This is a genomic window from Alcaligenes sp. RM2, from assembly GCF_052931795.1.
The window spans coordinates 803632-860927 of record NZ_JBRFIO010000001.1 but is presented as its reverse complement, the minus strand read 5'-3'; the positions used below and the strand labels follow the sequence as shown (position 1 = coordinate 860927).

Here is a 57296-nt window from a genome sequence, read left to right as displayed (position 1 = left end):
GACACGCCGTGCCGATGTGCTGGTCGCTGCTGTAGGCCGCCCTGGCATCATTACCGGCGATATGGTCAAGCCCGGTGCCGTCGTGATCGACGTGGGTATCAATCGCGGAGCAGACGGCAAGCTGTGCGGCGACGTGGACTTTGCCAGTGCCAGCGAAGTGGCCTCGGCCATTACGCCCGTACCCGGCGGCGTGGGCCCCATGACCATTGCCATGCTGCTGGTCAACACCTTGGAAGCGGCCGAACGTTCGGCCAACATCAGTCTTTAATTTAATCAACGGTTTATGACGACAAATCCCTTACTGGTTCCTATCGACAGCCTTATTGACTATCCCGCCATCCAGCCCGAGCACATCGAGCAGGCGGTGGACCAACTGCTGGCCTTGGCCCGCCAAGCCGTAGACACAGTCTCCAACGACGATAGCGAACCCACTTGGGACAACATCGTCGAGCCCATTACCGACGCCACCGAAACCTTGTATCGCGCCTGGTCGGTGGCCGGTCACCTGAACTCGGTCGTCAACACGCCCGAACTGCGCACGGTGTACAACCAGTGCCTGCCGCGCATGAGCGAGTTCTCGACCTGGGTGGGCTTGAACCGTCCTTTGTTCCTGCGTTATCAGGCGCTGGCCGATAGCCCGGCCTTTGCCACCCTGACGCCCCAGCGCCAACGCATCATTACCCTGGCCCTGCGTGATTTCCGCTTGAGCGGCGTGCAACTGGAAGGTCAGGCGCGTGAAGACTACGCCCGTATTTCCGAAGAGTTGGCGCAAACCTCGCAGCAGTTCTCCGAGCATGTACTGGATGCGATTGATCAGTGGCATTACCTGGTCACCGACCAGGCCGAACTGGACGGCATCCCGGACGACGTGCTGGCCGCCGCCCAACGCGCTGCTCAGGAACACGATCAGCAAGGCTGGCGTCTGACATTGAAAATGCCTTGCTACCTGCCTGTCATGCAATACGCACGCAACCAGACCTTGCGTGAGTTGATGTACCGAGCCTACACCACCATTGCCTCCGATCAGGGCGATGCCCAGTTTGATAATTCCCAGGCGATTGAAACGCTGCTGGATCTGCGTGCCCAGGAAGCCAGCCTGCTCGGTTTTGCCAGCTACGCCCATATGCGTCTGGAAACCCGCATGGCCGACACCCCGGAACAGGTGATGAGCTTCTTGCGCGATCTGGCTGCCAAGGCTCGCCCTTACGCCCGCCAGGACCTGGACGAGCTGCAAGCCTTCGCCAAAAAGGAGCTGGGCCTGGACACCCTGCAAGCCTGGGATGTGCCGTTCAGCGCTGAACGCCTGCGTGAACAGCGCTACGCCTACTCGGAAGACGAGGTCAAACAGTACTTCACGGAACCCGCCGTTCTGAACGGCCTGTTCAAAGTCATTCAGCGCTTGTTTGACGTGACACTGCGCGCCGCCGACGTGCCTGCCTGGCATCCTGCCGTGCGCCCTTTTGAAGTCATGGCTTCCGACGGCAAGGTCCTGGGCTATCTGTACATGGACCTGCACGCCCGCCAAGGCAAGCAAGGCGGTGCCTGGGTCGATAGCGAACGCAGCCGTCGCCGCCTGGGTGAACAGCTGTGCCTGCCTATTGCCTACCTGGTATGCAATTTTGCCGAACCCCAGCCCGGTCGCCCCGCCCTGCTCACGCATGACGATGTGATCACCCTGTTCCACGAATCCGGCCACGCCCTGCACACTCTGCTCTCGCGTGTGGATGATCCAGCCGCCTCGGCCTTCGCCGCCGTGGAATGGGACGCCATCGAACTGCCTTCGCAGTTCATGGAAAACTTCTGCTGGGAATGGCCTGTGGTGCAAATGCTGACGGCCCATGTGGAAACCGGTGAGCATCTGCCCCGTGCGCTCTACAACAAGCTCAATCTGGCCCGCAACTTCCAAAGCGGCATGCAAATGGTGCGCCAGCTGGAGTTCTCCCTGTTTGACATGCTGATCCACTCGCGTGACAGCGGTCTGAGCATTGAAGCCGTCATGGAGATTCTGGATCAGGTTCGCCAGGAAGTCGCCGTGCTGTTTCCGCCTGAGTGGCACCGTTTCCCGCATCAGTTCTCACACTTGTTTGCGGGTGGCTACGGCGCGGGTTACTACAGCTACAAATGGGCTGAAGTCCTGTCCGCCGACGCCTACTCGGCCTTTGAGGAAAAAGCCTATACCCACTCGGATGGAGCACGTGATACCCTCGACAGCAATACGGGCCATCGCTTCTGGCGCGAGATTCTGTCCGTAGGGGGCGAACGCCCGGCTGCCGACTCCTTCCGTGCTTTCCGTGGCCGCGATCCTTCCATTACCGCCCTGCTCCGTCACAGCGGGCTCACTCCAGAGCCTGCTTAAACCCAGAGGACGTCCATGACACCCAGCCCAGTAAAGTCCATTCTTGTCTTGTTTAAACAGTTTGGCCTGACACTGGCGCTGGGCTTGTTTCTGCTGGGCAGCGCTGCCGCTGCCAATCTGCATCCCGTACGTGGCTTCCTGCCCGATCTGCGCTTTTCCCTTCAAGCCGCTGGCCCCAAAACCGTCACCCAGGATGACTTCAAAGATAAAGTCGTCATGATGTTTTTTGGCTATGCCAGTTGCCCGGATATTTGCCCTACCACCTTGGCTCAGTTGGGCCTGGTCATGAAAGAACTGGGGAACGATGCCGAGCAGGTGCGCATCATCTTTGTCAGTGTGGACCCCCACCGCGATACGCCCGACTCCCTGGCCCGTTATGTGGCCGCTTTTGATGGCAAGCACACCACCGGCCTGACAGGCTCTGAAAAGCAGATCGCGAATCTGGCCCGTCGTTACCGAGTGGCCTTCCAGATTGAAAAACCCGATCCCAAAGCACCCGAAAACTACGAGGTCTCGCACAGCCGTGGCGTATATATCTTCGATCAGCAAGGCCGAGCGCGATATCTAGCACCGGATACCGAGTCGGTGCAGGTTCTGGCGGATGGGGTACGCAGTCTGCTGAACTAAGCGGGCTTGGGCCTGAATCAAACCTCAGATCAGACTGGCCAACAGCGCCCTCAGCACAACAACAACAACAACAACAACAACAACAACAACAACAACAACAACAACAACAACAACAACAACAACAACAACAACAACAACAACAGGCAAAGCATCGGGGCGGATGTTCCCGTGCCTGGTTAGACACAGGAACACCCGCCCCCTTTAGTATCAGCCTGCGTGTCGTGTGCTCTGACGTTCAGCCACCAGATCCTGCACCATGGACTTGGGCACTTCCGCGTAGCGTTTGAACTCCATGCTGTATGTTGCACGGCCCTGGGACATGGAACGCAGCGTAGTGGCATAGCCAAACATCTCGGACAAAGGCACTTCCGCCTTGATCAGCTTGCCCGCCCCCACCATGTCATCCATACCCTGCACCATGCCACGACGGCTGGACAGGTCCCCCATCACATTACCGGCATAATCTTCAGGCGTTTCCACTTCCACCGCCATCATGGGCTCCAGGATCACGGGTGATGCCTGTTTGGCCGCTTCCTTGAAACCAAAGATCGCCGCCATCTTGAAGGCTTGCTCGGACGAGTCCACGTCGTGGTAAGAACCGAAGGTCAGTGTCACTTTCACATCCACCACGGGATAGCCCGCCAACACACCGCTGTTCAGGGCCTCCAGCACACCTTTTTCCACTGCCGGAATGTACTCACGCGGAACCACCCCGCCCTTGATGGCATCGACAAACTCAAAGCCCTTGCCCGCCTCTTGCGGCTCCAGGGTGAAGACCACATGGCCGTACTGTCCTTTACCACCGGACTGACGCACAAACTTGCCTTCGACATCGCGCACGGTCTTGCTGATGGTTTCGCGGTAGGCCACTTGCGGTTTGCCCACATTCGCTTCCACGCCGAACTCGCGCTTCATGCGATCCACAATGATCTCCAGATGCAGCTCGCCCATACCGCCAATAATCGTCTGGCCCGACTCCTCGTCCGTGCTGACACGGAAGGACGGATCTTCAGAAGCCAGACGCGAGAGCGCAATCCCCATCTTTTCCTGGTCGGATTTGGTCTTGGGCTCCACAGCCTGACGAATTACCGGCTCGGGAAACTCCATGCGCTCCAGCGTGATGATGGCCGAAGGATCACACAAGGTTTCCCCTGTGCTGACCTCTTTCAGGCCAACACAGGCCGCAATATCACCCGCATGCAGTTCATCAACTTCATGCCTGTCATTGGCATGCATCTGCACAATCCGGCCAATACGCTCTTTCTTGCCACGGCCGGGAATATAGACGCTATCGCCCTTGGCCAGCACACCGGAATACACTCGCACAAAGGTTAACTGGCCGACATAAGGGTCCGTCATCAGCTTGAAGGCCAATGCCGAGAACTTCTCATTGTCGTCAGATTGGCGAGTGACGATTTCGCCAGCCTCGTCCACGCCTTGCACTGCAGGTACATCCACGGGAGAAGGCAGCAGCTCCACCACCGCATCCAGCATGCGTTGCACACCCTTGTTCTTGAAGGCCGAGCCACACAGCATGGGCTGAATCTCTCCGGCAATGGTGCGCAAGCGCAGGCCCAACGTAATCTGGGCCACGCTCAGCTCACCCGTTTCCAGGTACTGATTCATCAGCTCTTCATTGGCTTCTGCCGCCGCCTCCAGCATGCGCTCGCGCCACTGCCTGGCCATAGCGAGCAGATCATCAGGAATGTCCTCAAAACTGAACTTCATGCCCTGAGTAGCCTCGTCCCACACGATCGCTTTCATCAAGCGCAGGTCGATCACGCCCTTGAAGCCATCTTCAGCGCCCATAGGAATCACCACAGGCACGGGATTGGCCTTGAGGCGATCCACCATCATCTGACGTACACGGAAGAAATCCGCCCCCACGCGGTCCATCTTGTTGACGAAGGCCAGGCGCGGAACCTTGTACTTGTTGGCCTGACGCCAAACCGTTTCAGATTGCGGCTGTACCCCACCGACCGCGTCATACACCATGACCGCGCCGTCCAGCACGCGCATGGAGCGTTCAACCTCGATGGTGAAATCCACGTGGCCGGGGGTGTCGATGATATTGATGCGGTGCTCGGGCAGCGAGCCATCCATGCCTCGCCAAAAGCAGGTGGTGGCCGCCGAGGTAATGGTGATGCCACGCTCCTGCTCCTGGCTCATCCAGTCCATAGTGGCCGCCCCGTCATGCACTTCCCCCAGCTTGTGACTGACGCCGGTGTAGAAAAGAATGCGCTCGGTCGTGGTGGTTTTGCCAGCGTCAATATGCGCCGAGATACCGATGTTCCGATAGCGAGTGATGGGTGTATGGCGAGCCATGATGATTGTCCTTGGAGTCGTCCTGCCTTGCGGTGCAAGGCACCTGGGCTCCTGTTGTTTCAGTGGTTGATAACAATCAGATAGTACGCCTACAATCGTACTATTAACAAGATTTTTTCCACGCGTCGTGCATCCACACCACAGCGCGAAAACGGTACGTGGACACAGGTACAATCACCGCGACGAATAATGACAGGACTCTACATGCTTCCCAATCATCCCGAGCGCGCACAGATTCGCTTGGAAAATGTACTGACTGCCCTGGGCAATCCCTTGCGTCTGGCCGTTGTGCGTGCTTTAGCCTCCGAAGGCGAACGCGCCTGTGGCTCGCTACTGCAAGGCCAAACCAAATCCACCATGACGCATCACTGGCGTGTCTTGCGCGATAGCGGCGTGATCTGGCAACGGCCTTCTGGACGAGAAAACCTGCTATCGCTGCGTAAGGACGATCTGGAGGAGCGCTTTCCCGGTCTGCTGCACTCCTTGCTGGGCGCATTGGAAAATGACCCGGTAACCGAGGCGACCACCGCGCAGCATCTGCAAAACGCCGCCAAATAATAAAAGCACCCTGAAAATCAAACTGCCCGCCAAAGGTCGGATCAATGTCCAACTTTTGGCGAGCAGTTCACATACAGGATCAGGACTCTCAGGGCCAGAGCCCGAAAACGGGATCAAACCCGTTCAGGCTGACTTATTTGCCTCGCAAAGCAGATTGCGCACCGCGCAAGGCCGTACGCAAGCCCTCTTCCAATACGGGATGGTAGAACGGCATGGCCAGCATCTGATCCAGCGTCAGTCCCATCTGCAAAGACCAGGCCAGCAAGTGAGCAATATGTTCTGCTTGAGGCCCCACCATCTCGGCCCCCAGAAACTTGCCCGCCTTGTCCGCATAAACGTGCAACAAGCCACGGTTGACCAGCATCACGCGAGCACGGCCCTGATTGCCGAAGTTCACGCTGCCTGTCACCGCACCCTCTGGCAAGGATTTAAAGGGCGTACCAACCACAGCCACCTGCGGATCACTAAACACCACAGCCATGCGTGCACGACGCGCCATAGGCTCATCCTGGCCATTGCTGACGGCTTGCAAGGCAGCCAGACGACCATCATCTGCTGCCTCGTGCAAGATGGGTGCACGTTGGTTCACATCGCCTGCCAGATAGATAGAGGTGCCTTTCAGTTGCAAGCTGTCCAGGTCAAAGACCACCCGCCCTTTGCTATCCCATTGCGCAGGCGTGTTTTCTAGCCCCAGATTATCCAACTGCGGTTTGCGGCCTGCCGCCCCCAGTACATAGTCGTAGTCCTCGACCAACTCCTTGCCATTCACCTGCAAGCGCACGCGCGCCTTGCCATTGACGACTTCACTACCTAATACAGCTACGTCGGCACGAATATTCAGTTCCTGGCTGAAAATCGCCCGTCCGGCTTCACGTACCTCAGGATCGGAAAGACCCGCCAGACTCTGGCTGCGGTTGATGATGGACACCTTCACGCCCAAGCGCGCCAGCGCCTGCCCCAACTCCAGACCGATTACACCCGTACCTACGACCAGCACGCTTTCCGGCAAATCCGTCCAGTCAAAAACATCCTCGTTATTGATCAGCAAAGCCCCCAGCGGCTCCAGCTCCTTGGGGCGCACGGGCGTGGAGCCAGTGGCGATAATCACGTGCCCTGCGGTGATACGGGTATGGTCATCCACTTCCAGCACATGCTCGGACACAAAGCGGGCATGACCACGCACTTTGTCTTCGGCATCAAAGCCTTCCACATCGTCCACCACAAATTGCACAAAGCGATCCCGCTCGCGACGCACGCGATCCATGACCTCTTTGCCTTCAATGCGGATATTGCCGTCTACGTGAACACCGAAAGGAGCGGTATGGCGGGCATGATGGGCAGCGTCCGCTGCTGCGATCAGCAACTTGGATGGCATGCAGCCAACACGTGCGCACATGGTGCCATAGGGGCCTGATTCAATCATCAGCGTTCGTTTACCGGCACGTTTGGCCGTACGATACGCTGTCATGCCTGCTGTCCCCGCTCCAATCACGGCAACATCACACTGAATTTCTTTCATAACCGCTCCTTGAGTCCATACTAAGGCTATCAGGGGCCTGATGACCTGCCCGACCACCCGTTCTACAATGTGCAGAATTGACTCTTTCAATCATAACGCAGTCCCCTTGCACTGCCCGAGGAAAGCCCATGCTGATTAGTGAAGCGGCCCGCGTAACCGGCCTGACACCCAAAATGATCCGGCACTATGAAGATCTGGGACTCTTGAATAGTGACCGTGCCCCCAATGGCTACCGCGTCTACCAGGATCAGGACCTGGATACCTTGCACTTCATTGTTCGTGCCAAGGACCTGGGTTTCAATCTGGCGGACATTCAGCAACTGACCAGCCTGTGGCGCGATCAGCAACGCCCCAGCAGCGAGGTCAAGCAACTGGCCCAGGCTCATATCAAGGATCTGGAAAGCCGCGCGGCCCTGCTGCTGGACATGGCCGCCAAGCTGCGTGTGCTGGCTGAACAATGCCAGGGGGACCAACATCCGGATTGTCCGATTCTGGATGGTTTGGAGGGGGCATGCTGTCATACAGATGCCTCGACCAAGGCTCAGTCGCATAAACCTGCCCATCAGAAAAGCAATACAGCCAAGCTTTAGTGCCTAAGAGCGGGTTTAGACAGGCAGGAACCAAAACAAAGAGTGGGAAACAGGACAGGAAGCCAACGCCTCCCACTGCTCCTCCAGCTTGCATCACTTACTGAGCAAGAGAAGACAAAAAAGCCTGAGTTCAATGACGAACTCAGGCTTTTTCTTCACAATCGCGAACTTGGCTCGCGCAGGCTACCCCGCAAATTTAAGCAGGCTGCCACTCCGTCACGAACTTTTGTGGCTCGGGACGCTGGGCAGGACCCAGATTGTGAATAGGCGTACCTACCGACACAAAGCCCAGGAACTGGTAATCCAGGGAATCGAAGCCCAGGGCTTCCGGGACTTCTTCACCATAGGTGCCCAGGCCAGTGCTCCAGAAAGCGCCAAAGCCCAACTGGTGAGCAGCATGCAGCATATTGCTGACGGCTGCGCCCGTTGCCAGAACACGCTCCAGTTCAGGAATTTTTTCTTCACCATGATCGATGTGGCTGGCTACAGCAATCAGCATGGGCACTTTGGCCAGCCAGGCGCGGACGCTGGCAGCTTTCTGCTCGGTCAAGGGATTACCGGCGCGCTCATTGGCGGCAATGGCCAGTTCGCCCAGAGCCTGCACGTTTTCACCGCGGATCAGGCAAAAGCGCCAAGGCTGTAAACGGCCATGGTCAGGAGCGACCATGGCAGCGCGCAAAATCAGGTCCAGCTCCTGCTCGTTCGGGCCGGGGCCTTGCACCAGCTTGATGGAGCGGCGGGACAATAGGGAATCAATGGTACTCATAGTGCTTCCAGAATCAGTTAAGAGTGCCCTGCCCAGATGGCAGGGCTCAGTCAGGCTTGAGCAGGAGCGCCCGCTTGCACCAGCAGGGCTTTCATGTCGCGCACGGCTTTTTCCCAACCGTCAAAGACAGCCTGGGCAACAATGGCGTGACCAATATTAAGCTCCGTCAGCCCCGGCAAGGCGGCAATCGCTTGTACGTTGCCGTAGTGCAGGCCATGACCCGCATTCACACGCAGACCTTGCGACACACCTTGAGCAATACCGGCACGGATACGCTCCAGTTCGCTGGCGGCCTGCTCGGGCGTTTGAGCATCCGCATAGGTGCCGGTGTGCAGTTCAATCACGGTGGCACCCACGTCGCTGGCGGCTCGGATTTGCGCCGGGTCGGCATCAATGAACAGCGAGACGCGAATACCGGCAGCCTGCAATTGCTGCACAGCCGCCTTGACCTGGTCCAGATGACCGACCACATCCAGACCACCTTCGGTCGTCAGTTCAGCACGGTGTTCGGGAACCAGGCAGACATCGTCCGGTTTGATACGGCAGGCAATGTCCAGCATTTCGGTGGTGATGGCGCATTCCAGATTCATCCGGGTACGCAGTACGGGGCGCAGGGCCTCGACGTCGGCATCCTGAATATGACGCCGGTCTTCACGCAGATGTAAGGTGATCAGGTCCGCTCCGGCTTCTTCTGCTCGCAAAGCGGCCTGAATTGGATCAGGGTATGTGGTCAGACGCTGCTGGCGCAGCGTCGCCACATGATCGATATTGACGCCCAGTTCTAACATTCCCCAAGGACCTCCGTAGTTTCAGGGATGAATGACCAGACGTATTATCGCCTGTTTACTCCGGTGCTGTCCCAGTGGCCTGGGTCTTTGTTTCAGGCTTGACGGTTTCAGCTGTCCAGCCGCCACCCAAAGCCTTGTACAACTCGACCCGATTCATCAGGGATGCCAGGCCAGTCTGAATATAGGCTTGACGCGTACCGTACAGGCTGACTTCCGCCGTTTGCACCTGCAGGAAGCTGTCTATACCCACTTCGTAACGCAGCTTGGCCAGACGCAAGCTTTCGCTGGCAGCCTGATCAACCTCTTGCAAGGCGTCGATCTGCTGACCGTAGGTGGCTTCGCCCGCCAGAGCATCAGCCACTTCGCGGAAGGCTTCCTGAATGGTTTTTTCATACTGGCTGATCGCAATGTCACGACGAGCCTCGGCCAGATCCAGATTGGCCCAGGTACTGCCCGAGAGCAGCGGCATGGTAATTTGCGGCTGGAATTGCCAGTAACGGTTACCCGAACTGAACAGACCACCCAGCTCGGGGCTCATGAAGCCCAGCAGACCGGTCAGGCTCAGACGCGGGAAGAAAGCAGCGCGTGCTGCCCCGATGCTGTAGTTGGAACCACGCAAGGCGTGCTCGGCGGCCAGAATGTCAGGACGACGCTCCAGCAATTCTGCCGACAACCCTACAGGCAAGCTAGGCATCAGCTGAGCACGGGTAAAGGGCAAGCCTGCTGGCAAGTCAGCCGGTATTTCACCGCCCAACAAGACCTGCAAGGCATTGAGTGCACGCTGACGATCACGCTCGACAGCCTGCATATCGGAACGCACGGTGTTGTATTGCACCTTGGCCTGGTTCAGGTCCAGCGCCGACACCGTACCGGCATCGTAAGAAGACTGCACCAGGCGCAATGTCTCTTGACGGCTGCGCAAGGTATTGCTCATCAAAGCATGCAGTTCTTCGGCAGTACGTACCTTGAAGTAGGCTTCGGCGGTGCCCGCCACCAGGGCGATATGGGCGGTACGCTGAGCCTGCTCGGTGGCAAAGTACTGTTCTTGAGCAGCACGGGCCAGATCACGCACTCGACCAAAGAAGTCCAGCTCGAAAGCAGTGATACCGACACCGGCCTGGAACGTACGGGTTACGGGGGCCGAATTTGGGCCACCAGGACGCAGCTCAGCCGGTGTGTGGGTGGCCTGCTCGGCCGCCTGCACACCAATGCTGGGCAACTGGTCACTGCGTGCCACGCCGTATTGCGCGCGAGCTTCCTCGATGCGCTGGGTGGCAATACGCAGATCGCGGTTATTCTCCAGAGCCTGCTCGATCAGGGCATGCAGACGCGGATCCGTAAAGAATTCACGCCAGCCCAGATCAGCAGCCTGTGCCGCATCCGCCTGGCCCTGCTGGGCCAGAGGGAATTGTGCGGGCACGGGAGAATCAGGACGCTCGTACTTCGGTGCCAAGGAGCAAGCCGACAAGGCAAACGCCACGGCCAGCACCAAGGGGCTACGTAAAAACATGCTAGACATCAGTGCTGTCCTCCTTGCGAACCGGCCGGCTGTGCAGCTTGTTTGGCCTGTTCTTCCTCGTGCAATTTAGCGGCTTCGCCAAACAGACGGGGTTTAGTTTTAAAGAGCTTGAGGATCACGACAAAGAAGGTCGGCACCATCAAGACAGCCAAGGGCGTTGCGGCCAACATACCACCCAGCACACCCAGACCCACGGCGTTCTGGCTGGCAGCACCCGCACCAGTCGAGGTAGCCAGAGGCACCACACCCAGCACAAAGGCGAAAGAGGTCATCAAGATAGGACGGAAACGCAAGCGAGCGGCTTCCAGAGTGGCGTCGATCAAGGTAGCACCACGTGCGTAGGCATCCTTGGCAAACTCCACAATCAGAATCGCGTTCTTCGCTGACAGACCGATCACCGTCACGATACCCACCTGGAAGTACACGTCGTTAGGCATACCCAGACCGGAGACCAGCAAGACCGAACCCAGCATACCCAACGGTACGGCCAGCATCACGGACAGCGGAATCGCCCAGCTTTCGTACAAGGCAGCCAGCAGCATGAACACCACCAGAACCGCCAAGCCCATCAAGATAGCGGACTGGCCTGCGGCCTGACGCTCTTGATAAGACAGACCTGTCCAGTCCACACCAAAGCCGCTAGGCAACTGCTTCATCAGGTTTTCCATCTCGATCATGGCTTCACCCGAGGTATAGCCTGGAGCGGGGCCACCACCGATACGGACAGACTCGTAGCTGTTGTAGCGCACGATCTGTACCGGACCTTGTTCGGTCGTCTGGCTGACAAAAGCCGACAGCGGAACCATCTTGCCTTCGCTGTTGCGAGCGTTGAGCTTGAGCACATCGTCGATGGTCATGCGATATGGCGCATCAGCTTGTACCCAGACACTTTGCACACGTCCCTGGTTGGTGAATTTACCCACAAAAGACGAGCCCAGGGCGCCACTGATCAAGGCAGAAGCTTCGCTGAAGTTCACACCCAGGGCAGCCGCCTTGTCTCGGTCAATTTCCAGACGAATCTGTTTGCCAGGTCCCAAACCCGTGATACGCACACTCTGTGGATCGAACACAGGGCTTGCCTTGGCCAGGGCCAGCAACTGATCCGCGGCTGCCATCAGGGCATCGTGACCCATGCCGCCGCGGTCTTCCAGACGCATATCAATACCCGAGGAGTTACCCAGAGCAGAAATAGCGGGTGGCACAATCGCGATCACCATGGAGTCGGGCAAACCGAACAGCAATTGGCCCATGGCCTTGCCGGAAATGGCTTGAGCCGAGTTTTCCTTGCCTTTACGTTCGTTGAAATCTTTCAAGGGCACAAAGGCAATCGCCGAGTTCAAACCACTACCGTTAAAGCTGAAGCCTTGCACGGCAATGATGTTTTCAACCTGAGGCTGCTCCTTGAAGTAGTCCTCTACCTTGGAGATGGTTTCAATCGTACGGTTGGCCGTCGAACCGGCAGGCAGTTCGATGTTGGCAATCACGTAGCCCTGATCTTCCTCGGGCAAGAACGCGGTTGGCATACGCATGTACAGGAAGCCCAGCACCAGCACCATGATCAGGTAGATGAACATCATCCGACCGCCACGACGCAAGGTCTTGCCAATAAAGCTTTCGTAACCATTGGTGGTACGCGTAAAGACACGGTTGAACCAACCAAAGAAGCCACGCTTGGTTTCGTGATGACCCTTGGGGATAGGTTTCAACAAAGTCGCGCACAAGGCAGGTGTAAAGGTCAGTGCCAAAAAGCCGGAGAAGGCAATCGACACGGCCATGGCCACCGAGAACTGACGGTAAATCACCCCCACCGAACCGGCCATGAATGCCAGGGGCAAGAACACGGCCGACAGCACCAGCGTAATACCCACAATAGCGCCACTAATTTGCGGCATGGCTTTCTTGGTCGCTTCCTTAGGCGAGAGCCCGTCTTCCACCATGATACGTTCGACGTTCTCCACCACCACGATCGCGTCGTCCACCAAAATACCAATGGCCAGCACCATCGCGAACATGGTCAGCACGTTCACGGACATGCCCAGCACCTGCATCACCGCGAACGCCCCCAAGATAGCCACCGGCACCACCAGTGCAGGGATCAGGGTGTAGCGCACGTTTTGCAGGAACACGTACATCACGATGAACACCAGCACCATGGCTTCCAGCAAGGTGTAAACCACCTGGGTGATGGACTTGTCCACGTAGGGCGAGGTGTCGTAAGGAATGTCGTAGCGGATGTTTTCCGGGAAGAACTCGGCCAACTTCTCCATTTCGACTTTGATTGCCGCGGCAGTATCCAGCGCGTTCGCTTCAGGCAACAGGGAGATAGCAAAAGCCGCTGTTGGCTTGCTGTTCAGACGGGCACCAAACTGGTAGTTGTCCGCCCCCACTTCCACACGAGCGACGTCTTTAATACGTACGGTCGAGCCATCAGGCTGCGAGCGCAGAATGATGTTTTCAAACTCTTCCACGGTTGCCAACTGACCGTTCACCGTAATGGGTGCGGCCACACGCTGACTGTCCTGATTGGGTGGGCCACCCAGAATACCGGCAGACACCAGCATGTTTTGCTGACGAATCGCGTTGGTCACGTCCGCTGGGCTCATCTGGTAACCGACCAGCTTGGCAGGGTCCAGCCACACACGCATGGCGCGACCGGATGCAAACAGCTGGAAGCGAGCCACACCAGGAACACGAGAAATCGTGTTCTTGATATTGCGTTCGATGTAGTCAGCCAGAGCTGTCTGATCCAGACTGCCATCCGTGGAGGACAAGGTCACCACTTGCAGAAAGCCGGTACTGGACTGCTCCACGTGCAGGCCCTGCTCCATCACCGCTGTCGGCAAGGACGCAGTAATGTTGCTGACCCGGTTCTGGACGTCTACCTGAGCCATGTCAGGATTGGTACCAGGACGGAACGTGGCGGTGATTTCGGTCGAGCCGTAGGAGTCACTGACGGACTCGTAGTACAGCAGGCCTTTGGCACCGTTCAGCTGATCTTCGATCACACTGGCTACCGTACTGGCAACGTCTTCCGCGGTTGCGCCTGGGTAGGTCGCCCGGATGGTGACCGAAGGTGGTGCCACATCGGGATACTGCGCTACAGGCATATTGGGCAAAGCCAATAAGCCAAATAGCGTGATCGCCAAGGCAACGACCCATGCAAAAATGGGCCTTTCAATAAAAAACTGAGGCATGTCGCTTACTCGCTAGACTTGGCTTCGTTTGGCTCAGCAGCGGCGGCCGGTTCCTGTGCGGGAGCCGCATCAGGAGCAGGTGCAGCGGCTGACTTGTTGCCCTTCCAAGGCATCGTCTGGACAGGGGCACCGGGACGAATCTTCTGGAAGCCTTCGACAATGATCTGGTCGCCAGCTTGCAGGCCTTTGTTGACCACATACTGACCATCGCTCTCAGGTCCCAACACGACAGGTACGGACTGGGCTTTTTCTTCACGAACTACATAAATGTTGGAAGCACCATCCGAGGTGTACTGAACAGCTTGGGCGGGCACCAGCAAGGCATCCGGAATAACGCCTTGTTCCAGACGTACGCGTACGTACATGCCGGGCAAGAGGATTTCGTCAGGATTAGGGAACACGGCACGCAAGGTTACTTGCGAGGTGGATGGATCCACGCTGACACCGCTAAACAGCAAAGCGCCATCCTGATCGTACAGGGAGCCATCTTCCAGAACGGCCTTGGCCTTGGCCTGGCCTTCACCAGCCGACTTCAAGGTGCCATCGGCCATGGCGCGACGCAGCTGCGTCAGTTCAGCAGTGGAACGCGTCACGTCAATATAGACACGGTCCAGTTGCTGCACGGTGGCCATATGGGTGGCGTTGGCGGCAGAAACCAGAGCACCTTCGGTAACCAGGGACTTGCCGATACGGCCCGACACGGGCGACACAATCTTGGTGTAGCCCAGATCAATATTGGCGCTGTCCAGGGTCGCCTGTGCAGCGGCAATGGCGGCATCGGCCTGCATGGCGCGGGCCTTGGCGTTGTCGTAATCCTGGCGGGAAACTGCATTTTCCTTGATCAGACGCTCGTAACGCTGGGCCAACTGCTTGGCACTTTGTGCGTCAGCCTGGGCGTTTTTCAGCTGAGCTGCAGCCTGGTTACGAACTGCACGGTACGGAGCCGGGTCAATGGTAAACAAGAGCTGGTCTTGTTTGACATCAGCGCCCTGCTCAAAGTTGATCTCTTCCACAATCCCGGAAACACGGGCGCGGATTTGTGCATCTTTAATTGCTTCGACTCGTCCAGGCAGCTCGGAGAACAACTCGGTAGAGGTCGGTTGGACGGTAATCACACTGACTGGGACCTTCATCCCGCCGGCCGGAGCTTGAGGCTCTTTGTTGCCGCAAGCGGCGAGCAGAACCAAGGAAGAGAAGGCAGCAATACGAAAAGTCTGCCGACCCAACAAGCTTTGAAATGACATGAAGAACTCCTGAGCTAAGCGTTGCATGGGAGTTTAACGCTTAAACTGACTGGATTGTATGGTTTGGACAAGCAGCAAGTATATGTCGAAAAAGCGCAAATCAAACAGGAAAATTTGCGATGAGACTCATTTCGATCTTGCCATTATCTGGCGACTACGATTAGCCAGCTACCCCCTTGCACCCGCTCCGCTGTCTGCCTATGCCAAAAGAACACGTATTATCATATACCTACGGTTTCTTGAATATAAAAAAACCGCGTTTAACCCTCAGAGTTCACGCGGTTTTCCAAATCCGGGATAGTGCTTCCTAACCTAGCAATAAACTATCGTCGGCTAAAGTCTCGCCCCGAACCCGCTCGAACATCTCCAGCAAATCTCGCACATCCAGGCCTTGACGCTGTTCACCACTGACATCCAGAACCACCTTGCCCTGGTGCAACATGACCGTGCGATCACCCACATCCAGAGCCTGACGCATACTGTGCGTGACCATCATGGTGGTCAGGCCACCTTCACGCACAATCCGATTGGTCAGTTGCAAAACAAAGTCAGCCGTACGCGGGTCCAGTGCCGCCGTATGTTCGTCCAGCAGCAAGATCTTGGAAGGACGCAAGGCCGCCATCAACAGGCTGACGGCCTGACGCTGGCCACCGGACAACAATCCGATGCGGTCTGTCAGACGGTTTTCCAGACCCAGACCCAAGGTTTCCAGACGCTCTGCAAATTCAGCGCGCATGGAGTGACGCACGGCACGGCTCAGACCACGGCGGCTGCCACGGCAGGTGGCCAGCGCCATATTTTCTTCAATGGTCAGATCTTCACAGGTACCGGCCATTGGATCCTGAAACACACGTGCTACCCAATTGGCTCGCTCCCAGACCGGGCGGCGAGTCACGTCTACCTTGTCGATCATGATTTGGCCATCATCAACAGACTGGTCGCCCGAGATCGCATTCAGAAAAGTAGACTTGCCCGCACCGTTGGAACCGATCACGGTCACGAACTGCCCTTCCGGAATGGTCAGGGACAAACCGCGCAAGGCACGGGTTTCAATGGGCGTACCTGGATTAAATGTCAGGGACAGATCTTTTGCTTCTAACATTACTGGGCCCCCTTCTGTTTACGAGCACGCTTTTTCTTGAGCAATGGAATCACCAGCGCCACGGTAACCAGCAAAGCGGTGACCAGGTTCAAGTCCTGCGCTTTCAGGCCGATCACATCGGCATTCAGAGCCAAAGCAATAAAGAAACGGTACAGAATCGCGCCCAGCACCACGGCCAAGGTGGCGTAGAACAGTTTGCGTGCGGGCAAGATGCTTTCACCCACAATCACGGCAGCCAGACCAATCACGATGGTCCCGATACCCATGGAGATATCCGCCCCACCCTGCGATTGTGCAAACAAGGCACCGGCCAGGGCGACCAGGGCATTGGAAATAGCCATGCCCAGCAAAAGCATATTGCCAGTTGCCACACCTTGAGCACGGGCCATACGCGCATTGGCGCCGGTAGCGCGCATGGCCAGGCCAGTTTGCGTACCGAAGAACCAATCCAGCGCCAGTTTGGCAATGATTACCAAACCAATCAGCATCAAGGGACGAGCAATATAGTCAGCGATGGACTCGGGCTGCAGAATCGTGAAGACCGTCGGCTCCATGATCAGGGGCACATTGGGACGGCCCATGATGCGCAGGTTGATGGAATACAAGGCGATCATCATCAGGATACTGGCCAGCAGATCCATGATTTTCAGGCGTACGTTCAACCAGCCAGTAATCGTGCCGGCAATGGCACCAGCAAAAGTGGCCACTACAGTCGCCAGGAAAGGATCATTGCCCTGACTGATCAGGATGGCGGCAACCGCCCCACCCAAAGGAAAACTACCATCGACCGTCAGGTCAGGAAATCGCAGGATGCGAAAAGAAATCAGAACACCCAGAGCAACCAGTCCGAAAATCAGACCAATCTCCAGGGCCCCCCACATTGAATAAATAGACATATTGTTGGACGTCTAGGATACAAAAGAAACAGGCGGGCAGCTTGTGGCAACCCACCTGCAAGAAGCAGTCAAATCAGGCTTATTCGACGATTTTTGTTGCGGACTTCACGAAGTCCTCGTTAAGCGAAACGCCTTGGCGCTTGGCAGCGCCCGGATTGACATACAGTTCCAGATTGCTGCTGGTTTCAGAAGCCATATCACCGGGTTTTTCACCCTTCAGAATACGGATGACCTGTTGACCGGTCTGCAGACCCAGGTTGTAGTAGTTCACGCCCAGAGCTGCGATAGCACCACGGGCCACACTGTCGGTGTCCGAAGCGATCAAAGGCACTTTGGCGTCCACGCCTACTTTTACCAGGGACTCGTAGGCCGACACCACGTTATTGTCGGTATTGGTGTAGATCACATCGACCTTGCCCACCAGGCTACGAGCAGCCGCCCCCACGTCCACGGTACGAGGCGCGGTGGCTTCCACCAGCGTCATGCCGTGCTTGGGCAGCAATTCTTTCATTTCTTTAACGACCACGGCGGAGTTGGCTTCGCCAGGGTTGTAAACCATACCCACGCGCTTGGCATCAGGCACGACTTTCTTGATCAGATCAACCTGGGCTTCCAGTGCCAGCGCATCGGACACGCCTGTCACGTTGGTGCCCGACGGTGCCATGCTGGGCACCAGGTGTGCCACCACAGGATCGGTCACGGCCGAATACACCACAGGGATAGTCTTGGTTGCCGACACCACGGCCTGCGCCGAAGGAGTGGAAATGGCCACAATCACGTCAGCCTTGTCACCGACGAATTTACGAGCGATCTGAGCGGCAATCGCCGGATTGCCCTGGGCGGTCTGAAACTGCCATTTGAAGCCGGAGGCTTCGTTATAACCAGCATCGGTCAGCGCTTTGTGTACTCCATCCTTAATGGCGTCCAGAGCCGGATGTTCCACAATCGACGATACCGATACAGATTGCGCATGAACTGCAGCGCCCGACATCAATCCTACACAAGCCAAAGCGGCCGCCACCTGATGCACCGATCTGATCAGTTTCATCCAATACTCCTTAGATGCAAAAAAACGAAAATTTTAGGTGTTTAGTCTAACGCGAACGACAGGACTTTGACCCTTCAGGTAATCCCTGCCCCGCTCCCCTACTGGTCCTGCATCTGGCGACGGAACGAGAGCAGTTCCCTGGCCCAACGTGTAGCCGGCAAACCATAATCGGCCTGCACTTGTTCGGCCCGACTCAGCAGCTCTCCGGCCGTCATCTCCAGCGTGCTGCCTTTAAAGGCCAGAACCACCTGATTGCCCTCGTCCATTTCAGGCAAGAGCAATACTTTGCCATTAAAGGCTTCACGAATGTTGTCAATATTATGTTTGAAGCTGGGATGGGCACCAAAAAGATTCACCGTCATGATGCCTTCATCATCCAGAACCGCGCGGCAATCCTGATAGAACTCCAGACTGTCACGTACCGGACCTTCGGCATGCGCGTCGTACAAGTCCACCATCAAGGCGCGATACTGACTGTGCTGATCGCTATCCTGTACCCAGACACCGGCGTCAGCCTGATCAATCAGAGACCGTGGACTGCGCGGTAGCCGGAAGAAAGCATTGCACATGCCAATCACCGACGGATTCCACTCCACCGTCTGTACCTGACTGCTGGTCTGCTTCAGGCAGAAACGCAGCAGGGAACCCGCCCCCAGCCCCAGAATAGCCAGTTTGTGCTCGGGTTTGGGGTCTTCCATAAATAGCAGCCAGGCCATCATTTGTTGTGTGTAGGCCAAGACCAATTCAGCGGGCTTGCGAATACGCATGGCGCCTTGAATCCACTCCGTTCCAAAGTGCAGATAACGGATCCCTTCGCTTTCCGACAACGTAGGACTATCGTCCCCCTGCTCACCAGCCATGAAACTCTTCCTTGCAAAGCAGTCAGGCGGCCCGGCTCACACGGGAGCAACGTGGCACCCCACATAATCCTGAACCTGGATATGGCCTGACGACAGAGAAAACAGCGCCGGAAGGCGGCATTGCGCCACTTCCGGCGTTTTTTAGCAAGGCGCCATCATAACAGCGATCACTTGATGGGGAACGGCTCACTGACGTTCGATAATCATGGCTACTCCCTCGCTACCGCCATGACACATGGTGACCAGAGCATACCGCCCCTGGATGCGCTGCAACTCATGCAAGGCCTTGACTACCAGTGCCGCTCCTGTCGCCCCCAAAGGATGCCCCATGCTAATGCTGCCGCCATTTGGATTGACTCGCTCCGGATCAAAATCCAATTCTTTGGCAACGGCGCACACCTGTGCTGCAAACGCCTCATTGGACTCGATCACATCAATATCGGCTACCGTCAGTCCCGCCCGCTTGAGCGCCAAGCGAGTCGATGGCACCGGCCCCATTCCCGCAAATTGAGGATCCACGCCCGCATGCGCCCATGAGCGCAGCTTGCCCAAAGGCTTCAAGCCTTGACGGCGTGCCTGCCCCTCTTCCATCATCAGCACCACCGCCGCCGCATCCGCCAGACCCAAGATATTACCGGCCGTCACCGTCCCCCCGTCGCTCTGGAAAATAGGCTTCAAGGCGGCAAGCTGCTCCAGACTGCCATCATGCCGAACATGCTCATCCTGCTCGAAGATGCTCCCATCGTGGGCCGCCAGCGGGACGATCTGCTCCTTGAAGTACCCATTTTCAATGGCACGAGCCGCTCTACGGTGCGACTCCAGGGCCAACTGATCTTGCTCACAGCGGGACACACCGTATTTTCTGGCGACATTCTCCCCCGTCACCCCCACATGCTCCCGAGTCAGAGGACTGATGAAAATCTCCGACAAGACATCTACCAAGGCCACACTGCCCATGCGACTCCCCCAGCGCTGGCTTGGCGCCAGATAGGGCATTCGACTGGTACTTTCAACACCGCCGGCCAAGGCCACCCTAGCCTCACCCAATACAATCGCTTGCGCTGCCGAAATAATGGCCTGCAAACCGGATGCACATAAACGGTTTACGCTCATCGCGACAGCCTCATGAGCCACTCCCGCTTTCATGGAGGCTGCCCGCGCCATATAGATATCCTGGGGCTCGGTCAGCACCACCTGCCCCATCACCACCTGGTCCACCTCCGAGGCAGCTACTCCACTCCTGCCCAGCGCCTCCTGCATGACTGCCGCCCCCATCTCAATGGGAGGCACATTCCGTAACGAGCCACCAAAGTTACCAAAAGCAGTTCGACAAGCTTGAACCAGGACGACTTCTTGCATATGAATCTCCTTTTATTCCGTTTTATTCCGATGAGAAAAAACAAGGGCTTCATGCTCAGCCACACAAGCCACGCGTTACTTTTAAAACAATTCAATGCAATTGGCTGGATACTTAGGGCCCATTACAAAAACAAACAATCAAGTCGGCGTTTTTATAAGATTTACTTGTATATGCCGAAAAAAAAGCCGGAAAGTGACTCGTAGCACTTCCGGCTTTCCTGCTCTTTAAACGAAGCCTAAAGAGAAATAATCAGCAAGGTTCAAGGGCGCTCGAAAATCGCCGCAATCCCCTGCCCACCACCAATACACATGGTGACCAGCGCGTAACGACCTTGGACACGCTGCAGTTCATGCAAGGCCTTGACTGTAATAGCGGCGCCGGTCGCGCCAATAGGGTGGCCCAGGCTGATACCACTACCATTGGGATTCACACGTGCCGGATCCAGACCCAGTTCACGCACAACTGCGCACGCTTGGGCGGCAAAAGCTTCGTTGGACTCGATCACATCCAGATCCGACACGCTCAAACCGGCGCGCTCCAGTGCCAGACGGCTAGCTGGCACTGGCCCAATACCCATAATGCTGGGATCCACCCCGGCATGCCCCCAGGACACCAGCTTGGCCAAAGGCTTCAGCCCACGCTGGCGAGCTTCTTCCGCGCACATCAGCAAGACAGCGGCTGCACCGTCATTCAGGCCCGAGGCATTACCTGCCGTAACACTGCCGCCGTCAGGCATGAACACAGGTTTCAGGCCGGTAAAGTTTTCCATCGTAGCGTCCAGACGTACGTGCTCGTCCTGATCAAACACGATCTCGCCCTTACGACTTTTCTGGATAATGGGCACGATCTGCTCTTTAAAATAACCTTGCTCGATCGCGCGACGGGCACGCTGGTGCGATTCCAATGCCAGCTCGTCCTGATCGGCTCGGGTCACGCCGTATTGGCGGGCCACATTTTCGGCCGTAATGCCCATATGAACGCGATCAAAAGGATCTGTCAGTGCGCCAGTCATCATGTCCATCATGACCGAGTCCCCCATGCGAGCGCCCCAGCGATGAGCACTGGACATATAAGGCGCACGGCTCATGCTTTCTGCTCCGCCTGCCAAAGCCACCTTGGCATCACCGACCAGAATACCCTGCGCGGCCGACACAATGGCTTGCAGACCAGAACCGCACAAACGGTTGACGTTCATGGCCGGTGTTCCGTGTCCCACGCCCGCCTGCACCGACGCCACACGCGACAAGTACATATCACGTGGTTCGGTCTGAATAACCTGCCCCATCACTACATGCTGAACGTCTGCCGCCGACACGCCACTGCGATCCAGTACTGCGCGCAATACCGTCGCGCCCATCTCGATAGGCGACACGTTCTTCAAAGCACCACCAAAGTCACCAATCGCGGTACGGCATGCCTGGACTACAACCACTTCTTTCATATGAATCTCCCTCAATCCCGGTGGGATATGATGACCAGCATAAAAAAGCCAAGCTGACAAAAACGTCCACTCGAATATACACGGCTGCCATGGAAAACCATAAAGCAGACACAAAGACCGTAATTCGCAGTATGGTTTGATACCTTACCCACAAGACACGTTCTTGATAACCCTTTTTATAGGATCCCCCCTCATGTACGAGCGTATCCTGGTATGTACCGACGGCTCAGAACTGTCCGCCCACGCTGTCACCCATGCCCTGAATCTGGCCAAGACCAGCGGCGCCAAATTGCTGGCCCTGCGCGTCATTCCGCGCTATCGCCAAAGCTACCTGGAGGGCGGCCCCATTATCGACCAGAAACTCGATAGCCGTATCGAAGCCTCCTGGGTAGAGCACGCCCAATCCGAGCTGGCCGCCGTCAAGCAAGCCGGTAAAGACATTGGTGTCTCGGTCAAGGGCCTGGTGGTGAAGTCCGAACTGGTGGCCGATGCCATTATTTCTACCGCTGAAAAACAGAAAGCTGACCTGATCGTCATGTCCTCGCATGGCCGCAAGGGCTACAAGCGCCTGCTCTTGGGCAGCGAAACCCAGCACGTTCTGACCTACTCGGAAATCCCCGTTCTGGTGATCCGCAAGAAAGCCAAGAAAAAATAAAACGCGGCCAGGCATCAAAACGCAAACTCCGGTTTGCGTTTTTTATTCTCAGGAGTCCCGCATGAACGTCAGCACACAGGAAAAACGACGCCGTTTTCGAGCCTTGCATGAAAGTGGCTTACTGATTTTGCCCAACCCCTGGGACATAGGTGGAGCCAAGCGTCTGGAACGACTGGGTGCACAGGCAATTGCCAGCAGCAGCGCTGCGTTTGCCTGGTCAAAGGGATTGGAAGACTTTGAGGTGGGCCGGGATGCCCTGCTGGCGCATTTGCGAGAGCTGGCGGCCAGCACGAATCTGCCACTGAACGCCGACTTTGAAAATGGCTTTGCCGATGAGCCCGAACAGGTCGCCGAAAACGTCCGCCTGGCCATTGAAACCGGCATTGCAGGCTTATCCATTGAAGATCGCCATGGCGACGAACTGTATGAACTTGAGTTGGCTGTGGCCCGCATACAGGCTGCCAAGCAAGCAATTATCGACAGTGGCGAGGACGTTCTGTTAATAGGACGCAGCGAAGGCCTGCTGATTGACGCGCTGGATCTGGGACAAACCATAACCCGGCTAAAAGCCTTTGCCCAGGCAGGCGCCGATGTGGTCTACGCCCCCGGATTACGCGATCTGGACGATATTGCCCAAGTGGTCCAGGCACTGGCACCTACGCCCGTCAATGTGCTGCTGATTCATCCGGGGCTGAACGTGCCCGATTTGGCCACCATCGGTGTACGCCGTGTCAGCACAGGGTCACAACTGGCTCTGGCCACCTGGAACCGCTTTGAAGAGGCCAGCCTGCAACTGCTGGAGCAAGGGCATCTGCCGGCCACCCAAGCCCATCGCCGCTGGTCCTGATACAAGACAGGCAGGCATAAAAAAAGCGCAAGCCGCAAGGCTTGCGCTTTTTAACCTTTCAGTCAGAACTTAGCTGTCCTGAGCCTGGTCGCTGGACGCGTCCACTTTGGCTTCCTGATCGGTTTCTACGACTGCTTTCTTGGGAGCCACCCAATTCAGGGGCTCAACCTCAAAGGCCTGTTTACGACGTACTGGTTTCGATTTGCTCACGAATAACTCCTGCTCAATATCGACAGGGGGCGCTGCCCTTAGCGCCCCGATTTCTTTATTATATCAATGATTAGACCACAAATCAATTTTGATTATGATAAGAGCACATTATGAATGCAAATTAGGCGACGTTAGAACAAAATAAAGGCAATTCAAAACAAGGCTTTTTCATAGACAATTCAAGCCAAAATAACTGCCCTGAATACGCGACTGCTCACATAGCCCCCCAGGCACCCTTGAAAACTCATTTTTCACCCATTTGAGTACAACAATAAAGAGACAATGGCATGCACGAATCCCGCCCCACCGATCATCTGGATCGCTCCTTGCGCTGTTTTTTACGCATTGCACAATTAGGCTCGGTCAGCAAAGCAGCTGATGATTTGGGACAAAGCCAATCCAGCCTGAGCAAACAATTAAGCTCGCTGGAACAAAGCCTGGGCCAAACCCTGTTTAACCGTACCGGGCGCGGAGTCAGCCTGAATGATGCGGGCGAGCTGCTGCGCCAAGCAATCGAACCGGCCTATAGCCGTATTGATAGCGCTATCCACGCCGTGCGCCAGGAGCACGGCGTCAATTCAGGCACCGTGAGGCTAGCCACCGTCCATACCCTGAGCTACTACTTCATGTCCGATGTCGCTGCCACTTTCATGAGTTCGCATCCCGGCGTGAATTTGTCCTTATTGGGACGCAGTTCGCCCGAAGTAGTGGCTTTAGTGGAAAGTGGTAAAGCCGATGTGGGGTTTGTGTACGACTCGGCGGTGGACTGTGGCGGCTTGATCTCGCACACCTTGTTTGACGACCAAATGTGCCGCATCTCCGCCAAGCAGGAGCCTTTTCCCAGTGCAGATTTAAGCCACCAGGCCTTGCGCCTGATCGGTTTTCCGCCCCATTACGCCCTGCGCCGCATGATTCACAGCAGCGGCCTGCACCCCGAATTTGTGGCGGAGGTCGAAACCATAGATGCCATGTTGCGACTGGTCGCTTCAGGATTGGGGGACTGTATCTTGCCGAGCCGCATTCCCGACAACCTGCTGAACGAGCACAATCTGCATAAATACCCGATTGAGCAACCTGCCCTGCAACGCCGGGTTGTGGCGATCTTGCGGGCAGACCGTGATCCCCAAGCACTGACTTCACGGCTGCTGGAATGTGCCTTGCGCACAGCACAAAGTCTGTAACAAGCCTCTGCAACACGAACCTGTCACAAAGATTCGTGGCAGATAGACAGCCCATAAAAAACGGGCCTGATGACAGACACTTCAAGTCTGGAAGTCTTCCAGAACCCTGAACATCCCTCATCAGGCCCGCTTGCTTCACTGCTCTACCCAAAGGCCGATGCCCTGCCCCGGCCCTGGATAGCAAACTGCCTTACTGTGCCACGCAGTCCACGTAGTACCGCTTCTGACCGGAGGCATCCACCTCTTCCACAAAACCGTGGATATCCGTACCAAAGCCTGGACACTGGCGATGCAGTTCACGCGAGAACTTCAGGAAATCCACAATCGTCTTGTTAAAGGCTTCGCCAGGAATCAGCAGCGGGATACCAGGTGGATAAGGTGTGATCAAGTTGGTGGTCACCCGACCTTCCAGCTGATCAATCTCGACCCGTTCCGTGCGACGCTGCGCAATGCAGGCAAAAGCATCAGCCGGACGCATGACAGGCACTACATCCGACAGGTACATATCGGTCATCAAACGGGCAATGTCATGCTTGGCGTACAACTGGTGCACATGCTGGCACAAATCGCGCAAGCCCATTTCCTCGTAACAAGGATACTGGCGCGCAAACTGCGGCAGAACACGCCAGACAGGCAAGTTGCGGTCGTAATCGTCCTTGAACTGCTGTAGCGCTGTGACCAGAGAGTTCCAGCGGCCTTTGGTAATGCCGATGGTGAACATGATGAAGAAGCTGTACAGGCCAATCTTCTCCACAATCACGCCACGTTGCGCCAGAAACTTGGTCACGATAGAAGCCGGAATGCCGGTTTCACCAAATGTGCCTGTCAGATCCAGGCCGGGGGTAACAATCGTGGCCTTGATCGGATCCAGCATATTGAAGCCATCAGCCAGCGGGCCGAAACCATGCCACTCGCTATGCTCCGCATCGTCCGTAATGATCCAGTCCTCAGGTTTGCCCACACCGTCTTCTGCCAGTGTTGGCGGGCCCCAGACCTTGAACCACCAATCGTCTTCATCAAACTGCGATTCGACCTTGCGCATGGCGCGGCGGAAATCCAGCGCTTCAATAATGCTTTCCTCAACCAGCACACGACCACCGGGTGGCTCCATCATGGCAGCGGCCACGTCGCAAGACGCAATAATCGCGTACTGCGGGCTGGTGCTGGTGTGCATCAGATAGGCTTCATTGAACAAATGACGATCCAGGCTACGGGTGACCGAGTCCTGTGCCAGCACGTGGCTGGCCTGGCTCAAGCCGGCCAGCAGCTTGTGCGTGGACTGGGTGGAGAACACCATGGTTTCCTGCGGGCGCGGACGGTTCTTGCCCATGGCATGGAACTGACCATAGAAAGGATGGAAAGCCGCGTGCGGAATCCAGGCTTCGTCAAAATGCAGCACTTCCACGTAACCATCCACGGCATTCTTGATCACCTGGGTGTCGTAAATAATGCCGTCGTAGGTGGACTGGGTCAGCGTCAGCACACGGGGTTTGACCGTATCGGCATCCAGATGCGAGAGCAAGGGGTGCTTGCGGATCTTCTCACGAATGGTCTCGATATCAAATTCGCTGCGCGCAATCGGGCCAATAATCCCGAAGTGGTTGCGCGTAGGACGCAGAAACACGGGGATAGCCCCCGTCATCACAATGCTGTGCAGGATGGATTTGTGGCAGTTACGGTCCACGACCACCACATCGCCCGGAGCCACGGCATGGTGCCAGACAATCTTGTTGCTGGTGCTGGTGCCGTTGGTTACGAAAAAGCAGTGGTCAGCATTGAAAATACGCGCGGCATTGCGTTCGCTGGCGCCAATGGCCCCGTTGTGATCCAGCAGTTGGCCCAGTTCTTCAACGGCATTGCAGACGTCGGCACGCAGCATGTTTTCACCAAAGAACTGGTGGAAAATCTGCCCGACCGGGCTTTTCAGAAAGGCTACGCCGCCGGAATGACCGGGGCAATGCCATGAATACGAGCCATCCTCGGCGTAATCGAGCAAGGCTTTCAGAAATGGAGGCTTGACGCCTTCCACATAACTGCGCGCTTCACGCACGATGTGGCGCGCCACGAACTCGGGCGTGTCCTCGAACATGTGAATGACGCCTTGCAGCTCGCGCAAGATATCGTTTGGCATATGACGAGCCGTTTTGGTCTCGCCATACACATAGATAGGTACATCGGTATTGCGACGACGCACAGCCCGAATAAAGGCACGTAGATTGACCAGCGCCGGGGCGCTGTCTCCATCTTGCGTGAACTCCTCATCATCGATGGACAAAATAAACGCGCTGGCACGACTTTGCTGCTGGGCAAATTGACTCAGATCGCCATAACTGGTGGTTCCCAACACCTCGAAGCCTTCGGCCTCGATCGCATCTGCTAATACACGAATGCTCAGACCAGACGCATTTTCAGAACGAAAATCCTCATCGATGATCACAATGGGGAATTGATATTGCATGCCATGTCCTTAATACAAGGGAGTGCCGCAGGGGCGGCAAAAAAAGGGAGGGACGTCAGTCGCTTTTGCGCAGCAGATCGTACCGTGTTTCACGTCCCGTCATGTGACACTTGCTTTTCCCTACGTCCTTGGGCATAATTCTACATGTCCCAGGACAAAACAAAAGGCGTGGTGACAGATTGGCTATGTGACGGACTGCAAATCCGTTCAGGTTGGTTCGATTCCAGCACACGCCTCCATCTTGCTTGCATTCAAGACAGACAAAACTGGCCTTCTTTCCGGTTTTGATCACACAGAAAAAGTCGCCATTATGGCGATTTTTTTATTCCCTTTTCCTGCATATCAAATCCTTGTACTACGCGCTGCGGCCAAGCCCTTCCATCGGTTTTGGCCCACCGTTCCAACTTGGCCTGCAATTTAACACAAGCAGGCGCGTGATCTGCGCAAAAAACCCTCTTTTTCGTGCCCTAAAAACATCAATCTGCCCCAAGCGCGCTTTGGGTCTTGCCGCCTGACTTTATGGCTGTTACATGCAGATAGTTTGAGGACAAATTTATTGTCTGAAAATGTCTGTTTTTCACTACGACCTAGAACAAAACCCAGGCCCATCGGCCATTTTCATCCTGTCGGTGGCGCTGGCTTTAAAACCAGTCCCTGGCTAGCGCTGATATGATGGCGGCATTCGCGCACGCTAAACGCCATCCTGCCCGTTTCCAACACGCTGATGGCCGCCTCTGCACTACCTTTATCGGCAAAGCCCTGTACAAGCGGCTTTCTCTGATTTACCGAGATTGTCTGACACCATGAAACTCACCACCTGGAACGTGAACTCCCTGAACGTCCGTCTTCCCCAAGTTCTGGACTGGCTCAAGGCCAACCCCGTAGACGTGCTGTGTCTGCAAGAGCTCAAACTGCCCGACGAGCGTTTTCCCTTGGAGGCTTTTCAGGAAATGGGTTATCACGCTCACTGGGCGGGTCAGAAAACCTATAACGGCGTGGCCCTGATTTCGCGTGAGCCTGGCGCGGATGTGCAACGCAATCTACCCAACTACGAAGACCCACAACAGCGTTTGCTGGCCGCCACGTACCCCTCGCCTGACGGCCCGGTGCGTGTGATCTGTGCCTACTGCCCCAACGGGCAATCGCTGGAAAGCGAAAAGTACACCTACAAGCTGGAATGGTTTGCCGCCTTGCACGACTGGCTGGAAAAAGAATTGCAGCAGTATCCCCGTCTAGCCATTCTGGGCGACTATAATATTGCCCCAGCCGACCAGGACGTTTACGACCCGGTCAAATGGGGAGTCGATGTTCTGGTATCCCCGCCCGAGCGCGCTGCGTTCGAGCGTTTGCTGGCACTGGGCCTGCACGATGCCTACCGTCTGTTTGAGCAAAGCGGCAGCCCCTTTACCTGGTGGGACTATCGTCGTTTTGCATTCCGTCGCGATGCGGGGCTGCGTATTGATCACGCCTTGTTGTCCGACGCGCTCAAGGCCCGTTGCACGGCCTGCGATATTGACCGCGAGCCGCGCGCCAATGAGCAGCCCTCGGATCACGCTCCCGTTACTGCTACCTTGTCTTTTAGCTGACACACTCTTTTCATTATGCAAATTCAAAGCCAAATCATCGAGCAGACTGACTCGGCCTATGTGCTTGAGATCACCTTGGAAGAGGAGCACAAGGTCTGGGCCTATCTGGCCATCAGCGAGCCTGATCTGGATGCGGTCGCCCATATTGTCCCGCCCGAGCAATTCGAAGCCGGTGGCGATGTGCACGTGATGGCCATTGCCCAGCCCGAAGATGCCCCGCAGGAAGTGGAAGACGTTTTGTTCTCCATGAACCCCAATGACACGGTGGTCTTTCTGTGCGCGGACCAAGCCAGCATCCTGGCCGTTTTGAATGAGTTTGGGCAAACCGACCCAAGCAGCAATTAATTCTTTTATAAAAATCTACTTCTAGAGTCTGCTCTCCATGTCCACGAGCTATCCTGGCACCGTCTTTATGGTTGTCGCCCCCAGCGGGGCGGGTAAATCCAGTCTGGTCAACGCCCTTCTGGCCAACGATTCCAACATCATGCTGTCCATCTCGGCCACCACACGTGCCCCCCGTCCCGGCGAGAGCGACGGCCAGCACTACTTCTTTGTGGACAAAGCGCGTTTTGAAAACATGGTCGCAGAAAACGCCATGCTGGAATGGGCCAAGGTGCATGACAACTACTACGGCACGCCCCGCGAACCCATTCAGAAAGCCCTGAATGCAGGCCGTGATGTGCTGCTGGAAATTGACTGGCAAGGCGCCCGCCTGGCGCGTGAACATTTCCCCGAAGCCGTCGGCATTTTCATTCTGCCGCCCTCCTTGCCCACCTTGCAGGCCCGTTTGCGCAAACGTGGACAAGATAGCGAAGAGATCATCGCCCGCCGCCTCGAGGCTGCCGAGCACGAAATCGCCCATGTTCATGACTGTCAATATGCTATTATCAATGAGGATTTTGATACGGCATTACAGCAGCTATTGAGTATTGTGCAGGCCAGTCGTTTGCGCACTGCCACTCAGTCAGTACGGCATCGCCAACTCTTTCAACAATTAGGCGCAGATGCCCTGCTGAATCAGGGCTGATCTCCTTCTTATTACTTTTTGATAACAGGTCTACTATGGCTCGCATCACTATCGAGGACTGCCTGGAGCAAGTCCCCAATCGCTTTAAGCTCACCTTGGCAGCCGCCTACCGTGCGCGCGAACTGGCTCAAGGCCACGAACCACGCCTGGAAAGCAAGAACAAGCCTACGGTTACCGCCCTGCGAGAAATCGCCTCCGGCGCGACCGGTCTGGAAATGCTGCGCAAAGTTCCTACCTGATAGGCACAGGCGGAGCACGGTATGGCATTTTCTGGTTTACGGGGCGCATCGTCTGGGCTGTTGGCCGTCCTTAAAAAAGGTTCACGGCTAGGTCGTCGCAAGCCTAAAGACAAGAACACCCCGGCACTGGCACAAGCTGCCCAGGAAAGTGCCAGTCCTCCTATTGCCTCACTGGCTCCGCTACACAAGATTATCTCGCAGTACCTGGACCCGAAAGATGTAGAACGGGTACGGGAGGCCTATCGTTTCTCCGATCAGGCCCATCTGGGGCAGTTTCGCGCCAGTGGCGAACCCTATATCTCGCACCCCATTGCCGTCACGGAAATCTGTGCCGGCTGGAAGCTGGATACCGATGCCTTGATGTCGGCCCTGCTGCATGACGTGATCGAAGATCAGGACGTCACCAAGCAGGAACTGGCTGAGAAGTTCGGGACCGATGTGGCCGAGATTGTGGACGGCCTGTCCAAGCTGGAACGCCTGGAGTTTGCTACCAAGACACAGCAACAGGCCGACAGCTTCCGCAAGATGCTGCTGGCCATGTCGCGTGACGTGCGCGTGATTCTGATCAAGCTGGCCGACCGCTTGCACAATATGCGCACCCTGGATGCGGTCAAGCCGGAAAAACGCCGCCGCGTCGCCCAGGAAACGCTGGATATTTACGCTCCGATCGCGCATCGCCTGGGCCTGAACGCCCTGTTCCGCGAGCTGCAGGATCGCTGCTTCAAGGCGATCTACCCCAATCGCTACAAGGTGCTGCACAAGGCCTTGCTGGCAGCGCGTGGCAATCGCCGTGAAGTACTGGGCAAGATCACCGAAGCCGTCAAGATCGCCCTGCCTGCTGCCGGGATTGATGCCGAAATTTCCGGCCGTGAGAAGTCGCTCTACAGTATTTTCTGCAAGATGGTCGAGCAGAAAAAGTCCTTTTCGGACGTGCTGGATATTTATGGCTTTCGCGTCATTGTGCATACCCTGCCCGAGTGCTATTTGTCCTTGGGTACGCTGCACCAGCTGTATCGCCCCGTACCGGGCAAATTCAAGGACTACATTGCCATCCCCAAAGTGAATGGCTACCAGTCCCTGCACACTACCTTGATTGGCCCCTACGGCACCCCTGTCGAGTTCCAGTTCCGCACCCGCGAAATGGATCACGTGGCAGAAGAAGGCGTGGCCTCTCATTGGCTGTACAAAGAAGACGACGTCACCCTGAACGATCTGCAAAAGCGCACACACCGCTGGCTGCAATCCTTGCTGGATATCCAAAGCCAGACAGGCGACTCCACAGAATTCCTGGAACACGTCAAAGTTGACCTGTTCCCCGATGCCGTTTACGTCCATACGCCCAAAGGCAAGATTATTTCCCTGCCTCGTGGTGCGACTCCGGTGGACTTTGCCTACAGCATTCACACCGATATCGGCAATCACGCTGTTGCTTCCAAAATCAATGGCGAGTTTGCCCCGCTGCGCACCGAGCTGAAAAGCGGTGACTCGGTAGAGATCATTACCTCTCCCGCCGCTCGCCCAAGCGCTCAGTGGCTGAACTACGTCCGTTCGGGCCGCGCCCGTTCGGAAATCCGCCATTACCTGCGCACGGTTAAATACGAAGAATCCGTGGCTTTTGGCCGCCGTCTGCTGGATCAAGCCTTTGACCAGCTAAGCCTGCCACATGCCACCGACGACGATCCCAACTGGGACAAACTGGCCAAGGGTTCGGGCGCCGCATCCCGTGAAGAAATTCTGGCCGATATTGGCTTGGGCAAACGTTTGGCCGCCGTCGTGGCGCGCCGCTTTGCTCCAGAAAACCCCTTGCTGGAAACCACTGCGGCCGAGTTTGACGAAATTAACGCCAACACTTCTGCACCGATTCTGATTCACGGTAACGAAGGTCAGGCTGTACAGCTGGCACCGTGCTGTGGCCCCCTGCCCGGTGACGCCATTATTGGCGGCATCCGTCTGGGTCACGGTTTGGTTGTTCATATGGCTGAGTGTGCGGTGGCACAACGCGCCCAAGCCAAAGAGCCCGAACGTTGGGTTCCTGTCATGTGGGACAGCAATACCGCCCGCCACCTGTCCACCCGTCTGGATGTCACTGCGATCAACGAGCGTGGTGTTCTTGGCCGTCTGGCTGCTGAAATTACCGATGCTGACTCCAACATCCTGCATATTTCCATGCCGGACGAATCGGCTGCGACCTCGGTACTGCACCTGACCGTTCAGGTTGATAGCCGTACTCACTTGGCACGCGTGATTCGCGCCATCCGTCACGTACCGCAGGTTCAGAAGATTGTGCGTGTGAAGGGCTAAACCCGCTTGCAAACCAGCTTTCAGCCGTACAAAAAACGCCTGCTCAATAGCAGGCGTTTTTTTCAGATCTCATTACCGTGCTCACTGTGCCCTATGTCAGGGCCTCACATACAAGCTGGAATAGCACACAAATAACTCCCATCCGGCTCATGACACCAGATATCACAAAGGCAGAAACAGGGAGACAAGCGACTTACACACCCACGTAAGCCACGCACAGGCCATAGGCCAGCACGCCAGTCAGTGTTGAACCCGCAATGCCACCTGGCCAGCGACGGCCCAGCAGCACCCCTGCCAGACCTGCCAGCAAAGGCGGCAAGTCCAGGGACATATGTTCAGGGCGCAGCAAGGAGATCAGGGACACAACCAGCAAGGACACCACACCTGCCGGGCCAATGGCCCCAAACAGGCGTGGCCAGATCGAAACGCGGCTGGGGTCCACCTTGCCTTGTCGTCCACCCAGACGCAAGGGCAAGTAACGAATCAAAAATGTTCCCAGACCCGCCAGCACAATCATGAGCAGAAAACTCCAATCCATCTCCACTCCTTAAGCGCGGCGCAGGGCCATCAAACCACCGGCCAGCATGCCGACAATAATCGCCAGATACGATGGCAAGAAAGCCATGGCCAGAACAGCCCCTACAGCGGCAGCCACCAACACCGGCAAAGGTGCAGATCGGCGGATTTCCAGCAACAGGGCAAAGAACAAGGCGGGCAAGACAAAACCCAGCGTCTTTTCCAGCACGGGAGATTGACCCAGCAAATCGCTGGCGAAGAAGGCCCCCACGGCGGTGCCCAGCACCCAGGACAGGTAAGAGCCCAGTTGCAAGCCGCAGTACCAGGACTCCTGCTCCTGGGCCGGTTGGCGGGCTACTCCGGCTGCAGAAGCGGCAAAGACCTCATCGGTCAGGCCAGGAGCCATGAACAGACTGGAGACAGTTCTTGGGCCGGTAAAAAAGCCCATCAAGGTTGGGCCATAGAACACATGGCGCAGGTTCATGAGCAGCACAATACCCAAAATGCTGGGATAGGCGGCGCCTGCCACCAGCAGACTGATCAAAATGAACTGACTGGCCCCCGCGTACACGATCAGGGACACCATCACTGCCAGCCAGGGTGACAAGCCCGCGTGCACAGCGGTCAAACCAAAGGAAATCGCGACGGGGACATAGCCCAGGGCGATAGAGGCGCTGTCTCGCAAGCCCCGTCGATATGCCGAACCGATAATCATGAAAAACCTTGCAGGGCCTGCCTAGGCCTGGAATGCACCAATAAAGATGGCGGGGTCCACCCGTGCGTTATTCAGACTGACATTCCAGTGCAAATGAGGGCCAGTCGCACGGCCCGTTGCGCCGGAACGCGCCACCACATCACCCCTGCTGACACGATCACCTACGCGCACATCAAAAGCCGACAAGTGACAAAACATGGTGATCAGGCCCTGACCATGATCCACAAATACGGTTTTACCGTTAAAGAAGTAATCCGCCACAATGGTGACGATCCCGTCAGCGGGCACTTTTACTGCCGTGCCGGTAGGCGCGGCAAAGTCCAGGCCCGAATGTGGATTACGCTCTTCACCATTGAAAAAACGGCGCAAACCAAACGGACTGGTCAAGCGACCCGGTACCGGCTTTTCAAAGACCACATTGCTGGGGCCTTCTGTGCGGAAGCTGGCATATGCCTGCATCTGCTCCTCGTATTCACGCTCAAAACGGGCTTGCTGCTGCGGGTCCGGATTCACATGCGACTTGTTTTTCAGGGTGATGCGCTGCTCGCGGTAACGCTTGCTGCCAACCTGAAACGCTACGCCCGACTGTCCTTGCACGGATATGCTGTACTGGCCTGCTTGGGTTTTCAAGTCCAGTCCGACAATCGCTTTCCAACGCTGATCAGCATCCTGAATCACCAGCACACGGTTGCCATTAAAGTGCACCACCGGCGCTGAGCCACCCGCTCCCAGGTCCAGCACTGCCACCCCGCCTGGCACAGGGCGATGCAAGGTGCGCTCGATAAAGGTGCCCTGCCCAGGCGCAGCATAGGCCAAGTACGGTGCCGTCAGGCCCCAAACAGTTGCGGCGCCTAAAAGGCGCCGCCGTACCAGGGAAATATCAGTGTGATTCATCAGAATGCTCTTTGAAAAACACCCCTGGAGCCTGCTGGCTCCAGGGTTACAGGCTCTGATTCAAGCCGCTTTATTCATTTTCACCTGTGGAGGTCAACTCTTTTTCTGCTTCTGGCAGAATCTGAACCTTCTCTTCCACACGCATGGCTTGCAGAACGGCCTGGGTCTCCGTGCGGGCCATGGCTTGGGTCAACTGTGCTGTCAGCATGTCCAGCCCAGGGTTGCCGGACTTGCCGGGCTCATGGCTCAGAATCTGCACCACGGTGTAGCCCTGGGGTTGGCGATCACCCACATAGGCAGGCAGCTTGTCCACGGGGTTGGCCAGAACCTTGTTCAGCAAGGCTTCGTCCATCTCGGGGAATTCCGCACGGCTCACGGCAAACTGGGCCGAGAAGTTCTCAGGTTCGGCACCCGCTTGCAACTGCTTCAGGTAGTCCTCACCGGCCTGAACCGCCAAGGCAGCCGCCTTTTCACGGCGCAGGTTTTCCTCAGCAATAGTGCGTACTTTATCCAGTGCAGGCACATGAGCCTCGGTAACGTCGGTTACGCGCAGGGCAATCAAGGTGTCAGGCGACACTTCTACAACGCCTGCATTCTTGCGCGAAGCCAGAGTTTCGGCATTGAACAAGGCTTGGCGAACACGGCTGTCATCCAGCACGGCTGCATCAGGGCTCTTGGCGGCAGCCAGCTCACCTTCAACTTGCGAAGCAGGAATCAAACCTTGGCGGCTGATGCCTTCAGCCTGCTTCAGAGTCAGGCCCAAGGCATTGGCGGCGGCTTCCAGATTGTCCTCGTTGTCGTAAACCAGATTGGTCAGCTTGCTGGCCATATCGGCAAAGCGCTCGGAAGCCAGCTGCTTGCGCACTTCGTCCTGCACCTTGCTGCGAGCTTGCTCGAAGGACTCGCCTTGTTCGGGCTGAACTTCGTTACTCTTGAAAATGTGGAAACCGTTGGGGCCTTCAATCACGCCCGACACATCACCTTTTTTCAAGGCAAATACAGCGCTTTCCAGCACGGACGGCCAGGAGCCTTTGCTGATCCAGCCCAGTTCGCCACCTTCACGGGCGCTACCCTCGTCCTGGGAGTTGGCACGGGCCAGGTCGGCAAAGCCTTCTTTATTGGCCTGGGCTTTTTCAGCCAGTTCGCGAGCCTTGGTCTGGGCCGCTTCACGTTCGGTATCGGAGGCACCGGCAGGCAATGTCACCAGAATGTGACTGATGTTCACACGGCCAGCTTGCACGTAACGAGCCTTGTTTTGCTCGTAGTATTGCTTGAGCTGATCGTCGGTAGGCGTCGCCAGATCCTTGGAGGCTGCCGCTTCATTCAGCAGCAAATATTCCACTTTGACTTGCTGGGGCAGTTCCAGTGATTGCTTGTTGGCGTCATACCAGGCTTGCAGATCGGCATCGCTGATCTGAACCTTGGATTCGAAATCACGAGTCAGGAAGCTGCGTGTGCGTACACCACGCTCTTCGGTCAGGGCGATTTCCAGCTTGTTCATCACGCTGGGCAGCATGGAAGAGCTGGCAGCCACGGGACCGAGCACGCGTTGCAGGGCCATCTGGCCGCGCTGGCTTTGCTCGAAATCACGGGTATTGATACCTGCCGAAGCCAGAACCTGGCTGTAAAGGGCGGGCGAGAAAGAACCGTTTTCCTGAAATTCCGGCATAGTGGCGATGTAGTCGCGCAGCGCAATGTCGGAGACGTTAAAGCGAGCGGCAGTAGCCACTTCAATTTGTACACGCTGATCAATCAAGGATTCCAGCAATGCACGACGGCTTTCCAGGCTGTCAGCCTGGGCCAGATCAAAACCGGAAGGATTGTTGCGCTGCATATCGTCCAGCTGCATGCGGCGCGCACGATCAAATTCCTGGGACGTAATGGCGCTATCGCCAACTTTGACAATATCGCTATCGCCCGAAACGTAGCTGGAGTAGCCGCTGACGCCGATCAGTACAAAAGACGGCAGAATCAGCACTAACAGGACCAGCTGCATGACGCGTTGGTTCTTACGGATAATCTCGAACATTAATCATCACCTACTTTCGCTTGCAGCAGGGCGCTGCGGGTGGCGCATCAGGCCGGTGAGCCGGCGCGGCCTGAAAATATACCGTATATGAAAACCGTACAGTGTACAGCCCCGGTTAAAATAGTACATTGGCTTTTTATCACGCCTCTTGCGAGTCCGCCATGTCTTCAATGAATCATCACTGGCCCTACCCTGCTTTGATCGCCCACCGTGGCGCCGGCAAGATTGCCCCGGAGAACACCCTGGCCGCCATTCGGGTCGGTGCCCAGAACGGTTTTCGCATGATGGAGTACGACGTCAAACTGAGCCGTGATGCGGTTCCCGTGCTGCTGCACGATGACGAGCTGGACCGTACTTCCAATGGTCAGGGTATTGCCTCCAGGCTAACCTTGGCCGAGCTGTCCGCCCTGGACTTCGGTGCCTGGCATTCCTCGGCCTACGCCGGGGAGCCCATGCCCACATTAAGTTCGATAGCCGCCTTCACCCTGGCCAATCAGGTTCACAGCAATATCGAAATCAAGCCGACTACCGGGGACGAAGCCGAAACGGGCCGACTGGTCGCCCTGGCCGCCCAAGCCTTGTGGGCGCAGGCCAGCTTGCCGCCGCTGCTGTCGTCCTTTTCTGAAGAGGCTCTGGAAGCAGCCCAACAAGCCGCCCCCACCCTGCCCCGTGCCCTGCTGATTGAAGAAGATGTTCCGGCCGACTGGCCCGAACGTCTGGAGCGTCTGGGCTGCATGGGTCTGAATCTGAATGACCGCTTTGTCACTCAGGCTTTGGTTCAGGCAATTCGACAAAAAGGCTACACCGTGGCTGTCTGGACCGTGAACGATGCCGAGCGGGTGCGCGAACTGCTCGATTGGGGGTGCAATGGCATTTTCACTGATAAAGTCACCACCATTCGCCCCGACACTCTTTAATTAAACCGCAACACCAGGATTTCTCTTGTTCAGTTACCGTCACGCCTTTCATGCTGGCAATCATGCAGACGTGCTCAAGCACGCCACCTTGCTGCATATCTTTAATTACTACGCTCAAAAAGACAGCGCTTTCAGCATCATCGATACCCACTGTGGTGCCGGTATCTATGATCTGGAGCACGACTGGGCGCAAACCAAGGGCGAGTTCTACGACGGCCTGGACCGGGTCTTGCAGCAGGACGACTACCCGGAGCTGGTGGAACACTATATTGATGCCATTGCCGACCTGAACCCGGACGGTACCGCGCGCTACTATCCCGGTTCGCCCTGGCTGGCGCTGGAGCGCTTGCGCACGCAGGACAGCTTTCACGGCTTTGAACTGCACCCATCTGAATTCGAAGTCTTGAGCGACAACGTGGCGCAACTATTCCCCCAGGGAAACCGTCGGGTGCGCCTGTATCCGGAAAATGGGTTTGAACAGTTGGGACGCCTGCTACCGCCGCCCTCACGACGTGCCATCGTGGTAATGGACCCCTCGTACGAGGCCAAATCCGACTACCAGCAGGTCTTGAACAGCGTCAAAAACGCGCTCAAGCGTTTTGCTCAAGCCTGTATTATCGTGTGGTATCCCATTGTGCAGCGGCCCGAAGTACAAGCCTTGCAACGCAAGCTGGAGCAACTGGATACGCCCTGGCTGCATGTCAGCCTGTCGGTTCGTGCTCCGGCCAAAAATGGTTTGGGTTTGCATGGCAGTGGCCTGTTCATCAGCAATCCTCCCTGGACGCTGCTCAAAGCTCTGGAACAAAGCATGCCGTGGTTAACAAAAACGCTGGCCCAGGATGACAAGGCCAGCTTTCAACTTCGTCACTCGGGGCTGTAAGCCGCCCCTTTGCCTTTAGGCCAGGCTCTCGGATTCTTTCATGTAGCGCCACTGGCCCATAGGCAGGTCGCCCAGCACCAGATCGCCAATACGCACGCGCTTCAGACCCACCACTTTCAAGCCGACCAGTTCACACATGCGGCGAATCTGGCGTTTCTTGCCTTCGCGCAAGATGAAACGCAGCTGGTCATCGTTCTGCCAGGACACTTGAGCCGGCAGCAAGGGCTTGCCGTCCAGGCTCAAACCAAAGTTCAGCAGTTCCAGACCACGCTCGCTCAACTTGCCGGTTACACGCACCAGATATTCCTTGTCGATGACCGAGTCTTCGCCAATAATCTGCCGCGCAATACGACCATCCTGAGTCAGAATCAGCAATCCGGTGGAGTCGATATCCAGACGACCAGCCGGCGCCAGACCGCGCAAATGCGCCGGATCAAAGCGTTGACTGCCGCGACCACCCTTGTACTGCGTGGAAGCGCCGATAAGGGAAACCGCATTGCGATAACCGGCTTCGGCTTGCCCCGACACATAGCCCACGGGCTTGTGCAGCAAGATAGTGGCACGTTGGGTCTGACGCTGACGCGCTTGTTTTTCCAGTGTGATTTTCTGATTGGGGTAGGCTTTGCTCCCCAGTTCAGAGACGATTTGACCGTCCACACGAACCCAGCCGCGCTCGATGAAAGCATCCGCCTCACGGCGTGAACACATGCCGCGCTGGGCCATTAATTTTGAGATACGTTCTTTTTCCATGAGCGCTATTTTATGGCTTTGGCGATAATACAGGACATGAAATTTCCCTCCAGCACAAAAAAACCCTGGCATGAGCACGTTCACCCCTCTGCTACCCCCGCTCAAAAGTACTGGCTACACCGTCCCGGCGCCCTGACTGGCGGTCTGCGCCGCTTGGGCAAGGTCGATCTGGAAGTGGTCAGCGAATACGCTTGCCGCTTGAACCCGCAAGAAGCCGCTTTGATTCAAAAGCCGCCAGGCACGCTGGCCTGGATACGCGAGGTGTCCATGGCGGTGGACGGAATCCGCTGCGTGATTGCCCGCAGTTTCACTCCCCTGCCCGCCTCACACAGCGTCTGGCAAGGCATACGGCGGCTGCGTAGCCGTCCGCTGGCCGACATGCTTTATAACGATGCCCAGATACAACGTTCCGCCTTTTTAAGCTGCCGTTTGAATCGCGGCATGAGCTTTTTTCGCACGATTGAGCGCGCCCTGAATCCCAGTGGCGAGCCGGTTCCGCAGGCTCAGCAGATTCTGTCGCGCTGCTCCGTCTTCTGGCGGCACGGTCAACCCCTCCTGGTGGCCGAATCCTTTATGCCAGCCTTCTGGGCACGCGGTGCTACACTGGTTTAGCTCAAATTCAGCATTAGCTAATAAAACAAAGTTATATACAGAACCAGACCATGTCCACGCAAGCCGATCCAAGCCGACGCAACGCCTTTATTCTTTCCGGGATGCAAGCATTAGGCGGGGCAAACCCGGCCTTGGTGGTCGCACTCAGCAGTCTGGTGGGCCAAAAAATGGCCAGCAGCCCGGACCTGGCGACCTTGCCGGTAGGTATTTTCAACCTGGGTCTGGCTGTGGGCATTTTGCCAGCGGCCTACCTGATGCGCCGCTTGGGGCGCCAGGGTGGCTATATCATCGGTGCCTTGCTGGGCATAGGGGCGGGCCTGCTGGCCGCCGCCGGGATCTACAGCCTGTCCTTTGTCATGTTCTGTGTGGGCACTCTGCTGGCCGGGCTGTATGCCTCTTACGTACAAAGCTATCGTTTTGCCGCGGCCGATGACGCCAGTGATGCCTTCCGCCCCAAGGCCATTTCCTGGGTCATGGCCGGGGGGCTGCTGGGCGCGATTATCGCCACCCAGACCATTATCCATACCCAGGACATTTGGCCGGAGCACCCTTTTGCCGCCGCCTTCCTGGCACAAGCTGCCCTGGCGGCCTTGGTCCTGCCCTTCGCCTTTGGCCTGCGCCTGGCACCGGGCACACGGAATCAGCAAGAGAAAATCCCCTACACCGGACGCCCGTTACGCGAGATTGCCTCCAATAGCTACTTCATCATTGCGCTCCTGGCCGGAGTCGCTTCCTATGTGCTGATGAACTTTCTGATGACGGCTTCGCCCTTGGCCATGGTCATGCACGGCCATAGCCTGAAAGAGTCCACCTTGGGGATTCAGTGGCATATTCTGGCCATGTTCGGCCCCAGCTTCTTTACCGGCAATCTGATCAAGCGCTTTGGCAAGATCCCCGTCACCTTTGCGGGCGTGCTCTTGCTGGGACTGGCCAGCATTGTGGCGCTGCTGGGCATGACGGTGCCGCATTTCTGGGTGAGCCTGATTTTGCTGGGTCTGGGCTGGAACTTCGGGTTTATTGGTGCCACCAATATGGTGGTGGACTGCTACCGCCCGGAAGAGCGTGGCCGTGTGCAAGCTTTGAATGACTTCATCATCTTTACCTGTGTGGCCTTGTCTTCCTTCACCTCGGGCCGCGTGCTGGCCGTGTATGGCTGGTATGGGGTCAATACCTGGACGCTGCCGATCTCGGCCGTAGTCATGCTGGCTTTGGCCTGGTTGTACTTCAAGAATAAGCGTCAGCCCTACTTCGCCAGTTAAGCAAAGCGACAGCTCATGAAAAACGGCCCCCAAGCCTTGGATTTCATCCAGGCTTGGGGGCCGTTCCTCTTGCGTTCAAATCATCGGTAAATAAGCAGGCTTGGGGCCGCGAGGAAACTGAGCGTCCAATGCCTGAATATGCTCGGGCTGCAGCACCAGATCCCCGGCAGCGGCATTTTGCTGGGCATGAACCGCGCGCGAGGCCTTGGGAATCACAAACACATTGGGGTCACGCAGCAAAAAAGCCAAAGCCACTTGCCGCGCAGTAGCCTGATAATGGCTGGCAATCTCGGCCAAAAAGGCCCCGCCTTCTGAATTCGGCTCGGGGAAATCGTCGTGACCAAAGGGACTGTACGCCACCACGCTGACTTGATGCTCCCGACACCAGGGCATAACCGCGTGTTCAATGGCACGCTCGTTCAGGTGATACAAGACCTGATTGCAGGCAATTTCACCCGGCCCCACGATGTCGTACAGCTCTTCCAGATCCGGCACGTCAAAATTGCTGACGCCCCATTGCTTGATCTTGCCTTGCTGAACTAGCCTGTCAAAGGCTGCGCAGGTTTCTTCCAAAGGAACCTGACCGGGCCAGTGCAATAAATACAGATCCAGGTAGTCCGTACCCAGACGCTTCAGGCTGGCCTCGCAAGCGCGGATTACACCCTGACGGCTCGCATTGAAGGGCAAGACCTTGGACACCAGAAACGCCTCGTGCCGACGACCTTGCAGGGCCTGACCGATCAAGGTTTCTGCTTGCCCGTCACCATACATCTCGGCGGTGTCGATATGGTTCATGCCAGCGTCCAGCCCGGCCTGAAACGCGGCCACGCTCTGCGCCCAATCGGCCTGCTCCACATACCAACTGCCTTGGCCTACACGCGAAACACGTGGTGCCGACCCTAGTTTTTCATATCGCATCAGCTTGTCCTTCCATAACTACTGTCCAAACCAGCCCAACTGCGACCCCCTCACAAGGCGTCGCGACCGCTCTCCGAAGTACGGATACGGATAGCCTGCTCGACCGGCGTCACAAAAATCTTGCCATCGCCAATTTTGCCCGTATGGGCGGCTTTGATAATGGCTTCGATGATTGCATCACAGCGATCGGCCGCCACCACGATGTCCACACGAATCTTGGGCAGAAAATCCACCACATATTCGGCACCGCGATACAGCTCGGTGTGGCCCTTTTGACGACCAAAGCCTTTCACTTCAGTCACGGTCAAGCCGTTAACATCCAGCTCTGCCAGGGCTTCGCGAACTTCATCCAGCTTGAAGGGTTTGATGATGGCCGTAATTTGTTTCATGGTTACTCGCACGTCAAATTTAAAGAGGATCTTTGGCAGCGCCCGGCAAGGACGGGCGATGACTTTCTGCTGCCAGACTCAAGCCCAGGCTCAAGTCGCGACCGGTAGGCGACTGGAACAGACGCAAGCCAAGCTCAGGCAGCACCGCCAGAATGTGGTCAAAAATATCGCCCTGGATGCGCTCGTGGTCCACCCAGGCGGTTTTATTGGTAAAGCAATACACCTCGATAGGAATACCGTCCGCCGTGGGCTCCATCATGCGCACCATCTGAATCATGTCCTGATGGATTTCAGGATGGCGCTTGATATACGCCATGCAATAGGCACGGAAGGTACCCAGATTGGTCAGGCGGCGGTAATTGACCGCATCCAGACCGGCACGGCTCAATTCCTGATTGGAACGCTCCAGATCTTCTTTTTTCTCGTTCAGGTAATCGCGCAGCAAGGCAAAGCGCGACAGGCTATCGACTTCAGTCGGCGTCAAAAAACGAACGCTGGAGGCATCAACGCTCAACGTGCGCTTGATACGGCGGCCGCCTGACTCAAACATCTGACGCCAGTTGCGATAGCTCTCGGAGAACAGCTTGTAGGTGGGAATGGTGGTGACGGTCTTGTCCCAGTTCTGGACCTTGACCGTGTGCAGCGCCATATCAATAACAAAACCATCCGCCCCGGCCTGCTTCATTTCGATCCAGTCGCCGATGCGCAACATGTCATTGGTGCTCATCTGCGTGCTGGCCACCAGCGACAGCAAAGTGTCTTTAAAGACCAGCAAGAGCACCGCCGACAGTGCACCCAAACCGGAGAGCAACAGAACGGGCGATTGATCCAGAATGATGGAGATCATGACAATAATGCCAATCGCCCACACCGCTATCTTGGCCACTTCCACATAGCCCTTGATGGACTTGGTGCGCCCTTTGCTGGAATTGGCGTAGACCTCTTGCCAGGCCCCCAGGAGGCTGACAATCGCCATGATGAGAAAGACCAGAAAGCCCAGCAAGGCCACCCGCTCTATGATTTCCAGCAAGGTCTTGGCCAGGGGCAGCAAGGTCAGATTGGAACTGACCACCAGCAAGGGCACGGCATAGCCCACATTGCGCACAAAGCGCTTCTTGACCAGGGCACGCGCCCAATCGTCCTTGCCCGCCACTTTCAGCAAACGCCGCACCAGGCGTGAGAGTACGGAACTGGTCAACCAGCTGACAATCCAGACCAGCACCGTCAGCATGGCCAAACCGGCCAAAATCTGTACCCAGCGATCCTGCGGTAAATACGCTTCGATCCATTGCCATCCCAACAAATCGGCAAAGGTGCGTTCTTGCTCCATGTATTCTTCCTTGTCCAGCCAGCCCCAAAAAGGGCCCGCATGGTTTCCTAGAGTCTGAAAACTATCTAATATACTGCACAGCGTCTGTTTCCTGCGGGACTGGATGACCTGCGTCAGCCCGTCCGATCCACTATAATTGCCCTCTATGTCATCAAACACCCCCTCCTCTTCCCAAGACCAGTTCGCCAATAAGGCCATGGCCTGGTCGGCTCGCTTTTCCGAGCCCGTCTCTGACCTCGTCAAACGCTACACAGCGTCGGTGGACTTTGACAAGCGCATGGCCCGCTTTGATATTCAGGGTTCTCTGGCCCACGCCAGCATGCTGGCTGCCGTCGGTGTGATTACCGAGCAGGACAAGGCCGACATCGAGCGCGGCATGAGCCAGATTCTGGACGAAATCGCCCAAGGCCAGTTCCAGTGGTTGCTGGATCTGGAAGACGTGCACCTGAACATTGAAAAACGTCTGGTCGAGCTGATTGGCGATGCGGGCAAGCGCCTGCACACCGGCCGTTCGCGCAATGACCAGGTGGCTACCGATATCCGCCTGTGGCTGCGCAATGAAATCGACATTGCCCTGGACCTGCTGGCCCAGATGCAGCGCAAACTGGCTGAACTGGCACTGGCTCAGGCAGACACTATTTTGCCCGGTTTCACCCACCTGCAAGTGGCACAGCCCGTTACTTTTGGCCACCATTTGCTGGCCTACGCCGAAATGTTCCAGCGCGACGCCGAGCGTCTGCAAGACTGCCGCAAGCGCGTGAACCGCCTGCCATTGGGCGCGGCCGCACTGGCTGGCACCAGCTACCCGATCGACCGTGAAATGGTTGCCAAGCTGCTGGATTTTGACGATGTGTGCCGCAACTCGCTGGACGCTGTGTCGGACCGCGACTTCGCCATCGAATTCTGCGCCGCTGCCGCCCTGATCATGACGCACATCTCCCGCTTCTCCGAGGAGCTGGTGCTGTGGATGAGCCCACGCGTGGGCTTTATTGATCTGGCAGATCGCTTTTGCACTGGCAGCTCCATCATGCCACAAAAGAAAAACCCCGACGTTCCCGAGCTGGCTCGTGGCAAGACCGGTCGCGTCAATGGTCACCTGATTGCCCTGCTGACTTTGATGAAAGGCCAACCGCTGGCCTACAACAAGGACAACCAGGAAGACAAGGAAGGCCTGTTCGATTCGGCTGATACCATTCGCGACACCCTGACCATTTTTGTAGACCTGATCTCCGGCATCAAGGTCAAGCCAGAAGCCATGCGCGCCGCAGCGCTGCAAGGTTTTGCGACTGCTACTGATCTGGCCGACTACCTGGTCAAGAAAGGCCTGCCTTTCCGTGATGCCCACGAAACCGTGGCCTTGGCCGTGCGTGAGTGCGAGCAACTGGGTTGCGACCTGGCAGACCTAAGCCTGGAGCAACTGCAAAAGTTCGACAGCCGTATTGAGTCGGATATTTTTGGCGTGTTGACTCTGGAAGGCTCGGTGGCTTCACGCAAACACATCGGTGGCACCGCACCTGAGCGGGTGCGTATTGAAGCACAGCGCATTCTGGATCGTATTCCTGGCTGATAAGCAGCGACTGCTGAAAGCAGAAAAAGCCGCTCCTGTCCCAGGAGTGGCTTTTTTTATAGGTGTTGACTTAGATTTGATCTGACGTGTTTTGTCAGTTGCGTTAGGGTTAGGACTGGAACCGCCGCTTTCGGCCAAAAGCGGTCTCCGGTAAGAGCCTGCTTTCAGGTGGAATGACGATCGGCCTTTAATTACAAGCCGCCTCAGATGCGTACTCTAGGCCCCGGTGTGTGTGCAGGAATGTTTTAAAAGCCAGTGTAATTAGGGGCTTGCTCATCGACCAAGCCTACCAGCCAACCTTCTTGACTGTTCGTGGAGCCTCTTGCAGCCAGAGCGACAAAATGCATCTAAAATGGGCGAGCGCGAAACGGAGTTCCTCGACGGGCACCACTAACTTCTAATTCCTATATCACGTTGGGAACCTATGCACAGTCTTCTTCTTGGAAACGGTATAAATCGCGTAGCATTGCAGAGAGGCTGGCACGAAATACTGCAAGATTTGGCGACCACATTCGACGGCAAAGATTTGATGCCACATATCGAATCTAAACCGCTATCCATGTTTATCGAAGAGCTATGCGCTCGCTCCACAATGCCATTCCGGAAAGCAGAGCAGATGGTAAAAGTTGAGTTCGCAAAGTTACTCAAGCAAATCGATTCGGTTGAAGCTCACACTAGGGTATGTGATCAATTCAACGTGATCATGACCACAAACTATGACTTTACCATCGAGGAGGCATTTTCCGGACCACTACACTCTCCTGCATTTCTTGCTCCTGAATCCAGATACAGCCTATTTCGTCGGCATACCGCGGGAATGAAAGAAATCTGGCATATCCATGGCGATGTGGCTCGACCGGCTTCAATGGTGTTGGGGTTCGATCACTACGCTGGGTACCTGCAAAAAATCCGAAACTACGTGACGGATTGGGTTGAGGTAAAGGCTCATCCCCATGGACGTGCACGTAGTCCTGTGAAACAAGGCAATCTAGAATTCACAGATAACTGTACAGTTTACTCATGGGTGGATTATTTCTTACGAGATCACGTCCACATTGTCGCGCTGGGTTTAGACTTCACAGAAATCGATCTTTGGTGGTTATTACTGCACAAACGGCGGCGCAAGCGTCAAACAGGGCAAGTTTTTTACTACCACGTCTCACTCGATAGAGAGGCAAATGAGACCCCAATCACCTCTCTACTACGATCATTGAATGTAACGGTAGTACCAGTGGTAGCAGGAAGCTATAGCGACTGCTATCTCAAGGCCGCTGATCTCATAAAAACGAAGATCGCGTCCTTGCCCGAACTATATACAACACCACTACCACTCGATACAAACCAGCATCCTGAATCACCAATCTATAGGCCACCAGTTAAGCAGGGAGAATTGAGATTTCCTAGGCTGAAATAGTTGATCGGCTCTGATGAGCAATTTTTCGGTCGTTGTTTGTTATTGCCAGCGGCAGCTTTGGGGCGTTTTCTGCCCGATAGATCTGCCAGCGTCTGTCAGATCAACCTGAGTCAATACATTTATACGGCTTCGACCTACTTCCACTCCTGCCTGCCCGGATATGCAGCTTAGACTTCGCTGCTGATACTGACAAGCTACCTTTTTAATTCCCTCCGTGGGGTGCATCTCCAGGCGTGCTAAACCCCTCCAGCAACGATCGAAGAAGCGGCACCGCCTCAAAGTGCAGGTGCCGCACTCAACGTTAAGGCTGAGGCTGAATCAAAAGCATCGTGCTGCTTTGCGCATTACGACGAATGTCCGTATGTGTCACATCCATCGTCTTGCACTCGAAGTTCTCGTACAACTTCAGCTGATCCTCGTAATGCGGGCTGCGCACACCATTACGGTCGGTGAAACCGCTTTGGCCGGGCGGCATGGCATCGCAGAACTTCACGCCCTGGGTATCAAACACCACACGGTTGTTTTCCGTGCCACGGTTCTGATAGCCAGTAAAGGCAAAGGTATTGCCCGAATTCGTCTGCGGAGTGCCCGTGAAGTTCTTGTCACTGAAGCGATGCACCGAGGTCGGCATGGTCCAGCGCTCCATCTGAGCACCCTGCTCCTGGCTCAAGCGGGCCTGCGCATTTTGCAAAGCCGTGTGCATGATTTCCTGAGACGAACGCTCACCAAAGACATTCACACGCTTGGGATCAGGATGCGCTTCCAGCGCCAAAGCACGCAACAGTACCTTGGTGCCCATGCTCAAGTTGATCGAACCAGGGTTGGGACCTTGCTGCGTAGCAAAACCGGTCTGGCTATACATGGCACGATGCGATTCAGGCACCACCGGCATCAGGACTTGCTTGTACATCTCTTCCAGCCAGGTTTTGAACAGCACCCGTGCCGGTCCGGCATTTTGCCCAGCTTGATCGTGTTCCATGCCATCCCAGGCCAGCAAGGTCGTCAACGCCGCCTGACCAGCGTCATTGGCAGGTAGACTTTGCGCCAGCTTTTCCAGATGCGGACGGAAATAGCGCCAGTTCACATCGCTGTAGGACGCCTTCTTGTTGAACGCCCAGATCTCCTGCACGCTGAACACATCTTTCTGCTGATACTGGCTGGCCAGCTCGTTCATGCGGTCGCCATAAGTCCAGTAGTAAGTATCCGTATTAGTTTTATCCGACGCGGGCTTGTTATTCCAGTTGACCAGATAGCCTTGCGGCGGATTGTAGGCTTTAGGAATCGCGTCAAAACTCTTGATGCCCTGCCACTCCATGCTGCCGTCCCCTTTGGCTGGCACGCGGATGTCCTGATTGGCAGGACGCTGGGGCAAGAAAGCAGGAGAGACATAGCCGATATTGCCGTGCTTGTCGGCGTAGTACCAGTTAATGGAAATCGCCATCTTGCTGGCCTGATCCAGAAACTCCATCCAGTTGCGCGCCTTGGCTACATTCAGCCAAGCCAGCAAGGACTGCACCTCATAACCATCCCAGCTGCGCTTCTTGCTGTAAGCCGTGCCCTGTTCGTAATCAAACTGCATCACGGGGCCGTGTACGGTGCGCCATATCGTCATTTCACGATCAGCCTGACCGCGTACCTGGATACGCTCCTTGCGCTGCTCCATCGTGCGCCAGGCATTATTGAACCAGTACTGATCGACGCGCGCCGGGTTCAGTTTCTCCTGGTACATATCCACCACGTCCTGAGGACCAGCAGTCGCCCCCCAGGCAATCTCGCTGTTGGTACCGAACAGAACAATCGGATAAGCAAAAGGCGTATTGCCCACCACATCAAAGCCCGCGCCGTGCAGGCCAATACCGTAGGTGTAAGCCGGGTTGTACCAGCCAAACTGCGGGCCGTTGATCAGGATGGTAGACCCATCCTGAACACGCTCGGGGCGGGTGCTCCACAGATTGCTGGCCTTGGGTGCAAAGTCCGGGCCACGGCCACCCCAATGCTTGTCCTGACGCTCGAGCTCGGCAGTCAGCACTTGTGAAGAAACATGGGTCAAATTCTGTGCCCCTGCTCGCGCCTGCGGCTTGCGCTGGGCGGCGGGGGCCGGAACGGTGGTGGGGGCTGTTGTGTCATTGATCCACAGCAGTTCATCAAACAAGGCACGGCCACGTTCCGGGCCGTGCTGTTTTTCCAGAGACTGACGCATGGCCAGTGCCGTCACTTCCAGATTCGTGTCGGAAAAGCGATTGGCCATGGAGCCCACCCAGATCATGACCACATCAAAGTCCGTCAGTGGCTCGGGCTGGAAATCAAAGTCTATGTATTCTTTAGGCAGCAGTTCAGGACGACGGCGCACCTGCTCCAGATAGGCGTTATAGCCATCAGCATAGCCACGGAAAATATCGCGCTCATCCTTGGACAAGGCTGCTATCTGCCGCTGAATGGAAGCCGGGGTGAAGTTCTGGCGCACCTGCATGTCGTACTTGACGTAGACATCCTGCTCGCCAGGACCCAGAACAGCGGCTGTTGTGCCTACAAAGGAGCGGCGCGCCATATCCATCTGGAACAGACGGTCTTGGGCGACCGCATAACCATAGCCGTAATACAAGCCATAGTGGCTGTCGGCAAAGACGTGCGGCACACCATAGCTGTCACGCATCACCTCTACCGACTGCACCTGCGCATGGGCCGGTGCCCCCGCCAAACCCAAGATCAAACCAGCGGCCGCAACCCCTGTACGAACAAGCCCTTTCTGCATATCTGTCCCTTGTTTTTATGATACTGAAAATTCTTATGAACCTAAAATATTGAAGCTAATACAAATAGGAAATCACAATGTAAAACAATCAGGATCGAAAACAAGTAAGGGCTTGCCCTAGTTAGCGCTGCTAAGCAAGGGCTTGAAAACGTATTTAGAAAGACACCAGACGACCGGGATTCACCGCACTCATCATGCCAATGGCGGCCTTGACCACTGGGATCGCCAGGCCGGATAACTGATGGCCCAGGGGAATGCTGCGATGGGTAATATCCGTCAGCATGGCAAAGTCCTCGTTGCGACCCATGACGTCGTCACTAATGGCTTTACCAATACGCACGGTTTGCGCCACGCCGTGACCACTCCAGCCATGCACCATGTACACAGGTACCGCATCCTCGGTCTTGCGCGAGTCAGTTGCCCCGTTCAGGGTGAAGTCACTGATCCCGCTCCAGGAGAAGTCCAGTTGCACCTGCTCCAGCTGCGGGAAAACCGTCTGGATACGATCCAGCAGGTAGTCATTGATACGTTCAGGGGACCAACTGGTGCCTGTGCCCTGCCCGCCAAACAAAAGACGGTTTTGACGCACGGCGCGGTAATAGTCGATCTGAAACTGGGTGTCATACACCGCACGGTCTGTTGGCAGCAGCTCGCTGACTGGACACCCCAGAGGTTCAGTCACACCCACATAGGTATAGAACGGGACAGTGGTATTGGACTGCGTGGGCAAGAACTGCGAAGTCGTATCATGCACGGCTAGTACCAAGGCCTGACGGGCCAGAATCGTGCCACCGGGGGTGATAGCCAAAGCGCCCTTTTCCGTCTGCTCGATTTCCTCGACCGGGCTGCCTTCGTAAACTCGACCGCCGTGCTGAACCAGGCCGTAAACCAGTCCGCGCAGTAGCGCCAGGGGATGCAACTGACCACCCAGAGTATCCACCACAGCACCATGATACAAGGGCGAGCGGATTTCCTGCTCCAGCTCGTAGCTACCCACAACTTCCACGCTGGTATCGCCCAGATAGCGTCGGGCATCCGCCCCCTCTACCAATGCGCCCATATGGCCTGCGTGAATGGCAGCCGTTAAATGACCACGACGACGATCAAAATCCAGCTCGTAATCCTGAGCAATCTGATCGAGCAGATCCATAGCCTCATGGGACGCGAAGCGCCATAAGCGGCGAGCTTCATCCAAAGGCAGATGCGCAATCATGTCTGCGGCTTCCCAACGGGCCAGGCCGGGAGTCAACTGACCACCGTTTCGGCCTGAAGCGGCAGAGCCAATACTGTCTTTTTCTACCAGCACCACGTCCAGGCCAGAGCGGGCCAAGTGCAAGGCGGTAGAGGCACCCAGCAAGCCACCACCCACTACCAGCACATCACATTGCGTGTCGGCTTGCAGAGGCTCAAAGCGGTTCCAGGGGGCAAGTGATGCTTCGTAATACGTCGCGGGCGCGACAGCTTCGTTCAGATGGCCTTGTCGCCAGTTCCACAATCGGGGATTACTGACCAGCAGGCTCTCTGCATTGGAAACATCATTTAAAAGAGTCGGTTTAGAAATAAGCATAAATGTCCTGTGTCTGTTACGGCCTTTTGGCCGCCTGGATCACAGAGCGGAATGCTCCGGTGACGCCCCGTCAACGCGGCGTTCCGTTCTGTCTCGTTATCAACACCCCGTTGTAAAAACGGGGTGGAACGATCTTCTTCTACGCTGTAGAATTAATTTATTCTACTCTGTAGAGTTAAACTTGGCAAATCTGCCCTTTCCCTATCAAAGGAACTCTATTGGCCCAAGCACCCGCCACGCGCACACGCAAACTGAATAAGGACGAGCTGGTCATCGCCGCCGTCACCTTGATGGAGGAAGTCGGCGACAGCGGCTTTTCTTTACGCAAACTGGGGGAACGAGTCGGTTGCGATCCAATGGCCGTGCTCTATCACTTCAAGTCCAAGGACGGCTTGCTGCGTGCGATGGCAGATTATTTGACAGGCCGCATTCAAGCTGTGGATACGGGTCTGTCGTGGACAGAGCGTTTGTATGAATTGGCCCGACAGTATCGTGAGCTGGCCTTGGGCCACCCACAGACTTTTCAGCAAATGCAGCGTTTTCTGAATACCGGCAAGGCCGACTATCTGGTTCTTGAGCAGGTATACAGGGCCTTGCGTGATGGCGGTTTGAGCGATGCCGAAATCCCCGCCGCCTGTGTGGGCTGGTATGCCGCTTTATATGGATTGATTCAGGGCGAGTTGGGTGGACTTATCCGCCCGGTGACTGAAGAAGAGCTAAACGAACTGGAACAATGGCCCGCCGAGGATGTGCCTATGCTGCGCCAGATTCTGCCGCGCTTTGTGCATCTGCAATCCGAGCAGGTATTCAAGATGATGATGGAGCTGATACACGATGGCTTGATTGCCCATGCTGGTAAAGCGGCGACACCTGCCACCAAGCAGTAAAACCAGCAACGGACCGAATCAAACACACAAAACCGATCAGCCAGCCTAGCCTTCAAACGTGGTGATAAAAAGCATATAGCTGCCGGCCACCTTGGCAAGGACACAGGCTGGCTCATGCCCACATCTCGAGAAACGCACCTGAACGCGACTGATCTTTCCGCCAGCCTTCAAAACGCGATACCACCCAACTGGTCGAGATTGAAGGCAACAGCACCTTGGGCGAACGAGCTGACAAAGCCCCCAAGAAAAAACAAAATGCCCCGCAAACTGGAACTCTGTCCAATTTGCAGGGCGTTTTAGTTGAAGCCTGCTTAGGTGTACTTAGCGTGTAAAGACGGCAATTGATTCCACGTGTGCCGTATGCGGGAACATATTCACCACACCGGCCGATTCCAGCGTATAACCACCCTGGTGAACCAATACACCGGCGTCCCGAGCCAGAGTACCTGGGCTACAGGACACATAAACCAGACGCTCGGGGCGCTCGTGCTTTTCCAGCTGCGCCAAAGCGGTGGCCACAGCGAAGGCACCATCGCGTGGCGGGTCAATCAGCATGCGGTCGAAATGCCCCAGGTCACGCAGCCATTGCACGTCCACTTCAAACAGGTTCAGGGTAGTAAATTTCGCCTTGTCCTGCAGGTTGTGGGCCAAGGCCGCTTCACCGGCACGTTCAGTCAAGGTGCTGCTGCCTTCAATCCCGACCACTTCGGCGGAGCGGCGTGCCAGCGGCAGGCTGAAGTTACCCAAACCACAGAACAGGTCAGCCACCCGATGCTCGGGTTTGACGTCCAGCAAGGTCAAGGCACGCGAGATCAGGCTTCGGTTAATGTCATGGTTCACCTGCGTAAAGTCGGTAGGACGATACGGCATGCGCAAATCAAACTCTGGCAGTGCGTAGGCCAGCTTGTCCGCATCTTCGCGCAGCAAGGGGTGCGCCGTTTCCGGGCCCTTGGGCTGCAACCACCAGCTGATGTCGTGCTCCTGCCCGAAATCCTGCAAACGCTGGATATCCTCGCTGGTCAGCGGCTCCATATGACGCAAGGTCAAGGTTGTGATCTTGTCGCCCATAGCTAGTTCGATCTGCGGCAGGCGATCGGGGCGGGACAAGCCAGCCAGACAGGAACGCAAGGGTTCCAGCAAGGCAGAAACCTTGGCAGGCAGTACCCGACATTCCGTCATGTCCACCACATAGCGGCCATTCTTTTCACGGAAACCGACCAGCACCCCACCCTTTTTAGGCACGTAGCGCATGGAGAAACGGGCGCGATAACGGTAACCCCAGTAAGGACCGTGCAAGGGTGCCAGCACGCGACCTGGCTTTACCTTACCAATATGACCCAGGGAATCTTCCAACACGCGCTGCTTGACCGCAACCTGGGCCGAGGGCTCCAGATGCTGCATGGCACAGCCACCACAAACACCAAAGTTGGGACAGGGAGGTTCAGCACGCTGCGACGAGGCTTTCAACAAGGCCGTCATGCGGGCTTTATCGTAAGAGTCCTTGGAGCGCACCGTCTCGGCCAGTACTGCCTCGCCGGGCAAGGCACCTTCCACAAACACCACTTTGCCCTCTTTGTGGGCGACGCCGCGTCCTTCCAGATCCAGCGATTCAATTAACAATACGTCAGACATTCGATAAAAACCTAAATAAGCGTCCTGCCAAGCAGAATGGCGCAGTTGCATTGCTGCAAACGATGGCGAATCGCTGATTTTACAATGAGCATTCGGCACAACGGGTAAAAACAAGCAGAACGCGGCCATAGCGGCTCGGCGACACGATGAAATCTGTTGTACCCGGGCTGAACAAGAGGCATGGCCTTCAAGCATGGAGGTGGATTTTCATTAAACGAGTCATTCCTCCCCGAGCGGCCAACGACAAGGCACAAAAAAAGCGGCCAGAAGCCGCTTTTTTCAGTCCAGATACCGAGCTTATCGCGTAGGCAGGTACGAGATCGGGTTGACCGGCGTACCGGAGCGACGAATCTCGAAGTGCAGTCGTGGCGAGGTGGTGTCAGACTGACCCAGATCGGCAATACGCTGCCCCTTCTTCACCTGCTGACCCGTTTTAACGTGCAAGACACTGTTATGGGCGTAGGCAGTGATAAAGCCATTGCTATGACCGACCAGAACCATGGAGCCTAAACCGCGCACACCGTTACCGGCGTACATGATCTTGCCATCCGCAGCGGCAACCACGGGGTCGCCCACCTTGCCTTCGATATCAATACCTTTGGTCGAGGCATTAAAACCCTGGATGATCTTGCCACTGGCAGGCCAGCCCCAGGCGATCAGGGCCGCGTCGCTGGCGCGAGGCGCAGACACGGGCGTTTCAGTCTTGACCGGCGTGGCCGGGCTGACGGGCGAGGTCTGTGTGCTACCGCTACCGGCTGGGCGAGTCGTCACCGCCGCCATCGAGGTATTGCCATCCAGACGCAAGGTTTGACCCACGCGCAACATGGAAGGATCCGTAATCTGGTTCAACTGGATCAGCGAGTTCACGTCCATGCCGTGCGCTTGTGCAATCTTGTAGAGCGTATCACCAGGGCGTACCACATAGGTACCCGAGGCACTGCTGACGCTGCCTGCCGCCGAAGAGGAACTCAGGTCAGTGACTGGGGCACGCTCATTACGGCTTGCACAACCAGCCAGCAGGGTACTGGTGACCACAGCCGCCACCAGGCACTGACGGGGCGTCAAGAACCACTGTGTACCGGTGGAAGCAGCGGTTAACGGTAACCTGACTGCATGCTGCATATAAATCTCCTGAGAATATCTGACTAAATCTGGGTTCCGGCTCGCATCGGCACGAAGCGAACCGCATCAAGTTCTTCACGACGCCAAGTAGCCTGTCCGGTGCGTTCCACCAAAACCAGGCGCTGTTGTGTCGTACCTTCAGGGGCGATCAGTCTCCCCCCCAATGTTAATTGTTCCAATAAGGTTCTGGGAATGACCGGACCGGCTGCCGCCACAACAATAGCATCATATGGTGCCGCGGCAGGGTAACCTTGCATTCCGTCACCAAACATTATTCGAGCCCGTTGCGACAGCCCTAATTGGCGCATGTGATCGCGAGCCATATCGCACAAGCCTTTGATACGTTCTACCGCATACACTTCTTTGACCAATTGTGCCAAAACAGCAGCCTGATAACCACATCCGGCTCCCACTTCCAGCACCTTGGTCGGTATTTTCTGGTCACACACCAGGCTGATCATATGGGCTACAACCCAAGGCTGGGAGATGGTCTGCGCAAAGCCGATAGGCAAGGCATCATCTTCATAGGCCCGACTGGCCAAACCCTGATCAACAAACTGATGGCGCGGTACTGCCTGCATGGCCGCCAGCACTCGTTCGTCGGTAATTCCTTGACGGCGCAAGCGCTCGATCATCATGCCACGCGAGCGTTCCGAGTTCAAACCCAGGTTGACACTTGTTGACACTTGCGGTGACAAAATGGCCGAGGGTGTCGGTTGTAACTGGCCCCGTTGCACAATACGGGTATTGCTATTGCTGGCAGACAGGCCACTGCCCAGGCTGGACTTGCCGAACCGGTTCCGAGTGCCGTCTGCAAAAGGATAGCGCTTGCCTGGTTTACTTGTCATTGCATCCAGTCCCGCAATCCGGCCAGTTGCTCGTGGTGAGTCAGGTCCGCGCGCAAGGGCGTAATGGATACTGCACCTTGTTCGACGGCACCGAAATCTGTGCCCTGCTCGCTATCGGACACACCACCGACACGGCCAATCCAGTACACGGGTTCGCCATAAGGCGTCTGGCTTTTTACGACCGGCTCCGAAGGATGACGCTTGCCCAGGCGGGTGACTTGCGTGCCCTTCAAGGCTTCGTAGGGCAAACACGGAATATTCACGTTCAGCAAGGTATTGGCCGCCAACGGCTTCTTCTGACAGCGCTGTACCAGATCCCGTGCCACGCGCGCTGCGCTGTCCAGGTTCTTCCAGCCGCGTTCGATCAGGGACAACGCAATCGCGGGAATACCAAACAAATGGCCTTCCATCGCGGCCGCTACCGTGCCCGAATACAAAGTGTCGTCGCCCATATTGGCGCCATTATTAATACCGGACACAATCAGATCGGGACGAAAATCCAGCAGGCCTGTCAGGGCCACGTGCACACAATCGGACGGTGTACCATTAACAAAATAAAAACCATTGCTGGCCTGGCGCAGCGACAGGGGACGATTCAAGGTCAGGGAATTGCTGGCACCGCTGCAATTGGTCTCGGGTGCAATGACAGTCAGCTCACCCAGTCCTTGCAAGGCTTCATACAAAGCCTCGATACCGGCTGCTGTATAGCCATCATCGTTGGAGACCAGAATACGCATGCTTTACTTTTCCGTTAAAAATCTAACAGGGGCAGCAAATTGTACCCGCTGCCTTTGGTATTTTGCTGCAAGGCCGGTAGAATCCGCGCAACAATAATTGTGGAGCTCAATCCTCATGAACGCCGTTTCTTTTGCTGTGGCCGCCCCGCTTGTCGCCCTCTTGTCCTATTTGCTGGGATCCTTGCCGTTTGCCGTAATCGTCAGCAAGATCATGGGCTTGCAAGACCCTCGCACCTTTGGTTCGAAAAATCCGGGAGCCACTAATGTACTACGTAGCGGCAATAAAAAAGCAGCTGTCCTGACCTTGTTGGGTGATGCCTTCAAAGGCTGGCTGGCTGTCTTTCTGACCCAACAGGCCATCAGCAACTGGGGCTGGGCACCGACTTTACTGGGTGTCAGCGCCTTTTTTGCCTTTTTGGGTCACTTGTACCCGGTCTTTCTGGGCTTTAAAGGCGGTAAAGGCGTGGCAACCGCGCTGGGTGTCATCCTGGCCCTGCTGCCCTGGCTGGCTCTGGCTACCGCGGCCACCTGGCTGATTATCGCTTATGTCAGCCGTTACTCGTCGCTGGCAGCCATCATCAGTGCCGTGTTTGCCCCCTTGTTTTACCTGCTCGGTGCCAAGGTGGTCTGGCCCATGAATGCCTCTATTGCCACGGCCCTGGCCCTGATCAGTGCCTTCTTGCTCTGGCGTCACCAGGAAAACATTCGTCGTCTGATGACGGGCAAAGAAAGCAAGATCGGTTCCAAGAAAAAATAAGCACTAACGCTCTTGCTGGGAGACAGGCTGGTTCACACAAGCCAGATCCCAGCGAGGCCGGATGGCAAAGCCATGCTGGCTATCATCCAAAGTCACCAAACCGTGCT

52 protein-coding genes and 1 tRNA gene (2 of these 53 only partly in view) are annotated in these 57296 nt (G+C 56.3%); 22 read left to right on the top strand and 31 right to left on the bottom strand.

The features are described from left to right. The 3 genes in view from folD to ACU6HM_RS03945 are tightly spaced (at most 15 nt apart) and all read left to right on the top strand, a layout consistent with a single transcriptional unit that may run on beyond the window. A protein-coding gene (folD, locus tag ACU6HM_RS03955; RefSeq protein ID WP_026483301.1) for a bifunctional methylenetetrahydrofolate dehydrogenase/methenyltetrahydrofolate cyclohydrolase FolD crosses the window boundary here: on the top strand, positions 1 to 268 show its final stretch. It extends 596 nt beyond the left edge of the window; 268 of the gene's 864 nt are visible here — the last part of the coding sequence; the start codon falls outside the window, past its left edge; it ends in the stop codon at positions 266 to 268. Positions 269 to 283: 15 nt separating this feature from the next. Further along, positions 284 to 2356, top strand: a complete 2073-nt coding sequence (locus tag ACU6HM_RS03950; protein WP_446763359.1) for a M3 family metallopeptidase — start codon at positions 284 to 286, stop codon at positions 2354 to 2356. A 15-nt stretch (positions 2357 to 2371) separates the two neighbouring features. Continuing rightward, the gene (locus ACU6HM_RS03945) at positions 2372 to 2983 is read left to right on the top strand and encodes an SCO family protein (RefSeq protein ID WP_446763358.1); all 612 of its coding nucleotides are present in this window, start codon (positions 2372 to 2374) and stop codon (positions 2981 to 2983) included. Between the two features lie 24 nt (positions 2984 to 3007). Here ACU6HM_RS03945 and ACU6HM_RS03940 read toward each other — a convergent pair whose 3' ends face one another. Next, positions 3008 to 3175, bottom strand: coding sequence for a hypothetical protein (locus ACU6HM_RS03940; RefSeq protein ID WP_446763357.1), 168 nt, complete (start codon positions 3173 to 3175; stop codon positions 3008 to 3010). Positions 3176 to 3190: 15 nt separating this feature from the next. Next, positions 3191 to 5308, bottom strand: coding sequence for an elongation factor G (gene fusA, locus ACU6HM_RS03935; RefSeq protein WP_446763356.1), 2118 nt, complete (start codon positions 5306 to 5308; stop codon positions 3191 to 3193). A gap of 204 nt (positions 5309 to 5512) precedes the next feature. Between fusA and ACU6HM_RS03930 the strand changes: the two genes are divergently transcribed. Beyond that, positions 5513 to 5866: an ArsR/SmtB family transcription factor gene (locus ACU6HM_RS03930; RefSeq protein WP_009457063.1), complete on the top strand. Its 354-nt coding sequence runs from the start codon at positions 5513 to 5515 to the stop codon at positions 5864 to 5866. A gap of 133 nt (positions 5867 to 5999) precedes the next feature. Here the strand turns inward: ACU6HM_RS03930 and ACU6HM_RS03925 are convergent, their stop codons facing one another. Further along, on the bottom strand, positions 6000 to 7385 hold the full coding sequence (locus ACU6HM_RS03925) for a dihydrolipoyl dehydrogenase (protein WP_250755748.1): 1386 nt from the start codon (positions 7383 to 7385) through the stop codon (positions 6000 to 6002). Positions 7386 to 7513: 128 nt separating this feature from the next. Here ACU6HM_RS03925 and ACU6HM_RS03920 point away from each other — a divergent pair, with 128 nt between their 5' ends. Then, positions 7514 to 7975, top strand: a complete 462-nt coding sequence (locus tag ACU6HM_RS03920) for a MerR family transcriptional regulator (RefSeq protein WP_035271755.1) — start codon at positions 7514 to 7516, stop codon at positions 7973 to 7975. Positions 7976 to 8171: 196 nt separating this feature from the next. Here ACU6HM_RS03920 and ACU6HM_RS03915 read toward each other — a convergent pair whose 3' ends face one another. The 11 genes from ACU6HM_RS03915 to ACU6HM_RS03865 all read right to left on the bottom strand — a co-directional run bounded on the left by ACU6HM_RS03915 (position 8172) and on the right by ACU6HM_RS03865 (position 22193). Further along, positions 8172 to 8741: a nitroreductase family protein gene (locus tag ACU6HM_RS03915; protein WP_026483308.1), complete on the bottom strand. Its 570-nt coding sequence runs from the start codon at positions 8739 to 8741 to the stop codon at positions 8172 to 8174. Positions 8742 to 8791: 50 nt separating this feature from the next. Then, entirely contained in the window at positions 8792 to 9529 is a 738-nt protein-coding gene (gene pdxJ, locus ACU6HM_RS03910) for a pyridoxine 5'-phosphate synthase (RefSeq protein WP_009457072.1), read from the bottom strand. A gap of 55 nt (positions 9530 to 9584) precedes the next feature. Then, on the bottom strand, positions 9585 to 11048 hold the full coding sequence (locus ACU6HM_RS03905; protein WP_254499175.1) for an efflux transporter outer membrane subunit: 1464 nt from the start codon (positions 11046 to 11048) through the stop codon (positions 9585 to 9587). Beyond that, positions 11048 to 14242 (bottom strand): efflux RND transporter permease subunit, encoded by a 3195-nt coding sequence (locus ACU6HM_RS03900; protein WP_021446545.1) that lies wholly within the window; start codon positions 14240 to 14242, stop codon positions 11048 to 11050. Before ACU6HM_RS03900 ends, ACU6HM_RS03905 begins: the two co-directional genes overlap by 1 nt. Before the next feature lie 5 nt (positions 14243 to 14247). Further along, on the bottom strand, positions 14248 to 15486 hold the full coding sequence (locus tag ACU6HM_RS03895) for an efflux RND transporter periplasmic adaptor subunit (protein WP_009457075.1): 1239 nt from the start codon (positions 15484 to 15486) through the stop codon (positions 14248 to 14250). A gap of 307 nt (positions 15487 to 15793) precedes the next feature. Further along, positions 15794 to 16588 carry an ABC transporter ATP-binding protein gene (locus ACU6HM_RS03890; protein ID WP_009457077.1) on the bottom strand — a complete coding sequence of 265 codons (795 nt, stop codon included), beginning with the start codon at positions 16586 to 16588 and terminating at the stop codon, positions 15794 to 15796. Continuing rightward, positions 16588 to 17484, bottom strand: a complete 897-nt coding sequence (locus ACU6HM_RS03885) for an ABC transporter permease (RefSeq protein WP_009457079.1) — start codon at positions 17482 to 17484, stop codon at positions 16588 to 16590. Before ACU6HM_RS03885 ends, ACU6HM_RS03890 begins: the two co-directional genes overlap by 1 nt. Before the next feature lie 79 nt (positions 17485 to 17563). Then, on the bottom strand, positions 17564 to 18532 hold the full coding sequence (locus tag ACU6HM_RS03880; RefSeq protein ID WP_009457081.1) for an ABC transporter substrate-binding protein: 969 nt from the start codon (positions 18530 to 18532) through the stop codon (positions 17564 to 17566). A 98-nt stretch (positions 18533 to 18630) separates the two neighbouring features. Next, positions 18631 to 19392: a spermidine synthase gene (locus ACU6HM_RS03875; protein ID WP_035271766.1), complete on the bottom strand. Its 762-nt coding sequence runs from the start codon at positions 19390 to 19392 to the stop codon at positions 18631 to 18633. Between the two features lie 186 nt (positions 19393 to 19578). Then, positions 19579 to 20751 (bottom strand): beta-ketothiolase BktB, encoded by a 1173-nt coding sequence (gene bktB, locus ACU6HM_RS03870; RefSeq protein ID WP_009457084.1) that lies wholly within the window; start codon positions 20749 to 20751, stop codon positions 19579 to 19581. A 260-nt stretch (positions 20752 to 21011) separates the two neighbouring features. Beyond that, complete coding sequence (locus ACU6HM_RS03865) at positions 21012 to 22193, bottom strand: acetyl-CoA C-acyltransferase family protein (RefSeq protein ID WP_009457088.1); 1182 nt, start codon at positions 22191 to 22193, stop codon at positions 21012 to 21014. Between the two features lie 193 nt (positions 22194 to 22386). Between ACU6HM_RS03865 and ACU6HM_RS03860 the strand changes: the two genes are divergently transcribed. Both ACU6HM_RS03860 and ACU6HM_RS03855 read left to right on the top strand, forming a co-directional pair. Then, a complete protein-coding gene (locus ACU6HM_RS03860; RefSeq protein WP_009457090.1) occupies positions 22387 to 22848 on the top strand; it encodes a universal stress protein in 462 nt (153 codons plus the stop codon). Between the two features lie 61 nt (positions 22849 to 22909). Further along, the gene (locus ACU6HM_RS03855) at positions 22910 to 23695 is read left to right on the top strand and encodes an isocitrate lyase/PEP mutase family protein (protein WP_446763355.1); all 786 of its coding nucleotides are present in this window, start codon (positions 22910 to 22912) and stop codon (positions 23693 to 23695) included. Between the two features lie 69 nt (positions 23696 to 23764). Here the strand turns inward: ACU6HM_RS03855 and ACU6HM_RS03850 are convergent, their stop codons facing one another. Beyond that, positions 23765 to 23905: a hypothetical protein gene (locus ACU6HM_RS03850; protein WP_021446543.1), complete on the bottom strand. Its 141-nt coding sequence runs from the start codon at positions 23903 to 23905 to the stop codon at positions 23765 to 23767. A gap of 287 nt (positions 23906 to 24192) precedes the next feature. Here ACU6HM_RS03850 and ACU6HM_RS03845 point away from each other — a divergent pair, with 287 nt between their 5' ends. Then, positions 24193 to 25086: a LysR family transcriptional regulator gene (locus tag ACU6HM_RS03845; protein ID WP_009457094.1), complete on the top strand. Its 894-nt coding sequence runs from the start codon at positions 24193 to 24195 to the stop codon at positions 25084 to 25086. 190 nt (positions 25087 to 25276) lie between these two features. On the opposite strand, the gene ACU6HM_RS03840 is transcribed toward ACU6HM_RS03845, so the two are convergent. Further along, positions 25277 to 27544: an arginine/lysine/ornithine decarboxylase gene (locus ACU6HM_RS03840; RefSeq protein WP_021446542.1), complete on the bottom strand. Its 2268-nt coding sequence runs from the start codon at positions 27542 to 27544 to the stop codon at positions 25277 to 25279. 165 nt (positions 27545 to 27709) lie between these two features. Between ACU6HM_RS03840 and ACU6HM_RS03835 the strand changes: the two genes are divergently transcribed. The 6 genes from ACU6HM_RS03835 (at position 27710) to ACU6HM_RS03810 (ending at position 32697) form a co-directional block, all read left to right on the top strand. Then, positions 27710 to 27783: transfer RNA gene (locus tag ACU6HM_RS03835), tRNA-Cys, on the top strand. Between the two features lie 564 nt (positions 27784 to 28347). Beyond that, a complete protein-coding gene (xth, locus tag ACU6HM_RS03830; RefSeq protein ID WP_250755753.1) occupies positions 28348 to 29130 on the top strand; it encodes an exodeoxyribonuclease III in 783 nt (260 codons plus the stop codon). 15 nt (positions 29131 to 29145) lie between these two features. Next, positions 29146 to 29475 carry a hypothetical protein gene (locus tag ACU6HM_RS03825; protein WP_009457104.1) on the top strand — a complete coding sequence of 110 codons (330 nt, stop codon included), beginning with the start codon at positions 29146 to 29148 and terminating at the stop codon, positions 29473 to 29475. Positions 29476 to 29512: 37 nt separating this feature from the next. Next, positions 29513 to 30157, top strand: coding sequence for a guanylate kinase (gmk, locus tag ACU6HM_RS03820; RefSeq protein WP_021446541.1), 645 nt, complete (start codon positions 29513 to 29515; stop codon positions 30155 to 30157). Between the two features lie 35 nt (positions 30158 to 30192). Then, a complete protein-coding gene (gene rpoZ, locus ACU6HM_RS03815) occupies positions 30193 to 30396 on the top strand; it encodes a DNA-directed RNA polymerase subunit omega (protein ID WP_003799665.1) in 204 nt (67 codons plus the stop codon). A gap of 21 nt (positions 30397 to 30417) precedes the next feature. Further along, positions 30418 to 32697, top strand: coding sequence for a RelA/SpoT family protein (locus ACU6HM_RS03810; protein ID WP_009457108.1), 2280 nt, complete (start codon positions 30418 to 30420; stop codon positions 32695 to 32697). Between the two features lie 193 nt (positions 32698 to 32890). On the opposite strand, the gene ACU6HM_RS03805 is transcribed toward ACU6HM_RS03810, so the two are convergent. From ACU6HM_RS03805 to ACU6HM_RS03790, 4 genes are all read right to left on the bottom strand, one after another. Continuing rightward, positions 32891 to 33235 carry an AzlD domain-containing protein gene (locus ACU6HM_RS03805; RefSeq protein ID WP_009457110.1) on the bottom strand — a complete coding sequence of 115 codons (345 nt, stop codon included), beginning with the start codon at positions 33233 to 33235 and terminating at the stop codon, positions 32891 to 32893. Between the two features lie 9 nt (positions 33236 to 33244). Continuing rightward, positions 33245 to 33928 carry an AzlC family ABC transporter permease gene (locus tag ACU6HM_RS03800; RefSeq protein ID WP_009457111.1) on the bottom strand — a complete coding sequence of 228 codons (684 nt, stop codon included), beginning with the start codon at positions 33926 to 33928 and terminating at the stop codon, positions 33245 to 33247. A 21-nt stretch (positions 33929 to 33949) separates the two neighbouring features. Beyond that, a complete protein-coding gene (locus ACU6HM_RS03795; protein ID WP_336971749.1) occupies positions 33950 to 34822 on the bottom strand; it encodes a peptidoglycan DD-metalloendopeptidase family protein in 873 nt (290 codons plus the stop codon). Positions 34823 to 34892: 70 nt separating this feature from the next. Next, entirely contained in the window at positions 34893 to 36851 is a 1959-nt protein-coding gene (locus ACU6HM_RS03790; RefSeq protein WP_021446540.1) for a SurA N-terminal domain-containing protein, read from the bottom strand. Positions 36852 to 37021: 170 nt separating this feature from the next. Between ACU6HM_RS03790 and ugpQ the strand changes: the two genes are divergently transcribed. Both ugpQ and ACU6HM_RS03780 read left to right on the top strand, forming a co-directional pair. Next, positions 37022 to 37768, top strand: a complete 747-nt coding sequence (gene ugpQ / locus ACU6HM_RS03785; RefSeq protein WP_009457115.1) for a glycerophosphodiester phosphodiesterase — start codon at positions 37022 to 37024, stop codon at positions 37766 to 37768. A 25-nt stretch (positions 37769 to 37793) separates the two neighbouring features. Then, a complete protein-coding gene (locus ACU6HM_RS03780; RefSeq protein WP_254499169.1) occupies positions 37794 to 38648 on the top strand; it encodes a 23S rRNA (adenine(2030)-N(6))-methyltransferase RlmJ in 855 nt (284 codons plus the stop codon). 15 nt (positions 38649 to 38663) lie between these two features. Here ACU6HM_RS03780 and ACU6HM_RS03775 read toward each other — a convergent pair whose 3' ends face one another. Continuing rightward, positions 38664 to 39398 carry a pseudouridine synthase gene (locus ACU6HM_RS03775; protein WP_009457119.1) on the bottom strand — a complete coding sequence of 245 codons (735 nt, stop codon included), beginning with the start codon at positions 39396 to 39398 and terminating at the stop codon, positions 38664 to 38666. Between the two features lie 36 nt (positions 39399 to 39434). On the opposite strand from ACU6HM_RS03775, the gene ACU6HM_RS03770 reads away from it, so the two are divergent. Then, complete coding sequence (locus ACU6HM_RS03770; protein ID WP_250755756.1) at positions 39435 to 40010, top strand: chorismate--pyruvate lyase family protein; 576 nt, start codon at positions 39435 to 39437, stop codon at positions 40008 to 40010. A 50-nt stretch (positions 40011 to 40060) separates the two neighbouring features. Beyond that, a complete protein-coding gene (locus tag ACU6HM_RS03765) occupies positions 40061 to 41269 on the top strand; it encodes an MFS transporter (protein ID WP_035271794.1) in 1209 nt (402 codons plus the stop codon). A gap of 75 nt (positions 41270 to 41344) precedes the next feature. Here ACU6HM_RS03765 and ACU6HM_RS03760 read toward each other — a convergent pair whose 3' ends face one another. From ACU6HM_RS03760 to ACU6HM_RS03750, 3 genes are read right to left on the bottom strand one after another with little or no spacing between them, the layout of a single operon-like run. Then, positions 41345 to 42187, bottom strand: a complete 843-nt coding sequence (locus tag ACU6HM_RS03760; RefSeq protein ID WP_302356838.1) for an aldo/keto reductase — start codon at positions 42185 to 42187, stop codon at positions 41345 to 41347. 50 nt (positions 42188 to 42237) lie between these two features. Continuing rightward, the gene (locus tag ACU6HM_RS03755; protein WP_003799650.1) at positions 42238 to 42576 is read right to left on the bottom strand and encodes a P-II family nitrogen regulator; all 339 of its coding nucleotides are present in this window, start codon (positions 42574 to 42576) and stop codon (positions 42238 to 42240) included. Positions 42577 to 42595: 19 nt separating this feature from the next. Further along, positions 42596 to 43906 carry a mechanosensitive ion channel family protein gene (locus tag ACU6HM_RS03750; RefSeq protein WP_060185150.1) on the bottom strand — a complete coding sequence of 437 codons (1311 nt, stop codon included), beginning with the start codon at positions 43904 to 43906 and terminating at the stop codon, positions 42596 to 42598. Positions 43907 to 44051: 145 nt separating this feature from the next. Here ACU6HM_RS03750 and argH point away from each other — a divergent pair, with 145 nt between their 5' ends. Further along, on the top strand, positions 44052 to 45473 hold the full coding sequence (argH, locus tag ACU6HM_RS03745) for an argininosuccinate lyase (RefSeq protein WP_083053454.1): 1422 nt from the start codon (positions 44052 to 44054) through the stop codon (positions 45471 to 45473). A 424-nt stretch (positions 45474 to 45897) separates the two neighbouring features. After that, positions 45898 to 46887 carry an SIR2 family protein gene (locus ACU6HM_RS03740; protein ID WP_446763354.1) on the top strand — a complete coding sequence of 330 codons (990 nt, stop codon included), beginning with the start codon at positions 45898 to 45900 and terminating at the stop codon, positions 46885 to 46887. 301 nt (positions 46888 to 47188) lie between these two features. Here the strand turns inward: ACU6HM_RS03740 and ACU6HM_RS03735 are convergent, their stop codons facing one another. After that, positions 47189 to 49639, bottom strand: coding sequence for a penicillin G acylase (locus tag ACU6HM_RS03735; RefSeq protein WP_446763353.1), 2451 nt, complete (start codon positions 49637 to 49639; stop codon positions 47189 to 47191). Positions 49640 to 49793: 154 nt separating this feature from the next. Then, positions 49794 to 51206 carry an NAD(P)/FAD-dependent oxidoreductase gene (locus tag ACU6HM_RS03730; protein ID WP_254499159.1) on the bottom strand — a complete coding sequence of 471 codons (1413 nt, stop codon included), beginning with the start codon at positions 51204 to 51206 and terminating at the stop codon, positions 49794 to 49796. 218 nt (positions 51207 to 51424) lie between these two features. On the opposite strand from ACU6HM_RS03730, the gene ACU6HM_RS03725 reads away from it, so the two are divergent. Beyond that, on the top strand, positions 51425 to 52093 hold the full coding sequence (locus ACU6HM_RS03725) for a TetR/AcrR family transcriptional regulator (protein WP_021446538.1): 669 nt from the start codon (positions 51425 to 51427) through the stop codon (positions 52091 to 52093). 321 nt (positions 52094 to 52414) lie between these two features. On the opposite strand, the gene rlmD is transcribed toward ACU6HM_RS03725, so the two are convergent. The 4 genes from rlmD to surE form a co-directional block, all read right to left on the bottom strand. Beyond that, complete coding sequence (gene rlmD / locus ACU6HM_RS03720) at positions 52415 to 53725, bottom strand: 23S rRNA (uracil(1939)-C(5))-methyltransferase RlmD (RefSeq protein ID WP_022983150.1); 1311 nt, start codon at positions 53723 to 53725, stop codon at positions 52415 to 52417. A gap of 297 nt (positions 53726 to 54022) precedes the next feature. Next, on the bottom strand, positions 54023 to 54847 hold the full coding sequence (locus tag ACU6HM_RS03715; RefSeq protein ID WP_009462088.1) for a peptidoglycan DD-metalloendopeptidase family protein: 825 nt from the start codon (positions 54845 to 54847) through the stop codon (positions 54023 to 54025). A 23-nt stretch (positions 54848 to 54870) separates the two neighbouring features. Continuing rightward, positions 54871 to 55695 carry a protein-L-isoaspartate(D-aspartate) O-methyltransferase gene (locus ACU6HM_RS03710; RefSeq protein ID WP_009462090.1) on the bottom strand — a complete coding sequence of 275 codons (825 nt, stop codon included), beginning with the start codon at positions 55693 to 55695 and terminating at the stop codon, positions 54871 to 54873. After that, entirely contained in the window at positions 55692 to 56432 is a 741-nt protein-coding gene (gene surE, locus ACU6HM_RS03705; RefSeq protein ID WP_009462092.1) for a 5'/3'-nucleotidase SurE, read from the bottom strand. The genes ACU6HM_RS03710 and surE overlap by 4 nt, the downstream gene beginning before the upstream one ends. Before the next feature lie 115 nt (positions 56433 to 56547). Here surE and plsY point away from each other — a divergent pair, with 115 nt between their 5' ends. Continuing rightward, positions 56548 to 57189 carry a glycerol-3-phosphate 1-O-acyltransferase PlsY gene (plsY, locus tag ACU6HM_RS03700; RefSeq protein ID WP_009462095.1) on the top strand — a complete coding sequence of 214 codons (642 nt, stop codon included), beginning with the start codon at positions 56548 to 56550 and terminating at the stop codon, positions 57187 to 57189. Positions 57190 to 57192: 3 nt separating this feature from the next. Here the strand turns inward: plsY and tsaD are convergent, their stop codons facing one another. Continuing rightward, positions 57193 to 57296, bottom strand: partial view of a tRNA (adenosine(37)-N6)-threonylcarbamoyltransferase complex transferase subunit TsaD gene (gene tsaD / locus ACU6HM_RS03695; RefSeq protein WP_009462097.1) — the 3' end only. It continues 955 nt past the right edge of the window; only the last 104 of its 1059 coding nucleotides appear in the window; its start codon lies beyond the right edge, outside the window — the gene reads right to left on this strand; it ends in the stop codon at positions 57193 to 57195.

Excerpts from the sequence above, each read along its gene's own strand:
- ACU6HM_RS03890 (WP_009457077.1), bottom strand. The coding sequence starts at position 16,588 with ATGTTAGAAGCAAAAGATCTGTCCCTGACATTTAATCCAGGTACGCCC.
- ACU6HM_RS03760 (WP_302356838.1), bottom strand. The coding sequence starts at position 42,187 with ATGCGATATGAAAAACTAGGGTCGGCACCACGTGTTTCGCGTGTAGGC.
- ACU6HM_RS03810 (WP_009457108.1), top strand. The coding sequence starts at position 30,418 with ATGGCATTTTCTGGTTTACGGGGCGCATCGTCTGGGCTGTTGGCCGTC.
- ACU6HM_RS03845 (WP_009457094.1), top strand. The coding sequence starts at position 24,193 with ATGCACGAATCCCGCCCCACCGATCATCTGGATCGCTCCTTGCGCTGT.
- ACU6HM_RS03735 (WP_446763353.1), bottom strand. The coding sequence starts at position 49,639 with ATGCAGAAAGGGCTTGTTCGTACAGGGGTTGCGGCCGCTGGTTTGATC.
- ACU6HM_RS03715 (WP_009462088.1), bottom strand. The coding sequence starts at position 54,847 with ATGCAGCATGCAGTCAGGTTACCGTTAACCGCTGCTTCCACCGGTACA.
- pdxJ (WP_009457072.1), bottom strand. The coding sequence starts at position 9,529 with ATGTTAGAACTGGGCGTCAATATCGATCATGTGGCGACGCTGCGCCAG.
- surE (WP_009462092.1), bottom strand. The coding sequence starts at position 56,432 with ATGCGTATTCTGGTCTCCAACGATGATGGCTATACAGCAGCCGGTATC.
- ACU6HM_RS03915 (WP_026483308.1), bottom strand. The coding sequence starts at position 8,741 with ATGAGTACCATTGATTCCCTATTGTCCCGCCGCTCCATCAAGCTGGTG.
- rpoZ (WP_003799665.1), top strand. The coding sequence starts at position 30,193 with ATGGCTCGCATCACTATCGAGGACTGCCTGGAGCAAGTCCCCAATCGC.
- ACU6HM_RS03885 (WP_009457079.1), bottom strand. The coding sequence starts at position 17,484 with ATGTCTATTTATTCAATGTGGGGGGCCCTGGAGATTGGTCTGATTTTC.
- bktB (WP_009457084.1), bottom strand. The coding sequence starts at position 20,751 with ATGCAAGAAGTCGTCCTGGTTCAAGCTTGTCGAACTGCTTTTGGTAAC.
- xth (WP_250755753.1), top strand. The coding sequence starts at position 28,348 with ATGAAACTCACCACCTGGAACGTGAACTCCCTGAACGTCCGTCTTCCC.
- ACU6HM_RS03825 (WP_009457104.1), top strand. The coding sequence starts at position 29,146 with ATGCAAATTCAAAGCCAAATCATCGAGCAGACTGACTCGGCCTATGTG.
- ACU6HM_RS03730 (WP_254499159.1), bottom strand. The coding sequence starts at position 51,206 with ATGCTTATTTCTAAACCGACTCTTTTAAATGATGTTTCCAATGCAGAG.
- ugpQ (WP_009457115.1), top strand. The coding sequence starts at position 37,022 with ATGAATCATCACTGGCCCTACCCTGCTTTGATCGCCCACCGTGGCGCC.
- ACU6HM_RS03895 (WP_009457075.1), bottom strand. The coding sequence starts at position 15,486 with ATGTCATTTCAAAGCTTGTTGGGTCGGCAGACTTTTCGTATTGCTGCC.
- ACU6HM_RS03880 (WP_009457081.1), bottom strand. The coding sequence starts at position 18,532 with ATGAAACTGATCAGATCGGTGCATCAGGTGGCGGCCGCTTTGGCTTGT.
- ACU6HM_RS03950 (WP_446763359.1), top strand. The coding sequence starts at position 284 with ATGACGACAAATCCCTTACTGGTTCCTATCGACAGCCTTATTGACTAT.
- argH (WP_083053454.1), top strand. The coding sequence starts at position 44,052 with ATGTCATCAAACACCCCCTCCTCTTCCCAAGACCAGTTCGCCAATAAG.
- ACU6HM_RS03860 (WP_009457090.1), top strand. The coding sequence starts at position 22,387 with ATGTACGAGCGTATCCTGGTATGTACCGACGGCTCAGAACTGTCCGCC.
- fusA (WP_446763356.1), bottom strand. The coding sequence starts at position 5,308 with ATGGCTCGCCATACACCCATCACTCGCTATCGGAACATCGGTATCTCG.
- plsY (WP_009462095.1), top strand. The coding sequence starts at position 56,548 with ATGAACGCCGTTTCTTTTGCTGTGGCCGCCCCGCTTGTCGCCCTCTTG.
- gmk (WP_021446541.1), top strand. The coding sequence starts at position 29,513 with ATGTCCACGAGCTATCCTGGCACCGTCTTTATGGTTGTCGCCCCCAGC.
- ACU6HM_RS03740 (WP_446763354.1), top strand. The coding sequence starts at position 45,898 with ATGCACAGTCTTCTTCTTGGAAACGGTATAAATCGCGTAGCATTGCAG.
- ACU6HM_RS03855 (WP_446763355.1), top strand. The coding sequence starts at position 22,910 with ATGAACGTCAGCACACAGGAAAAACGACGCCGTTTTCGAGCCTTGCAT.
- rlmD (WP_022983150.1), bottom strand. The coding sequence starts at position 53,725 with ATGTCTGACGTATTGTTAATTGAATCGCTGGATCTGGAAGGACGCGGC.
- ACU6HM_RS03765 (WP_035271794.1), top strand. The coding sequence starts at position 40,061 with ATGTCCACGCAAGCCGATCCAAGCCGACGCAACGCCTTTATTCTTTCC.
- ACU6HM_RS03865 (WP_009457088.1), bottom strand. The coding sequence starts at position 22,193 with ATGAAAGAAGTGGTTGTAGTCCAGGCATGCCGTACCGCGATTGGTGAC.
- ACU6HM_RS03905 (WP_254499175.1), bottom strand. The coding sequence starts at position 11,048 with ATGTCTAGCATGTTTTTACGTAGCCCCTTGGTGCTGGCCGTGGCGTTT.
- ACU6HM_RS03805 (WP_009457110.1), bottom strand. The coding sequence starts at position 33,235 with ATGGATTGGAGTTTTCTGCTCATGATTGTGCTGGCGGGTCTGGGAACA.
- ACU6HM_RS03770 (WP_250755756.1), top strand. The coding sequence starts at position 39,435 with ATGAAATTTCCCTCCAGCACAAAAAAACCCTGGCATGAGCACGTTCAC.
- ACU6HM_RS03790 (WP_021446540.1), bottom strand. The coding sequence starts at position 36,851 with ATGTTCGAGATTATCCGTAAGAACCAACGCGTCATGCAGCTGGTCCTG.
- ACU6HM_RS03930 (WP_009457063.1), top strand. The coding sequence starts at position 5,513 with ATGCTTCCCAATCATCCCGAGCGCGCACAGATTCGCTTGGAAAATGTA.
- ACU6HM_RS03920 (WP_035271755.1), top strand. The coding sequence starts at position 7,514 with ATGCTGATTAGTGAAGCGGCCCGCGTAACCGGCCTGACACCCAAAATG.
- ACU6HM_RS03800 (WP_009457111.1), bottom strand. The coding sequence starts at position 33,928 with ATGATTATCGGTTCGGCATATCGACGGGGCTTGCGAGACAGCGCCTCT.
- ACU6HM_RS03945 (WP_446763358.1), top strand. The coding sequence starts at position 2,372 with ATGACACCCAGCCCAGTAAAGTCCATTCTTGTCTTGTTTAAACAGTTT.
- ACU6HM_RS03875 (WP_035271766.1), bottom strand. The coding sequence starts at position 19,392 with ATGGCTGGTGAGCAGGGGGACGATAGTCCTACGTTGTCGGAAAGCGAA.
- ACU6HM_RS03750 (WP_060185150.1), bottom strand. The coding sequence starts at position 43,906 with ATGGAGCAAGAACGCACCTTTGCCGATTTGTTGGGATGGCAATGGATC.
- ACU6HM_RS03900 (WP_021446545.1), bottom strand. The coding sequence starts at position 14,242 with ATGCCTCAGTTTTTTATTGAAAGGCCCATTTTTGCATGGGTCGTTGCC.
- ACU6HM_RS03840 (WP_021446542.1), bottom strand. The coding sequence starts at position 27,544 with ATGCAATATCAATTCCCCATTGTGATCATCGATGAGGATTTTCGTTCT.
- ACU6HM_RS03925 (WP_250755748.1), bottom strand. The coding sequence starts at position 7,385 with ATGAAAGAAATTCAGTGTGATGTTGCCGTGATTGGAGCGGGGACAGCA.
- ACU6HM_RS03795 (WP_336971749.1), bottom strand. The coding sequence starts at position 34,822 with ATGAATCACACTGATATTTCCCTGGTACGGCGGCGCCTTTTAGGCGCC.
- ACU6HM_RS03755 (WP_003799650.1), bottom strand. The coding sequence starts at position 42,576 with ATGAAACAAATTACGGCCATCATCAAACCCTTCAAGCTGGATGAAGTT.
- ACU6HM_RS03775 (WP_009457119.1), bottom strand. The coding sequence starts at position 39,398 with ATGGAAAAAGAACGTATCTCAAAATTAATGGCCCAGCGCGGCATGTGT.
- ACU6HM_RS03710 (WP_009462090.1), bottom strand. The coding sequence starts at position 55,695 with ATGACAAGTAAACCAGGCAAGCGCTATCCTTTTGCAGACGGCACTCGG.